A 57,671-nucleotide genomic window follows, 5' to 3' on the forward strand; every position below is an offset into this window, starting at 1 on the left:
TCTTTGTTATAGACTTTATAGTAATCAAGCATGGAGCATAAAGATTTCACTACATCACGGAGCATTTCTTCCAAGTCAGGATACATATCTTTTGCTATTTCTTCATTTAGAATAAAATCCATTCCCTTGTCTGTCACATCAAATCGAAACAAAAAAATCATTACTTTCACCTCGCTGATTCATTACTTTTTCTATCATAACAGAAAATCTACTCCCTTCCCAAGACACTTTCAATCACTTTAAAATTCTCCACTTCATCATATAATCTATCCATTTCAATCAGTAGAAGCACTCTTTTCTTATGTTTTGTATCCAAAATAGATTTTTGATGCTCCATAATTCCGAAATTCTCTCCATCTGTCACATAGACTTAAGCACATATGTCTAGGTATGTGTGCTTAAGTCTATGTTAGGGTGCATAACTTATGTACATACACCTGCTTTCCTTAAGAACCTTATAACGAAAATGTTTAACTTAGATTTTCAGTCGGCTTTTTAAAAGAAAAAGACACCTCTCAAAACGGCAACTTAATACCCCCTTGGAATAGATGATTTTGTTTAGAAATATGTCTCTATTCCACAAAAAGCTCTTATAAAAAACGAAATACAATTTTGACATTTCTACTACCGCACAACATCTAAATTAACATTCAAAAGTCTCCGTTCAGATGGAATCTTTTCAAGAAAGATTCATGTCCATTTCCAAATGAAAAAGCCTTGCTATTCGCAAGACTCTCCTCTTTATTTCATCTAATTGTATATCGACTATCCTCTGAAACAAGTAAACTTGTATGATCAATTTTGACACGACATTTCCCTAACCGTCGTTTTACTTCCGATTGTAATTTCATGGTTGCTTCTTCTAAAGAAGGTGCTGGAATAATTGCTGATTGTAAGTCTGTTACCTTTCCATCATACATCACAGAAAAATCAATTTCATACCGATGTATCACGATTTCCCCACTTCCTTTCAAAAGTTCACTTACAACTCATCTTGACATGCGTTTTATTTTTGTATATTTTCACGATTATACTATGTTTCTTCACAATCCCAGCTAACCCTGCTACAATAGCCTTGAAAAATTACAATACTAAAAAAATATATGCAATTACCCTTAAAAAAATCATTTCCCTCTCCTTTTTCTGCCTATAACCATTTAAACTATCTAATAACACGAATAAAGAAAAAAACGTCACTTAATACCAAAATGTATTCACACTTCATTTAAAAAGGATTACAAGCGAATCTGAAAAGTCATTTTCTTTAAAATGGTAATTTTTTATGTCTCAAATCATATATAAGCTGTTTTCCCACACATGCAACTCCAATTCCTGTCATCAAAATGGCTCCTCCCATTTTGATGCCCCATTGCAATTCACTTTCTTGCAAAACATGATCAGATATATACATAGAGCATCCAGTCCAAAGAATAAACCAAAAACCATATCCATCATATTTACCTTGTTCTAACTTTCGCTCTTGAAACGGATATACTGGATACACAAATAGGCTATCAGCAAAACCGACAGCCCTATTCCAATTGCGATCATTCCCCGTCGCCCCATTTCTATTGTGTTATATCCTTTCATGCCTTTTCTGTAGTACATGATATACATGTGTAGAAAATGCTCTAAAATACGGAGCATTTTCTACAGCTACTTTTCAAAAATCCATATACAGTAAAGTTTCTTGCAACAATTTTAGCTCGAATTCTAAAAACTTATCACTCTGTTTCTGAATGGAATGCGGGATATTATGTATAGCATCAACAATGTCCCGCACATATTTCATGCTATAAAAATCTTCTCCTGGATGTGAACATACATTTCGAATGAGTAAGAATATTTCCTGCAATATCTCATGTCCGATCTCGTGTAATATATTTTGATTCATATCCTCTCCCCTTCCATTTCCGCATTATGGCCCTTCGATTCCTGCATTGATTTGAAACTCGTAATTTTCTACAAACCATTCTTCTTCCTCTAATATCAAATAAAGCTTTATCGTGTGTTTTTGTTGTTGCTCTGTACTATTTACCGTAGCCACATAATCGTATTTCACGTTTACCTCTGCTTTATTATCAGCCGTCTTCCTGTAATACATATCTATAATGTTTGCTTTTGTCTGAATCTGAAGCGAAGAATCCATTAAATGTCCATGCGCATCCTCAGGCGCTTCAAATAACTTTCTCTTTGCCTCTCCTGTCACCATTTCTTTGATCTGTGTTAATCCGGACTTTTCTTTTTGTTGATTATCTTGCTGCATCAGAAGTGTCACGAATTTTTTGGCTACTTCCTGCCCTTTGTCTTGTGTATTTTCTGTTAACACTGTAATCCGTTTTTGGAGCGATTTATTTTCTGCTGTCAATTCTTTGACTTGTTCCGTCCATTTCTTCTCTGTTTTTTGCACTTTATTTTGCAATGCACGATTTTGACTCCATAACCAGGTGCTTGTGATTACGAGCCCAATAATTAGAATGGCTGCTATCGCTTGTTTCATTCTCATTCCTCCCTATCATTGTGGTAAAAATGGCGCTGGATCTACTTGCCCGAATGTAAAGGATGTTTTAATCTCAAAATGCAGATGTGGACCTGTTACCTGCCCAGTTTTCCCACAAACACCTACTTGCTGGCCAACTCCCATATTCTGTCCTTCTTGTACCGTAATAGACGACATATGACCGTATAAACTCCAATACCCACTTCCATGATTAATTACAACAACGTTTCCATAGCCGCCAAACTTCGCTAATTCTACAACGCCACTTTTCGACGCGGCAATTGCGGTGACACCGTCTTGGCAAGAATAATCAATTCCTTTATGAATTGTTCCCCAGCGTGGTCCAAATGGACTTGTAATCGTTGTTTGAACGATAGGACGGATAAAACCTTGTGAGCTTGCTGCGCCAGTATCCACGACACCCCCAGGCTTTCCCGCTTCACAATTAAAAGACAGTCCTCCCATTTGACCGACAAATTTCGTTACCAATATGGGCCACAACCCATTCGTACCATGTGGATCATTTGCGGCACCTGGTGGTGCATATTTGGCGCCAATTGCTTCAATTGTTGTAATCCCCATGCCGATATAGTTTTTATATAAGTTGCGCGCCATGGCGCTAATCCCTGCTTCAAGTGTGGCAAACTTCTGGAATCCCCTCATTTGAGAACTACTTGGGTCCATCAAACCACCTGGATTATTATAATTTTTAACAGCGTTTGAAGTACCGTTCCCCGTCTCTAGTTTCGCTATCGCTGCTAGTAAAACAGGATCAATTTGATTTTGTGTTCCTGCGTTTAAAAAAGACTGTGCCTGCCCCGTGAACACACCACCTAAATGCGGTTGGATTTCTTCCGGCGTCACTGTCTTCCCACCTGGACGACACACTGTCATCCCATTACTTTGGACTGTAGATGGTGGCGTCGCCTCCTCTTTCTTTCCAATTCCTTGCCCAAACAATACAAATACAAGGAAACTAAAAAACAATAACACACCGAAAATCTTAGCAAGTAAGATAAAGAAAAAGATTCGAAGTTTCCCAGGTTTCTTTTTCTTTTTTTGCGTATTCTTTACAAGCTCTTCTTGCACCATCTCATCGATGTGCTCTTTAATTTGTGCTTTCATCACCTACTTCCCCCTTCCCATATTGGAACTAGAGGTGAGGGATACCCTCACACTCTAGAATGTTATTTGTCTTCCATTGAGCCTAGATGATTTAATTGTTTCGGCTCCTGTGTTGGCAAGTTCCAATCTTCACTTCCAGCAGCTATAGCATCCGGAATAACAGGTGGTGTTTGAACTTCAATTTCTTGTCGTGGTTCAATCTTCCCATCTGAGCTTACTGTAGCTGAAATTAAATCCGGAATAGTTACTGTTTCATTTGGTGTCGATACACTAGGTGTTTCAATAACATCTTGTGGTACCACAGCATCCACGTGTGTATTTGCTGGAATAGTTGAAGTTACAATTTCTGAAGGTGGTACTGGAACTCCAATTTCTTGTTGCGGGCGAATTTCTCCATCTGGGGTTATGGTTGCTGGGATTAAATCTGGAATAGTTACTGTTTCAGCTGGTGTAGATACAATTGGCGTTTCAATAACTCCTTGTGACGCCGTAGGTCCTACGTTTGTATTTGCAATTTCTGATAGCGTTACCGGAATCCCGATTTCTTGTTGTGGACGAATTTCTCCATCTGGGTTTACTGCATCTGGAATTAAATCTGGAATAGTTGCCGTTTCCCTTAGTGCTGAAATGGTAGGTGTTTCAGATATATTTTCTTGTATAGGTGACTGGACATCTATATCTGTATCTTGCGGATAAATAACTCCTTTAGTGCCTACTTGTTCTGGCATGATTTCTGGAATAACATTTTCATCTAATGCTACTGGATCATTTGGTACTATGTCATCGGATATATGTTCTTGTGGAATATCTAAGTGTGGTAACTCCTCTAGATTCTCTTCTAGTGGTGTTGTATCTGTAAATTCTCCTAAACTCGCATATTCTCTATCTTGGTCCTGATTTTCAATATCTATTGCTCCCGCTTCTTCAGCTCTTTCCATTGCTTTTTCTAATTCTTCTGGATCCAATCGTGCAAGTTGTTGTTCAGGCATATCCTGCTCATTTTGTTCCGCCACATCCTCCCCTTCTTTTTGCACATTATCTTGTAAAGAAATGAGTTGTTTACTTTTACTGTTTTCTTCGTCTTCTTCGCTCTCTTCATTCTTCTCATAAGCTGACAAATCGGCTGGAACATCTACTTTCGCGAGTTTTGGTTTCTTATCTTCCTCTTCTTTTGTTTCTCCCTTTTCTATCGGTTCTGGATCACCAGCTGCAACTAGTTCAGCTGCCGAGTTAAAATGATCTCCAACTCGTTCACTTACTGCTCCACCGACATCCATTGCCATTTCTTTTCCGCGATTTGCAAAATTCTCTGTCATCAGCGAGATATCCGTCATCGTTTTATAGATGTTCTTTGTTTTCTTGAAGGATGCTGTAATACTGTCACGGAAGATATAACATAAGATAAACACGATAATTTGGAATACCATTGTCGACACATATCCCGCAAGCCCCGCTTCTGGTAACACATACAATAACTCTGATACTGTGAAAATAATAACCAACATAATAGACATTAAGACTTTTAATGCGAGCGGTCTAATCCATTGTGTTACCCAGCTCTCAATGACTTTACGATGCCCTGGTAATAAAGCTACAGCTAAAACAATTGGTGCAATTAAACTCATGACAAGGAACCATAATTGGAAAGCTACAATCAGCAAACAGAATGCATTTATAGGAATTCCTATAAATGTGTTCACGATGTAATAGATAAGTGTGAAGATAATTCGATCCCCTACAGAATCTAATTTCATCATTTGATTACCTTTTTTCTCTACTTCCTCTTTTACAATATTATTTCTATTTTTACCTGGTGCTGTTTTTAATAATTCATCAACACGTCCTGCACCAATTTTCTCCTTTGAATCTTCCCCATACTGCATAAATAAGTACGGTCTTTCTACTAAAATACTCCAAATTTGTTTCTTAACTGAAGATATTGCCTGTTTTTGTGAGCGACCTGGATCTCCAGCAACTGTACCTGTTGCCTTCGCTAAAATCGTTGTACTAACTTCCGAACTAATTGTATTTGCAGTTTTCAGTACAGTACCTGCATTTCCAATAAAGACGAGAATAAATGCAATCACTAACACTGTTTTCACCAGTTCATTTAATCCCGCTGTCGGCTGACGTTTTATAAAAAAGACATATGCTGCATAGCATGCTGATAATACGCACATCAAGCTAATGATAGATGGAAATAACCCTCCACTTAAAAAGTTTACATTCCCCTCTTCATCTTCACCAATACCAGAGATATTTTGCATGGATGCTGCTAATTTATCCGCTACACCTGAAACAATATCTAAATTCAACGCTTGATCTACTAAAAACATGGTGAGTTGCGTTAGCATAATGTTCAGCTTAAAAGCCAAATTCACAAACCATTGACAAGTCGTATAAATCATACGCTGAATGTCTTGCCCTATACTATCTTCTCCAAAGAAATAACTACCTACTTTTTCTATGACCCCTTTCTCATCTTTTTTAGGTGCTTCTGTATCCACCTCGTAATATTTTCCTTTATACACGTCATCTGTGTACCCTTTGAATAAGTTTTCTGATATCCGTTGCCCTGTTTGCTCTTGTTTTTTCTCTTCTTCCGCTAGGGTAACGGATGACCCTAGCGGCATGAGTAGAAATACCAACATCATGCAAAGTGAAAGTAATTTCTTCATTCCTTTTGCCCCCATTTATGAACATGGGTTGGTTTCATACTACCAACAATGGACTCTAAACTGTAATTGTCCTCCCATGCCCATTCATAATTTTTCCATTTACCATCCTTCTCATCTTTTACCATTTTCAAGTCCATCACTCGTTTTCTCTCTTGAACAGGGTGATAATATTTTACGTGATAGTAATACTCATCTTTCCCTTCTTTTAAATCGTAACGATATAAATCATATCTTTCTTCTATACCTTTATTTGCCCCTGGATGTGAGTTTCCACCTTCCATGAATTTATATGGTTTATAAAATAACGATTCTAATTTCGTTGAGTCAAGATCAATAAACGCTCTTACATACTCCATTGCGGCTTTATCCGCTTCTTTCATTTCTCTTTCCTTTTTGCTTTCTTGTTGATTTACTGTACTCTTTGTTTCGTTCGTTCCACAACCAGACATTCCACCAAGTACTAACATGCATGCCACGCACATTCCAGATACGAATTTTGTCTTTTTCATTTTTTTCATCCTCCATATACAGATAATTTCGAATTCTTTTATCTGTATTGTACTACGCTTTACGCCATTTGCATGGAGCGTTCTTCATCGGTTTTGGTAGAGGAATCAAATGCATGTGCCAATTCTTCGAATACGGGATCAATATCTACAATCGCTGTTCTACCGTAAATGTCCTGGAACAATGCTTCGCCCCTTCTAAGCTCTCTAAGCATTCGCACATTTTCTTCAGTGATAGGTAGGTTATAATATTTCAGCATTTCCTTTGCCTCATCATCATGCTTCAGAGAAAAACAGAACTTCATTCCAACGTTCGCAATCTCTCTATTTTCCGAATTATAATCCGATGCGTTTTGTGTTCCCGAATACAACCCCATGTTATGATAACGCCCTTCTCGAATGATTTTATCGGAGATACGGCCACCCTCACGATTTTTTAACATACTGGATGCTTCATCTAACATGTAAATCTTAAATACCTCACGGTCTGAATGCATCATCGATTTTGCGAATGCACCAAGCGTGACTAAAATGCTACGTGACAACTTATCTGTTACACTTTCATTTGTATGCGGGTCTCCTTTTGGAATCTGTAAGTGCTGAATCTGCACCACCTGTAACGGTCTTTCTAAGCTGATGACACGGTAATTCTGACCAGGTTTCCCAAATAATAAATCCCCAAGCTGGATACTTTCTAACGTTGCCAATCGATTTGTTAATGCATTTAATTGTTCTCGCTCAGTTGGTAATAAATTTTCATGTAATTTCATTTTTTCCAGCTCTACACGAACTAACGTTAAACATGCGTCTTTTTCCTTTGCAACAATTTCAATTGCTTTATATAAGTAATCGTACCTTGTATCATTTAAACCGACTTCTGATAAAGATGTTAAGACTTCAAGTGCCAAGCTCTTCGCATCTTCTGTTGTTGCGCTGATTCGAAATGGATCCAAACAGCCGGCATCTTCTTTTTCCTTTCCAAGTGTCCAGATTTCTAAAAATCCCATCTCTGGCTTATTAAATCCTGGTAACAACTTGCTCCATTTGCCCCTGTCCCCCTTCGGATCTACGATAAATGCTCTTCCACCGCTAAGGACAATCCAGAAGGCTAACAAGTTCATGAGGAACGACTTTCCTTTCCCGGTTTGCCCTGCAAACATGACGGATAGACTCTCAAACTCTGTAATGATGTATTCAAGTGCTTTGGCTGCCAAGTCTGGCCGAATAAAGACAGGGCGATTTAATTTTTTGGTTTTTGCAAAGTAGAAACCTTGATTGTCCCCGATTTGTGTTGTAGCACCAAACATCCCTTGTGCGAGTATGCCTGGTTCTACAAACAATTTAAAATCTTTGTTGTATCGTTTGGAACCTGGTAGAAATTCATAAAAGTAAGCGAGTTGATCTCCAAATGAATTTACCAGTTCTATTTTCATTTTTCTATATTCCGTTTTAAGTGCTTCGATTCTCGTTTGCAATGTCTTCGCATCAGGAGCGTACACACAAAACAAGACGCTTAATTCATATCCTGGAGCACCCGAAGTCTCAAAACGATCTTTGACAATACGAACGCCTTGCCTTTTTCTCTCAATCGTCATATCTTTTGAGCCGCGTCCCATCATCGCTTGTTTTTGCTGATCTTCTAATTCCATTTCACTATTTGTTAATTTTTTTGTGACCATTTGATTTTCTAAGTGATGTGCACGAATACTCATTTCAACAGGGAATTTCAAAGCTTGAGATTGCAGTCTATAAATCCACTCTCCCCCTGGGAAAACAGATGCTTCTGGCATACTTTTCATAGCTAGAAAGGCTATATGCGCTGTTTCTATTTCTCCCTGTTCATTCTGTTGTTCCAGCACCAGAGAACGTCCTGGACTTTCATCAATGACACAATCTGTTAACTGAATCATCTTCTGTAAGTCTGGTCGCCTCACCCGTACTGTTTCTCCTTGTTCATTTTCCATTTCAAATGTGGAGCCCACTTTCCATTGTTTACCGTGGACCGGTTCTGTCATACCGCGTGTAAAGTTATGTTGGAAGAGAAAACGAATAGAGGTTGGATTGGCACGTTTTGTATTTTGAAAAGCGCTACGTACTTGATGATAAACAAGTTCTTCTGTTTCTAAATACGATTCGATTTCCTCTTCTAAAATATCTGTCGCCCCTAATCCTGAAACGTTGTGCGCTGTTTGTGTGAAGCCCTCCCATGTTTTTTTGAAGAATTTCATAGATTCTACGACAGGATTGATAATTTTCCGTTCCTTTTTTGCTTGGTTCATCTGAACCAGTACGTAAAAGCGGTACTCCATGCTTTCTTTTGCGAGCGATGAGTTCCGAAGGTACTTTTTCACTTGTTCAAAAAAGAAATGTCCTGTTGGTGCTGTTGGTCCTTTCAATGTTGCGATATGCTGATCGATGATTTCATCACAATCTGTTGTCCGTGGAATGACAAGAAACTGTACATCGTATTCTTGGTGGGTAAATAAAGCGAGTTGATTGCGGTAATACGCTTTTTTTGTACTTTCATCTTTGTGATCATATCCAAATCCGTTTACTTCATATACCGAGGAACAGCGACCATCTATACTAAATGCCAAATTCTTTTCAATGTGTTTCAACGGATTGCGTTTCATACTTTTCAACATTCTTACATTCCTCCTCTTGATTTAAAAATGTTACTGAATAGGCATGTATATCTGTGTTCTTTTGATCTATTTGTTGCGTACTTTGAACATCTTCCGGTTGATACTGTATGAACGTTGTTCCTCGCACAACATGTTTGGTTAATTTTGGGATAGAAGCTAAACGACTTCTTCGATGATTTCGAAATGTAAATGTCGTACAAGATCGTACATAGGAAAAAAGGGATTTGTCATCTGTTTTGTATTGGTCCACACCCCAGATAAGAAAAATAGGGAGAACAATGTAGTACACGAGATAAAATTGATCAATGAAATCGCTGAGCCACCATGTAAAAGGGGGGAGGAAGCGGAGCGCTACTAGCACCGCTTCTACCACTACAAAATATCCCATTGCGCGCCACGTCACAGCGCGAGGAAGTCTTTTCCCCATGAGCTCATATTGTCTTCTCATGAAACTCATATAGCTTCCGAAGCAATATGATACAATTCCATTTTGTTTTGGTTCTTGCATGCAGTTCCCTCCTTTTTCTTACAGACCGACAAGTCCACCGAGGAATGTTCCGATGGCGTTCAATGCGTCCGGTTTATTAATAAAGAACACCAATGCCCCGCCTCCTACAACTAAAGATGCGAATAATGTCCAAGCGCGCTTAAACCCTAAGTAAACACCAATTCCGATAAACACAATGTATAGTGCGTAAGTTCCTTGCGTTTTCGCTTCTTCAAATACGCCCTCTAAACCCATTCCTAGCATGAAATAATTCATAATATCCAACATATACATTCCCCTCTCGTTCCCTTAATTTTGTAGGTCTGTCACAACAAATTGCTTTCCAGCTTGTTTCACAACCAAGGTATAAACAGCCTTCATTTTTGTTTCCGAGTGTACATCAATTAGCAATACCTCTGCTTGCACCTCATATGTCCCTTTTGTTTTTCCTGGGTATACTTTGGAAGAAATGATCTTATCTAACTTCATGCTGCCTTCTAAACCTTTAATTTCTGGATTCTCAAGTACATATGCCAGTTCTTTTTGCGTTGCGGTTGTATACGATTTGAAAAATGTTGGTAAAAACTCACGAATCTCTGTTTTTGCCTTCACATCTTTCACTTCTTCTCGTTCATCTTCTGTTTCTTTTACCGTTGCTTTCTCATTTATTTTCACAACCTGTGGTAACCCATTTACGACAAATGCTTTCCCATCTGTTTGAACTGGGATGGAAACTTGTTGCATCACTTCTTTGACCTCTTCCCCACTGTTATCCGGTTTTATGCGGTGTAATTTATATTTCACTTTAAAGATCACGTTCGCTTCTTTTTGCTTCTTGTCATCCACTTTTAAAAGTGTTGCAGAAAGAAAATCTGAATCCCATTGTAAAGCATTCGTTTCTACACCAGCTTGTGAGTCTACATCTTTGGATAGATATATTTTTAAACGCTCTGCACGCTTTCTAAGATCTTCCTCTCCCCTCTTCCAGGTAAAGTACTCTTTTGTAAATAAACGTGTAAATTCAATCGCTTCTGGGCGTGTCGCAAGGTTTTGCTCAGGCACCACTTGTTTTGTTTCTGTTTGCGGCGTTACTTTTGCGTCTGCCTTCATCGTTTTGAAGACTGTAGTGCAAGAAACGAAAAACATCCAAGCTAATATCCCCCAAAAAAGCCATTTCCCTATCAATCTACCTCTATAAGAGGGAACACGTAATGCTTTACGTGGTTCCCCTTCTTTTCCATTTTTTGTTTTTCGAAACCAATTTCTTATCTTCTTCCACATAAATAGTTCCTCCCTTCCTCACAATGCACTTCCAGAACGCTTTCCATCATGCACTCTCCCTTTCTTTTAACAGTTCAAGAAAGCTCTCCACCTCTTTTTTAAACCCCGAACCTTTCTCCATTCTTGCTTGTTGAAAATTGTTGTAACAACTTAATTCATATTCCACTTCTGAAATTGCTTTTTCTTTTGTGAGTTCTTTACAATCACATTTCCATTCCAATTCGTCTAGATGTAGACCAATCTCTATTTCAAGTATCTTTCCATTTCCCATCACCAAAATTTTCTGTAGATACGTATCTGTCATAGATAAACAAATATCATAACTTTCCCCGCAATCGAGCTGACTGCAAATCTGATCTATAAACCGGCAATCTGCCTCTTCCAAATTCCCTCGTTCGTATGTTTCCTTATAGGTAAACATGTCGTTCCATCCTTTCTTTTTACGATTTTTTGGAACATGACCAAATCCTATAAACTTTTTCTTAGCTGTTAAAACCCTGGGTTGGTAGGACCACCTATCATTGGTCCTATATTCGCTAGTTCTTTCCCAAAAAACATTACAATGAGTAGGAATAGCCATACACCAAAACTTAACGTACACATCCCCCATTTTTTCAGCTGAACCAAACGGACAATTGCAACGAGTAGTAAAATACTTATTACAATGCTCTCCACTAGATAATTTCCTTGCATGTAATCCGGATTCAAACCAATAATCGGCACAATCCCTCACCCCTTTATTCGTTAAGATCCACCACCAAATGCGATGGGACCACCAATATATTTTGCAACCTCTACAATTCCTTCACTCAAGACAAAAGCCACACCCACCATGCCATACCCTAAGAATTTCATGCAGCCTTCCCACTGTTTTCGCTTGGCACAAATAAGTACCCCTAAAAGCGAATATAAACATATCCCTAGTCCTAAACACTTTACAAGCGTAATTGGATGCATATCCATCTTAATTTTCACCTCTATCGATCCACCATTTTATATACACCAACTGCAACGACTCCCAAAATCAGTACCCCTTCCCATCCTTGGGTATAGTAAGTTTCCATTACTTTACTTTGGATTGCTTCCCAGGCCGCACGTGATCCTGGTACTCTTGCAAAAATCCAATCTGAGAAAACAACTAATGTGATGATGCTTGCAACAAACGAAATAATAAATTTAAACACGATCTTATAACCCCACTTTTTCATCCATTTCTTCAATATCGCGGAAGATCTCGCCAAATGGATTTTGTAGTATGTCTTCGTATAATGTAATAAACACTGGAATTTCTGGACTTTCAACACCTTTTAAATAGCGCATTAACTCATTTTCTCTGTTTTTACTTCCAGCGATAAAAGTAAGGGAACACTGCCCGACAGGGTAAGAAATCCCTGCGTGTTTTACGTATTCATCCATCTTTTGTTGTCTCATAAATTCGTTATAACGAGTTATTTTCTCTATGAGCACCTCTTTTGTACTAAAAGAGCGCTCCATTTCTAAGAAGAGAATGCCATTTGCCGAAACGTTTCTTTTATTCCCAATGATCGCTACTGCATCAGGTCGAATAATGCCAGCCCCCTCCTTTTTTGATTTTTTTCTACTGTTCGTATATTTAAATGTGCCAAGCACCTCACTAATCCACTCTCTTAATATCCTCGAATCTTGCTTCTTAGACGCATGGGTCATCGCACACTCTACATGAGCCAACATGATACTGTGATAGACAAAATGCGGTGCACGTACAGACCATTTGGCTTTCCACCTCACATCTCCTCGCAAGTCACGTACGGTATCTACTCCTTTTTTGGTTAATGTATACACCTTCTTAGGTCTAACATTTGATCGCTTTTGTCCTCTTATAGTTGGTACTGGCAAGTATTCACTTTTAATGTAACTCGCCAACTCTAACTTACGGAGACGATTATATACAGAGCGTTTGTTATATCCATCGTAATGACGCATCGTGACGTACTCCACATCGACAAAAAGGTGCGTATATATATTTACTAAAACTTGTTCGTCTTCTTCTAATAAAGCCACTACCTTCATAACAATTACCCCTTTTACCAGTCGTCGAACATACTTTTTCTTTTCTTACGTGCTGGACGTTCTTCATTTGAACCCACCACTACAAGTTTCACTTTTGATTCCTTTTCTAGGTTGACAGGTGCCTGTTTCTCTTGTCGATCTGGTGCTTTTGTAGTTTCATTTTTTGGCGTAAGATATTTAGCTTTTGTATATAAAAACTCATCAATTTCTTTATCAATTTCCTCTGCCGATTTGCCACTATGCTGTTCCAATTCTGTAATTTTTGATTTGGTCCAATCATTTGCGGCTTGTGTTTCTTCTTTTTTTAGATAATCAGCTACATTACCGTTAGGTAAATACCGATTTAGTGGAGGGATTCGAACGGTACACCAAACGTTTCGTTCTTCTGTATCTCCTTCCAGCTTCTCTTGTGTTTGAATCGCCGCTACTAAGTTGGGTAGACCTTGCAAATAATCCGCTCTGAACTTATTTTGCATAACACCTTCCAAAATTCTTGCTGATCTCATCCCTTGACCACATACAAAGAAATTACCACCCGCTTCTCGTAATGCTTCGTTTAAATCCGGGTCTAATTGCCCCTCTACTCGTTGCGTTAAGATCCAAAGTCCTAATCCATGCTTACGGTCTTTTGCTACAACTTTGCTAAGAATCGGTATTTTAAAATCGTGTGCTTCGTCGATAAGCATAAGATGTAGTTTAGAACCAATTGGCCGTTTCTGTGCAATACGATGATATTGATTGGCAATATATGCACCTGTCACAGCTAAATCTTTCTTGCCCATTCCTAGAACATCAAAAATAACGATATGACCTTGATCCATCCATTTTCGAATATCTAAAAAACAGTCTGTTTGACCAAACATTCTCTTGAGGTAAGATGTATTCCGAAACATATCTAAACGGTTCAATATCGCCTGTTTACTGTCTTCTAATGCGTTCTCCACCTCAAATTCCCAGTAGTTCATGTAGTACTGTTTCTGTGGCCCTTTTACATGATTCAAAACATGTCTGCGAAATGCTTCATCTGTAATAAACAGTGGGACACTCAAAATCGTGTGTATGCGTGAGGTATCGGATAACAATGTTCCTATTATGTTTTCTAGCAACCTTTCGGTTTGCGGCGCTTGCCCTGGAATCACAGTTTTAATAATTTCCATAATAGATTCAACGACTGCCTGCACCTCATCTCCTGCTTCATCTGGAAATCTATGGAGTAAATTAAGTGCTGGAGGATAGTTGGTATCGCGAAAGCGTATAAAATGAACTTTGCTCCAATCTACTGTTTTTCCGTCAAGCTCTGCTTTTAACAAACGATTCATCGTAACAAGTGCTAAATCTTGTGCTGGATCAAATAATGAGAATCCACCTTCTTTATCTGGATTTTCAATCCACCGATCAATACGACTCTGCATTAAAGCCATAACTAAAGAACTTTTCCCTTTCCCTACTTTTCCTGTGATATAGCCGTGGTTACTTAAATACTTCTCTTTAATTCTTACTAATCGATCTTTGATATAGGGGTGCATAACGTGACCAATTGCGATTCCTTCCGCCAACATATCGTTTGGTAGCATTGCCTCTCCTTTATCTAAATAAAGAATGCGTTGTTCTGCTTTCTTTTCTTTATCTCCTGTCACATCTGGAAGATGAAACACATTCAAAAGTTCTGAGCTGGTCCATACCATCTTTCCATATATCGGATTTGGTACGGTGGGCATACAACGCTTGAGGCGTCTGTACCGTAACTCATTTACATCGGCCATGATACTTGCTACCATATGACCAATATTTTTAATGACTGGTACACCAGGATAATGTTCACTTGCAAAGGAAACAGATACCTGAAATGCCACTTCGTTATTTGAGAAACGTTTATTCAATGCTCTGATTTCCTCTTTTTCGAATGTGTCTAATTCATGTTTCTTTTTCTTTTTGAGTGCTTTTTCCGCTTTACGAATCCCTTTTGTAAGGTGATATCCATTGTCTGGTGAAAAGGCGATGTCTACCCATGTTTTTTCTTCCATTGCGTTTCCCAGCATCGGTAACAGATCTTTCTTGTAACGAGCGAGTGATAACGTAGCTGCTCGTTTTCGTTTGAGCACCATTCGTCCACCTACTGCTTTTTTAGATGGAAAAGGCACTTCCTTACGAGAAACTCCGTAGACTTCAGCATGCTCATATACACTCTTCATCGCTTGCACAACACGCTTTAGTTCATCTTTTGAACCACCAATATAAAAGCGTACACGTTCTTTTGGACCTTCTGGGCGAAACATAATCATTCGATACCATTCACGCCCTTTCCATAGACGTTCTAATGGTTTTCGCCCTGTTTTATGCACATGTCGAATCATTTGACCTAACTTCTCCGCTGTCACGTCATCATCGATATGCGGGATAAACATCACATATTGATATCGCTTTTTCTCAAAATATACATACAAGTAATGTAGGACGATACGGATCATTGTATAGATTAAGATTCCTAACAAGATCAGGCGGCATATACTAACAGTTACATCAATTGCTACTGGTACACGTTTCATGAGTTCCGCCAATATTTTTTCTTTGGAGTACCAGACAAAGCCCACACCCCCTAAAACAAGAAGCGGTTTCCAGTTCTTTTCAAGCATGGTTTCAAGTTCTTTATCAAACTTACTACGTGCCACTTTTTCACCTCATTTCTTACATGGACTAAGCAAGCGCTACTACTTTTTGTTGGTGTTTTTGTATGCGTTGTTCTATCGCTAATTGGACTAAAATGTGAGGTTGTGCGGATGCATGTTGGAGTTGATTCATCTGATCTAGCAATGTTTTATATTCAAAGAGTTCTTGTTTCATTTGTTCTACATCCAACTCATCTTCTACCGTGAGTTGTTCTTTCCAAAATAATTCCCAGCATTCATGCCGATTGGTATACATGGTTTCTGTTCCTCCTTTTTTTGATGGAGGATGCTCTTATGAAAGAACATCCTTCCTAAACTAAACTTGTTATCACTTGTGAAAATGTTTATGGAAATTGGATTTTGGATCAATCAGTTTCATCCCTTTTTGATGACCAGCTAATGTCATTAAAAAACTTGAAAATGCCATCCCTCTTCCTGTAATTCCAGCCAATTCAGATGAATTTTGTGAATGATTCGCTTGATTTGCCATTTGTTGACTCAATCTACCGATATAAAAACCACGTTTGCTTCGCATGTGCTTAATTGGTTTCATGAGAAATCCTCCTTTTATTTATTTATCTTTTTATATCGTTAAATAGAAGTATTCTATATTTTTATGCCTTTTTACGTTTCCATTCTTTCTCTCTTTACTCTTCTTCTAAAAATAGATCTTCTAAATCTGTAGAAAGGATTGTAACTGCTTGTTGGTGATCTTGAAATAGAACATGTTGTATATTGTTTCGCAACTGAAACCCATCTTCAGGTAATGCTAGCAAATACGATTTTTTGTATTTGATCCCATCAATCTGATAATGTACATCAAACACGCACATTATATCCCGCCCTCCCTTATCAGTTGAGAGTGTTACTTACATTTCTTGTTTTGTTTTTTTACGCATTCTGTATACATAGACAGCTGCGATACCGCCAAGTACTACAAGTGTAGCCCCAATCCATTTCCAATATGGATTTTCTGCCTTACCGCCTGTTGTTGGAAGTTTTTCTTCGACTTTCTTCGGTTGTTCTTTTGGTTGCTCTGGTTGTTTAACAATTTTGTGTGGTTTCTCTGTTGGTACAGGTTTTTCGATAACCTGTGGTGTTTGTGGTTGCTCTGGTTGAGGATGTTCTGGCTTCTCTGGTTGCGGTTTTTCTGGTATTGGTGGAACTTCTTTTTTCTTATCTTGTACTGTGTGTTTGATAATCTCGCCATCCACTTTAATTTCGAAAGAGAATGTCTCTTCATTGATTAAGAATCCTTCCGGTGCGAGCGTTTCTTTATATGTGTACTTTCCTACTGGGAGCTTCTCAAATTTTGCAATACCTTGCTCGTTTGTTTTGCCTTTGACTACTAAAGCGCCTTGCTCATCGTAAATTGTAAACTCTGCACCTGGCAATTTGTTATTCCCATCCGCTACATCTACTTTTGTGATTTCAATCGTTCCTTTTGCTTTTGTATTTTTTGCGATTAATTCGATTTTCTTTCCATTTTCCTTAATGCTGAAAGGAATTGGTTCTTTAACTAAGATGTAGCCCACTGGAGAAGATTTTTCGATAAATTGATACTCCCCATACTTCAAATTATCAACTTTGATTAGGCCATCTTTATCCGTTGTGTACTCATGTATTGCATTCCCTTTTGCATCCGCAAGGATAAATACTGCGCCTTCCAATTTCTTCTTACCATCTTGATCTACTTTCAAAAGCTGTACATTTCCTTTGATTCGTTCATTCTTCATTTCAACAACAGCAACTTCGCCTGTTTTTACTTCAAATGTTTTAGGATTTGCATCTAAAACATACCCTGTAGGTGCTTTTACTTCTTTAACCGTGTACGTACCTAACTCTAAGTTACCAAGTTCGGCTACACCGTTCTCATTAGCTGTAATCGTTCCCATAACTTCTTGACCGCTATTTAAGACTGTAAACACTGCACCTGGAAGTGGCTTTTTGTTCTCATCCACTTTCATTACTTTGAGTGAACCATTTGCTTTCCAGTACACTTGTAAGTCTGTACTTACTTGCTCTGTACTACGTTCTAACAAAACCGTTGCATCCTGGATGGTTTCAGTTCCCTTATATGCAATCGCATTGTAATTCGTTAGATTTGAAACAACTTTTAAGGATAGTTCGTTACTCTTAGAGGATTTCGGTACTTGAATACGGAATTTTTCTCCTATCAGGAACATTTCTTTGGCTTCACCTTGTTCTGTAACAACACGTGTACCTTGTGGTGCATTGTTCATTTGTACCTTGAAAGTACCTTTTTTCGCGTTTGTTTGTACTGTATATGTTGTAGTTTCAAAATATTCGCCGTTTAACTGTGCTTCTTTCTTATCTGTTGGAACTACATTCATGTATACATCTTGTGTGTCTTGACTCTGATCCGCTGCATGAATGATTGCTTTCGTTGCTTTTTCAACAGCTGCATCTTTAAATTGTAATTCTGCCGTATTGATTTGCCCCAATGAATTCCATAGGGCCAGCTGTGTTGAATAATGCGCCTGTTCCCAAGTGGAAACCCCTAATTCTTCTGGACTCTTTTGTGGGTATCCATTTAACAAGACACGGTACACAATATCATTTGTTCGTCCGCTCTCAGGAAGGTCTTGACCATTAGGCGATTTCAGGCCGTATACCAGGCAATAAGCTATTTGACCACTTGCATTCTTGAGTAGTTCTGTCCGCACGTCTTTCCCATACTGTGGAGAGTATGCCCAATCCATGTTGTACTTTTCATGATTGATGACTTCCGCACTTGCTTTATTAAGCGGTATGAAGAAGCTCATGAGCAGTAAGAATACACTCATGACGAGTAGTAATGCTTGATAGGATCGTTTCAAAATCATTTTTACAGCTCCTTTAGTAGTATCAAGTTTTCAAAGAACACTTTAGTATCCAGTTAATTAGACTGAATATTCTGTATTTTTTTGAGAAAAAAACTTTATTATTTAGTACTTTTTCAAAATTAATTAACTATCCCCGTCACATATCTTTACAAATGTAATGTAGAATAGGTACTGTTCTACTTATAAAGTTATTTCTTTTACAAAATGTAGAAGATGTTTTAAAAGGCATACTCATATAATTCTTGCCCGGTAGTATGTTGGAATAAATAATTCCTCTACTGGCAAATTAAAATAGTTCGCAATTATTTTAGCACGTTCAGCATTCGTACTTTTTTTTGTACATTCGATTTCTTGCAAGACTCCTTTTTTAATATTTAGATCTTTTGCAATTTCACCAATTGAAATTGCATGCTCTTCACGAATTTTTCTAAAAACCGTAGATCGATTGTTGTTATACATTTGTTTCACCTCCTTATTTTCATTATAGAACGCTTAAAGCTGACAGTCAACAAAAAATATAAAAAAATTATACTTTTTTATAATTATTTTATACACTAGAGAGGAGAACTTAAATGAATAATTTTGGACAAAACTTAAAGAAACTCAGAGGAATGAGGGCTATGAGTAGAAAAGACTTAGCTAATGAATTGGATATTCCATATGTAACTTTAACAACTTGGGAAAGCGGAAGTAGAATACCTAATAGCGATAAATTGGTTCCAATTGCAAACTTTTTTGGGGTAAGTGTATCAGATTTGGTAGAAAAGACAATAAATAACGATAAAATCTTAGATATGTACCATAAATCAAACGGGGATTGTGAAGATCCTATTAAACGCTTAACTACTACACTTTATGAAAAATATAAAAGCGTACCGGATCAATATAAAGCTGAAATTGAAAAAGAAATTCTTCGGTACGCCGATTTACTAAAATTAGATATAGATCAAAAAAATAAAGATAATGAGTCCGCTCCTTCATAATTCATCGATTTCTATATATTGTTCACATTGATCAAACAGGTGGCTACAAAACTCTAAGTCTAAATTATTATCAGTTATAATTCTTTCGATAATCTCTTTAATATTAGCCATAAAAAAACCTCCGTTGATATGTACTTGTACTATTCCATTCGTCATTTTCTAATTTTAGGTAATACAGAATACCTTATAAACGAAGAAAAGACATCAATGATTGATGTCTTTTCTTCGTTTATTTTATTCATCCAGAGCCACCGGGATCGGATTTCATCATGGAATTAGTCAGATTTTTTGTTCCTTCTGCAATTTGGGTAGTCGAAGTAGGTTCACTCACACAAAAGAACTGAAGAAGCAATAAAAAAACAATAATATACTTGTAAGTTCCCTGTATTTTTTTCATTTACTACCCCCCAATCTTCATCTTCTTTTCACACAGATTTAACATTTCAATCGCAAACTGAACAAAATAAAATTCATTATTCGATTTAAACTCATCAATAGCCGATTTTATAATCTCAATATCATTTATTATCATGCCTTTATAGCACAACTGTATTGGAGTCAAAGGACCTTCTTTTTCTAATCTAGTTATTATAGCAAGTGCCTTTGTTTTATCCCCTTTTCGATACCAATAAAAACTTTTTTCAGCTATATGAAGTTTTCTATAATCTATAGTATCAATATTACGATTCCAATACAACTTCAAAAAATTAATATTATTCAAAATAACATTTTTCTTAAAATGACATTTTCGCTCTATACAAATCCTTAGTGCCTTTTCCATATTTTCAAGTGCTCTTTCATATGAATCAAATATCAAACTTTCGCCTTTTCTCGATATCAAAGATGCTCGCATAACCGGGAAAAACTCTAAATATTCGTAATTATTTAGGGAATCATTAAGTTGTTTAAATTCCTCAATTTTCCCCCGCCTTAGCCTAGAATAACTGTAAAGATCCGTTATCCAAAAATTATATAAACTAATTGATTCTTTTTGCTTCAATAAATTTAAAGTGTTCAGAGCTCTATTCATATGATATTCAAACACTTTGAAATTCCCATTATCACCCAGTATTAATAATCTTAACACATCACATAACACTGTGAATTCAGCCTCTTGTGATAAAGCTGGTTTTCTTAAATAATCAATTTCTAAATAGATTTCATCAATTGGCTTAGTTTTATACATCCTTTCACAGAATAAACTGAATATTTTTGAGTAATTTCTCATCATTCGGTTATCGTGATTTGTGCATAAATTAACTATATAATCTAAAATTTCAGTATATCCATTTTGGTATGCAACAATAAATAGCTTTTTTACATTTAACAAATATTCTTTAGTATACGTTGACATTAAATATTTACAAACATCTTCAAAAGCTTCAACATCATCTGGAAACATTTTATATGCCATTTTTGAAAATGAAAAAGCCGAAATCTCTTTCCCTTCGGTCCCCCATTCACAAGCAGAGGATGCGGATACGCCACACTCTTTGCTAAATGCTGTCCAAGATTTCCCCTCATTTTTCAGCTGCATATCAAACGTTTGATGAAGTATTCCCATACCATCACCCTCTTTTTAATCTCAAGTTATACTTTTGTATAATCATTTTATATACTAAGTATTGATATTATTTTTAAAGAACTATACAATAAGTATTGTACACTATGTTAGATATGAAAAAAATTGAGAAATAAAAGGTCTCTATTTATTTTAAGAGATTCTAAAAAAGCATAAAAAAAAACCCTACCGCACCACTTTCTAATTGGTTCAATGCTTGCCGGCTAGACACCAATTAAAAAGTCCCTGGGAAGTAGAGAATTTTTATATTACACAATAATATTCGCTTTTATACATAAATTATAACACAAAGTGAATGTCGTGTGAATAAGAACCTCTATTTTCCTAATGTTTTTCTGCAAGTGCGTGTTTTGGGAAAAATAGGAGGTCTTTTTGTGTTATTAACTAACTTTTTATTAAGTACAGCAAAACGAGAATTAAGTCCGCAATTATATCGTATTCCTAAGTGTAAAGAGGGAGCTATCAATCAAGCAGTCAAAAGCGTAATCAAAGATATTGATAGCATCCTATTTAAATATGAAGGCAAAACTACAAAAGAATACTTCGAGAAAACGCCACGCCGATATGAAGCGCTTGAAACCGTGCTTTCCTACCTTGTTCAGGAGGGATTTTCCCAAGTTAGACAAGAGCAAATTAGCCAAAAATCGGGTATTTCTGTACCACTAATCAACTTTATTCTGAATTGGCTAGAAGACCTGGAAGTATGCCATCAAATTAAAACCAGACGTCACAATAAAATTGCGCCGTCTATCTACATTTTAAGCCTACATAATAATTACTTGAAAATTATTGAGTATTTTAAGCAAAAATGGGCATTAACAATCAATGTTTTTGCTACATTTACAGAGTTTTTGTCAAAGAAAATAAATAAAAAGCAAAAGAAAGATTCAAATAATAGCGAAGATACCCCAATTTCTACATGTCATGGATTCGATTTATTTACACCTGTTGAAGTAGAACCTGAAGAAAAAGAAAATGAGGAACAAGAAACGAATTCTGACGAAGATAAAACATTGGAAACTAGCTTACAAGAGATACTGGCGGCAAGATTACAAGAAATGAATGATTTTATGAGTGAAAATCAGAAGAAGCTGTATCTCTACATGTTAAGTAAAGATACAAATATTACTGAAAAAGATGCTTATACAATTGCATTGCGTATGCCACCAGACGTAGATCGGGAGGTAAGAAAGACTTTCGAGGAGTGTGTACGCCATTTTGAGCATACTCAATCAGATGTAAGTACTCCTGCGCATTTCATAGAGGTGTACACAAATAAACTCCATGCGTATAGGAAAATACGCATGGAGAAGTATAAAAAAGATAGAGAGTCTAGAGTGGACATTGACTTTAAAAAGTTCAAAGAAATGCTAGATCCTAACTCTTAACTTTTATTTCTCACAACAAAATAAAATAACTGTAGCCTTGTTCAAAAAAATGACAGTGACAAGGCTTTTTGTCATGCAATCATAATTGTTATTTTTAAAATCTACTAATCTTACTATTTAACTTCAAGGTCTTAGCGCCGTTTTCAGCAAAAAAACACGTGAGATTTATCATAGAATGCCAGGGAACTTTCATCAGCAATTAAATAAGGAATTGAATAAGAAGAAATCTCTAAGCCCTTGTGAGAGTAAGGATACAAGCCCTAAAATAAATCCTAATGTATTTAATGTTTTTATTTTTTTTAAAACAAGATTTAATAATAAGAGTATCCTATATTTCTAATTTGAATTTCAGTTTTAAAAATACTTCCAAATACCTCAAAAGATCTTATATCCCCAAAAAACGAAGAATACTCGTACAATATGTGCAAATTATTCATCTAAACTAAAAACATACTAAAATCCATATTCCAACTGTATTCAAACAAATAGGAGAGTTATATACATAAAACAACCATATGAATTACTGATGAATTAGGAATGAAACTGTGATGTTTTCGTTCATCACCTGATTCATCATTTGCGGTTGTCAAAAAACGTTGATATATAGGGAAGTTTCGGGATTCTCCATGTCCTCGCTAAACCAGATGAAATCTTGAAGCTTTCCTTGTTCTGGTATCTCGATTCGAATGAATCAGATAGCAGGGCAAGGGAAAAGTTTTAAAAACTACATAATCGGCGCGGCGGGCATCGTTCACTTCATACATCGAACTCGGCTCACTCCCCTTTCGTTGTCTAACACGGCACAGGGCTCTTCCTCTTGGCACGGTACGGAGATCTATTTCGGGTTTGCTTCAGCTGATCGTTTCAACTAAAAGTTTATTCAAAGAAAACCGCAAGCCCTAGAATCCCCTATTGTTTGTTTTGGTGGTTTCCCGATATAATTGCGGTACACAATTTTTAGGACAAAGGAGTGTATGGACATGACATGGGATTCCGCCCTTGATTTGTTCCTTGCTGATTTGTTAAAACGCGGCCGAAAGCCTTCAACCATCAAACAATATCGTTATGATCTCTCGCTTTTTGTCTCCTGGATTCAGAAACGACATATTTTGCCCCCAGAAGACGTTTTTCGCTCATTTGATGGAAATGTATTAGAATATTACTTACAATCGCTTAAAAAGGAACGTGGAGCTTCAATATCTAATGTGAAGCGTGTACAAGGAATTCTGATTAACTTTTTACAGTTTCACGGTACCGCAGACAGTTTAAAAAGCAATGTTGCGCCGCCAGGGCTTACCTCTAAACACTTTGCATCCGATGAAGAAATAGAAAAGTTATTACGAGTCATGCGAAGCTATAACGGATTGACAGAATACCAGGCGTCTGGCCGAAAATTCATTCTCGAACGTAACCTTTTATTAGTTCATTTCATGCTTAATTATGGTCTATCAATTCAAGACATTATTACGCTTTCTATGCATGATATTAATTTTGGGACAAATACCATCACACCAGGTGGTTTGCATGCTTATAAGCGCTCTATTACCTTGTCAAAAAAGGACGTAAAACTTGCCCTATCCTACTACAATCAGATTCCAAAGCTCATACGGCCACGTCAACAAACCGGAGACCCGTTCTTTGTTGCGTTCGATTTCGCTCCGCAAACGTTCCGTTGGGATTATGACAAAGATCAACCGGCTGCCTTAAAAAAAATCGCTGTTCAACGAATGCTACAGAAAGAAGTCAAACGTGCTGAAATTAAAGTTACACCTACCATGTTGCGGAATCGGTTTATATTAAATGCCCTGCAAAATGGTATGAAACCTCTTGAAATACAAGTGTTTCTAGGTTTAAAGAGTATTGAGGCGTTGCATCGATACATTCAATTTTGGAGTGAGTTACAAAGCAAAGAAAACAGAATATAGCTTTGAAAAGTCCTGGTATCCACTATATTAGGACTTTTTGTATTGTATATTTTATGAATTCGATAAGATGTTAACTTAATTTTCTATGTTAACATTATATATTTTTCGTGTTTTAAAATGAGATGAATGTCTTATTTTATAAAGGTTTTTACTTTTAAATAAATGTTAACTTTTCAAAATAAAATACTTCCAATCAAAGTTGAATCATGGTATATTGTTAACAAAGATAACTAAAGGAGTGATTCGATAATGAAAATTTCAATGATGAATAAGGATTCTGGAAACTCTCTTGATATGAATTTAATCGATGGGTATTACATCGAAATTCCTACAAACGTTGTGGAAATCAGCAAAGAAGAAACCGATTCTCATTTTGTTGCAACAATTAACAATCCAAAAGATTTACTTTCTCGCTTATTAATCTCAACAACGATTCCTGGCGAAGAAAAAGAACGCTACTTTCTAGTAGGCGATGAAGCCGCAAAACACGCGCTAGCAAATAATCATGTGAATAAACTCCACGATAAAATCACAAGTCACATCCCCTACGTTATGTTTTTATCTGCCGTTTCTTTTTATCATGCTATTAATGAACAACGTGCATCGGACGATGATACAGTTGAAATAGAATATTTCCAAACAATGCTCCCTATTTGGTTGCTAAAACGTACAGCGAAGTTTAGCGAAGCCCAAAATGCAATGGCTGAACGATTCGCTAGAGAACATCAAGTTACGATTCATACTCCTGGAATGGAACGAACACTAAAAATCGGTGTAGAAAAGGCTGCTTGCCGAATTGAGGGCGAAATTGCACGTTTAGGTATCAAGAAAAACTTTGAATTAGAAGACCGTGAGGAAGCAAGACAGTTCGATAATAACGATACAGTATTAGTTGATATTGGCGGTGGAACAATTGACCTTGTTTTATCCCCAGCTGGTTTAAAACCACCGAAAAACCGTGATTCCATGCAACCAATAGATAAATTAGCTTATCTGTCTCACATCGAAAAACTAAGAAAAGAAAAATTCCTTGAATATTTCTCTGACTTACGTTCTTTTGAAACATTTATCGTGAATAACTTCCAAAAACCTAAAATGGAATTAGTTGACGGAAACACTGGAAAACGCGTGGATCTTACAGATAAAATTCAGTCTTCTTTAAAAGAATTTGCGAAGATTCTCATTCTAAAAATTCAAGATGTCATGCCAGCTCCAGCTGACAAAGTTTATAAATACATCTATTTTGGTGGCGTTGCACCCATTTTAGAAACGAGTATTCATGAAGTAATTGAAGAAATGTATGGAGCTGAAATTGCACAAGCAAACCATATTTTCTTGCCAGACTCCCGCAAGTTAAATTTATACGGGCTTGAAGTAAAAAGCCGTGGTGAAATGCTACAAAAAGCTGATAAATAAGCATAAACAGAAAGGAGGAGCCACATGGGACGTACCAAAAAAATAGAGAAACAAACGGTCTTTGGTCTTCGAACAGATCACATGAGTGAAAAGGTGTATAATCATCTAGAAAAAAAAGCTCGTTCTAAAAGACTTGCATCTTATATTATTCAATTAGTTGAACAGGACTTAACAAAACAAGAACCTTTCAATGCAAAAGATGAACTTATGGAAGTTGCACGAAACCAAGAACACATGATGAAAGCAATGGAACAACTTACACGTAAAATTTCATTACTCCAAGTGGCTCCAGTATCAACTGTTCTTATGCCAAATCAAGAAAATACAACGCCGTCCCTTGAAAATGATCTATTAAAAGATGTAGGGCGAATGGGACAATTAATAATCAACACTACTGTCACAGGTTCACTAGATGATGACGATTTAGAAGATCCAGACTTTTAGAATCCCTACAAAAAGGTTGCCCTTATATAGGAGCAACCTTTTTTATTAAATTCACAAGGATTCTATTAAAAAGTGTATAATATTATCCGTAAAGGAGGTGTATGTGACGTGTCACACGACGCCGTAACGGATATACAAAATGTTTATTGGACCCGCGAAGTTGCTGAACTATTAGGAGTTAAAGAAGGCACAATAAGGAAATATGCCCGCTTATTAGAAGAACGCGGTTATAACTTCCACCGTAACGATCATGACCAACGCGGATTTTTTGACAAAGACGTTATGATTCTAAAAAAAATTCAAGAGCTAAGTAAAAATAAGTCTATGACGCTAGATGATGCCGCAAATACTATTGTATCAATGCATTCAAACAAAAATTTAACACCCATTACGCCCCCCGCTACAGACGAAAATACGCATAATATAACGCGTTATGAACACATAATGGAGGCTTTTCAGACCCTTACACAAGAAAATAACGAGTTGAAGAAGATTTTGGGGACTATATCATCTGAAATATTGGAACAAAGACAGTTGTTAGAAGAACAATCACAAAAAATCGAACAGTTGCATACAGAACTTAAAAAAAATAAACAACAACTTAATGCACCTCAAGAAAAACAAGGATTTTTTGCAAAGCTATTCAAATAAATTTTTGGGTTCGTCACTTTTCCTTTAGTTCGTCTGGAAGGATAAAGGACGAACCCTATTGTTTAGTATTCAAATATGCACACCGATTTGTCTTATTCTTGCTCAGATAATACAAATGTTGGATCTTTAGATGGATATATTCCTACATCATTTAACTCGGCCTCTAATAATAATATTTGTTTTTCAAAATTATCTTTCAAGGTAATATCTGTAATCCGAAATACCTTCCATCCATTTGCTTTCATATATTTATCACGTTTTCTATCCCGTTGTATTCCTTCTGGTGTTCGATGAAATGGTCCATCGATTTCTACATCTATTTTCGCACCAGTTGCAGAGAAGAATGCAAAATCTAACTTGTAACGCGTCTTTGTTACTTTGTACTGTACAATTGGATGATATCCTTTATAACACAATGCATCATATACTCGTTTTTCTAATTTGTTAGAACATTTGGATCGTTGTGGATCGTTATCCGGATTATATCTAGATGAAGAAGTTGTAATTTGAGATAAAAAGAAAAATATCAAAGCACATCCTAAAACAACAAGTAATCCTATCATTATTACTCACTCCAAAAACATGTATTTAAAAGAAGTCTAATGACAAGTATCATGACCATTATTCACTTTTATATGTGTCGAAACATTTTTAGAAACCGCCTTGCAAAGATTTGTTGTATGATGCGTAAGTCAAATCTTTGCATTGTATGTATACCTCATTCCAAGCGAAAATATCAATAAATCGTTCGTGTGAATAATCTATAAATCTCATTTTTTCATATTTCAAATAACCTTAAGGTTATTTGAAATGTATGTAAGTTCACTTTTCTGTCCATAATTGTAAATAAAAAAATTATAGGATTGGAAGTGAAAAAATGTTTTTTCGACAAACACGAACCAACTTAAAAAAATGGTTAGATCGACAAGGTATTGAACAAAAAGAATTGGCTAAAAAATCTAAAGTATCCGCTAAAACCATAAGTAAAGCATGTAGGGACACTTCTTATATACCAAAACCGGAAATTATGAAGAAAATATTAAATACTATAAGAAAAGTTGACCCCCATGCTAAAATAAATGACTTTTGGGACATGTAAAAGCACAAGAAACTATTGTCTTGTGCTTTACTGTTTTATTTAAGTAACCACCAACATTGATTTGTAATTTTATTTAAGGCGTCTGCTACATCCTCTAATCTCTTCATTTCTTCTTGTGTGAGTTCTTGTTCATATATCTCGCGATAATCTTCTGTCATGCGCTCCAGTGTGAGATATATCCAAAATGCAATTTCATGTGTGCCAATTTGATACCTTTGAAATGCTTCATTCAATTCTTTCGTTAAATCAATCAATTCAATCGCTCCTTTATAATTGCTTTTTGGACGATCCAATTTGCACAGAAATACTTTTTGATTTTGGAGTAACTTGCTCTAAAAAGTACTGAATAGTGGAGGCTTGAAAGATGAGGAAATTTGAGCTAGAGATCGGATACGTCGAATCGGTAAGAAGTAACAAAGAAGGGAATACATGTGTATGCTTGGGCTGCCAGGGTTCTTTTTGCCATTCCATACTATGAAAATATAATTCGTATCGTTTTATCTTTGTTTGCATGACTGCTTTACTGTAAATTGAATTTTGCACTTCAATAAAGAATGGACTTTTTCGCCAAATGGTAAAGATATCTGGCTCCATATACCCTTTCTTATACTTTGGTTCTACCTGAAACACTTTTGGTCTTTCAACTTGTAATAACTGTTTGTATACATCTACAATTGCTAAGAAATGACGGATTTTTTGACTACCTTTGCGTATGGGACTCGGATAGGGAAAATACACATATGGACGTTGGGACGTGTCTACATCAATATACCCTTCACGACAAAGACGTTTCATGACCGTATTGCAACAAGTAACAGCATTTTTTACTTTCTTAAAATGAAGATCAATAATATCATCCCGCGACATACAACGAAATTGCTGTAAATGACTGATAATCTGTTTGTCTCTAGTCGTTAACATCATCTAACACCCCAAATACAGCTTCTTGTTTATACTCTTCTAGCTCCTTATTCACAATATCCTGGTCTTTTGGGATGCGATAGGGTTCTATAATCTCCTTCGCTTTACTTAATTCTAGAAAAGGTGCTTGCACTTTTTGTAGTCCATTTAGTTTTAAAATCATTTGACCAGATTGCTCCAAGTTTTCAGATCCTGGCGTACCCATGATAGTACTGTTTATAGAATCCGCACATTTAAATCCCATTCTTACCGTCATATTGAGCTTTAATTTGCCATCCAACACTTTAGCATCTGGACGTTGCATACTCAGCATAAGAAAGATTCCAAGCGATCGGCCAACAGCGGATATTTTTTCTATTATGGTGGTACATTCTTGCTCATCCTGAAGCATTGCTACTTCATCAATCGCAATTAATATATAGGGGATTTGTTCATCTGTGGTTATTTCATTGTATTCATCGATATGGCCTACTTCATATTCTTCCATCAGTTTTCTTCTATACAGCACTTCTTTCCAAAGCTTTTTCAACATTGCTGTCATTTCCATTTCTTCCATACAAACATCTTTTACATGTTTCACTCTTCGTAAGAAGTGGAACTCTGAATTCTTTAAATCTCCCAGGTACAAATGCAGTTGATTGGGTGTCATATATTGAATTAATGTAGACAATACAACGCGTACCATACTACTCTTTCCACTCCCTGTTTCACCAGCAATCAATAAATGTGGTGTATTTGCCTCCACCATATCATAGACAATCATTTTCCCGAATTGGTCACGTCCTACGACAATTGGTAAACGATATTCTTGTAATAATGGCTGCCATTGTTTATAGCGGTACGTAAATTGCTGCAATCCCGCATCAAAAAAGAATACATGAAGGACAAATTTTTTCACACTGCCTTGAATCATAAGATTCTTACCCAAAATTTGCTGAAAACAAAACCATTTCTTTTGGATTTGCGCTGGATCCACTCCATTTGGCAATGTAAAAGTGTACCTCACACTTTCTTTTTGTTCTAAGATGTCATGGATTTTAGGATAAACTGGAACCTTTCCCCCTCTCGTAACATGCTCATCATATATCTTCGCTTTTCGAAACACTGTTTCTAATTGATGTTTATACTTTCTTTTTTGTAACCACTCCTTCAAATACATCGCCCCCTATAACATCATCAAAATGCGAATGAATACATAACCAATGAACCCAATCCCACCTATCCGTACACCGTAATACAGCCCTTCTGAAACAAGTTTTGCCGGAAATATATGATCATTACGTACCAGGTATTTTTCCAACAAAACAGCTCCAATCGTAAGCCCTCCTAATACACCTAGTGCAAGATATGTATGAACAAGTGGCTGTGACATATGAAAGAATGCAAGTGGACTGATAGGACCTATACTGTATATCTTTGTTTGTTTTTTCTTTTTATAGGACTGATTCATAAAAGATTGGAAAGAAATTGTCTCTTTTCGCTTAAACATATTTTTTCCTCCTAGAAAAACAAAATCGTTAATAATTGCGGTATCCAGTCCAATGCAATATAAATACAATCTAAAACCATGTGAGAGGTATTTTTAATTAGCTCAAATGCATCAACAGGTACGTTTGTTAGGACGTTGGCCAGTTCATCCGGTAATTTTTGTATTTCTCGTGCTGTACCATTCAGTGGCTCTGTCACATACCAACTCATCCACCTGTACAAAAAATCCGTCGTATCTGTTGCACTCATTGCGTTTTGATTCAGCGCATCCCATTGACACATAAACTCGTTTGTTGAACCCCTACACCAATCAGCTATTTCTTGGCTATTGCGAAATTGCGGACTAGGTATTTGATTCCATCCTTTCATTGGATCACTCTTCAAATAGAATTTTATTTGGTTACCAATAATCTCATAAGAATTTTCCATTGTCGATTCTCCTTATTTATTATCTAGATGCCTACAGGATTCCGAACAATACTTCTTTCCGTAATACTCCCAATACATCCAAAGCGACAAAAAGACAATGACAATACTCACAAGTTTCTTTTGCTGCCAACCGCACTCCCCCCTTTATAAACAAAAATCAAAAATGCGTAAATACATAGTGAAATCAACGATTTCTTTTGGTAGTCATACCATGATTGATGTTTTGGCTATGAACTTGGTATTCACTTTGATCATTACCTTGGTAAAGAATATTCGTTGTTGATTGTCTCATATACGTTGTCACGTGTTGTCTTTTTAAATAAACCTTGCTATCGTCCCCCAATCCAAAAAGTTTAATGATACAATATAAAAGGAAAGTTTATTCAATTCAGAAAATTAGAGAGGGGAAAACAGCTATGTCACGATTGCAGCAACATTTTGAAGAAAGAAGACAATACATTTTCAATCGTCTTAAACAACCAGAATACACGGAAAGAAGCATAGAAAAAGTTCGCCAAGCTCAAAAAGAGATCAAAAATACAGTGCGAACGATTAAAGATTTGTTACTTTTCGACAAAACAACTGATCCTTGTTTACCAGAGGTTGCTCAATTTTCTCTTCAACACATTACAAATTCAGAGTCATTTGAGAATGTCAAAAAACTTGTTCCATCCTCTATAAAAAAGTTAAGTGAAAAAGAACGTGCAAAAGTGTTAGATGAAACATTAGGCGTCGCAAACCAAGTTATGAATTTAGAGCGTACTGTTTTTATTATGATGTTTAATGCAAAAGAACAACTCCTTATGGATTTTCACAAAAAAAAACGTAGATCACAGACAGAGCTTCATTTTGATGTTGCGGATAAAGACGGATTTGACCAGGAATTGTATCAAACACGGATTAAGGAATTGCGGAGTGATATTCGTGTGGTAGCATTTAAAAAATTTTGTTCAAATGAGCCAACGCCAGATGATTTAGAATCCTTTAAAGAGCGCTATGAAACGGCCATATTGCCAAAAGTACAAGAGATTGTTTCTCTCATTGAACCAAGTCTCATAGGGTTAGATGTATTTTTAAACCCAGTGATTGGATATGGTACGAATCAAATTACATTAGATGACATGGTAAAACAATTAAGTAAAAACCTTTCTTTACTACATGAATTATCAAAAGTCGAATATTGTCCAACCGTTGAAATGACGGTAAAAGAATACGCTTTTTTAGAAGCTATGAATGATTCTAAAAAAACAAAGGAGTTGCAACGATCCAAATGATTAATATTCAAGATGAATTATATCAGCAAGTAATCGAATCAAAAAAAGAAGTTACAATTATTTTATTGAATGGGTTTAGAATCCCTGGGCAAATAATAGCAGTGGATAAGTTTACAATTTTGATTAAAAACAATGATAAACAACAATTGATATATAAACAGGCTATCTCAACCGTAGCTGTATAAAAAATACATAGTTATTACAGGGATTAAATTGTATATTTATGACAAAAAAAAGAACCCTTCATAAGGATTCTCAACAGGAAATAATATATATATAAAGAATTAACTATATTATAATTTAAAAATACAAAAATCATATTGAGAAATTAATAAATAAATTGAATTTTCTGTTTTATTAATTTAAAATAAAATATGAGCTGAATGAGTTTTCTGTCATCGAAACCTTGTACGAAAGAGAGATAGGATTATTCCTATCTTTTTTTCGTATTGTTGTTGAAATCTCATTCCAGATTGTTATAACATAAAAAGGAATTGAGTGGACTAGACTCAATTCCTCGTGGTGAAAGCTCATTTGCCAACAGAATACCTTATGAAAAGAATCCTGCTTTTTTGTAGGGTTCTTTTACTGTGCCTTGAGCATGAAATGTAACACTGTATACGCCATTTTTCTTGCTGAACATCCTCTTTTGAGTGCTAATTGTTGCAGTAACTTTAGTTGAAATTGCGATAGTTCGATTTCTATAAAATATTGAAATGCATGATATTCACGAACAGGGGTGTCCTCCATATAAATGTACTCTATCCCTTCCATAACAAGATCCGAGGCAATTTGATCTAAATCCTCATTATAGAGTGCTAAACCTTGCAGTTTTTCGTATAAATTTGATTCTAATGAAATAAGTAACTTTTTATTATTTTTACGAATAATTTTTTGTTGTTCTTTCCAATACGTTTGTTCTTGTAATGCTACATTTAACATTTTTAATTTCCCCTTTACAAATAGATTCAATATTCAATCTTTAGTTTCTTTGTTTTCCCTAAAGTAAGTATCAATTTCTAATTAATCCTTATTTCTTACACTATTGACCGCTGCTAAACATGCAGCTATTCCAAGGCGTTCCTCACTATATATCTGTTTGTTTACTGTTAAAAACCAGCAACCATTTTCTATTACTGTAAAAAAATCTTTGTAACGTCTACCTAACGTTTCTAAAATCAATGTAGATTCGTAACTACTCAGCTTCCTCACGGAGGCTTTTTTAATTTACTAGTCTGATATGTACTTTTTGTATGAATACTAGACATATCATACAAGGAGGTGGTATTTATGTTGAAAAAACAAGAAATTCTAGCTGTCTATCAAAAGGGACCTCAAGCTATTTGCGATTTTGTTCATCAATTAGAAAGTCAAATACAGAATTTAAAAGAGCGTATAGAAGAATTAGAAAATCGTTCAAAAAAAAACTCTACAAATAGTCATAAACCACCCTCTACAGATGGTTTTCGTAAGCCTATTACAAAAAGTTTGCGAAAATCATCCCAGCGTCAAACCGGTGGCCAGTTGGGCCACAAAGGACATACACTTCATTTGACAACGACTCCTGACCATACGATTACCTATTCTCCTACGCATTGTACTTGTTGTCATACGTCCTTAAAACATGAACCTGTAAAAGGATACCGCATTCGCCAAGTGTATGATTTACCACCTATCCAAATAGAAGTGACGGAACATAAAGTAGCACAAAAAGAATGCCCACATTGCCATTCTATCCAAGAATCACAATTTCCTTCTACCGTCTCTCGTCCTGTTCAATATGGTCCAAATATAAAAAGACTGATTCCTTATTTAACACATTATCAATGCCTTTCTTTGAAACGAACAAAAGAATTCTTTCAAGATTGTTTTGGACATTCGATAAGCGAAGGTACGTTAGTCAATCATACCCATGCTTTTTCTGCTCAATTGCGGCCGTTTCTCGAAGAAGTAAAAGAACAGATCCTGCAGTCTTCTGTTGTCCATTTTGATGAAACCGGTATGCGAGTAGAAAATAAAACACAATGGTTACATACTGCGAGTACACCGGAGGTGACCTTGCAACATATTCATGAAAAACGCGGAAAAGAAGCGATGGATGCAGGTGAAATCTTGCCTTCTTTTTCTGGAATTGCCATGCATGATGGGTGGAAACCGTATGATGTGTATACAGATTGTCGCCATGTTTTATGTAATGCCCATCTCTTGCGAGATTTGCAAGGGATTATAGATAGTACCGGAGAAACATGGGCACAACAAATGAAAGAATTCCTTACACAAGCTTTGACAATAAAAAAGCAATACAAGGGAAATATTCCAGAAATGGAGAAAAAGAATCTGTTTGCCGCATACCAGGCCATATTGAAAGGCAAACAGGTGCCTTCTGCAGAACAAAAAAAGAAAAGAAAGCAGACGCCTTCTCAAAATTTATGGAATCGCTTTGCCAAGTATGCTGACAGAATTCTAGCGTTCTTAGAAAGTCCAGATATTCCATTTGATAACAATCAAGCGGAGCGAGATATTCGGATGACGAAAGTCAAACAAAAAGTGTCTGGGACGTTTCGTAGTAAGGAAGGTGCAGAATCATTTTGCCACATACGCAGTTTTATGAGCACCATGAAAAAACAAAATCAATCAGTATTACAAGCGATAAGTCAGGTGTTAAAAACCGGAACGGTTCCTTGGAATACCACTCTTTCGTAAGAGAATGTTTCTATTTCATATAGATTCTTTCTTTTATCGGAGTGTGTTCTTTTCATGTTTTCGAACAGGAAACATGTATTTGGCATGCTTTTTTGTTTAACTAAGCTGAGTAGTTACAAATCTAGATGCTATTCCTATGAATAATCTTGATAAGGCGGTACAAGCTGCTTTGTTAGGACCTGAAATTAAAAAATTAAAAGTATTTGACCATGAATTTAATGTGAAACCAGCGTATATTTCGAAACTAGGCAATCAAACTGTCGTAAATGGTCAAATTTCACATCATTTAAGTTTTCGTTTAGATGATCAAGTCTATTATCGCTTTGTAAAATAAGATGGGGTAATCAAAAATTTAGAAATTAAAATTGATCGTGGTGGATGGACAAAAATTACAGCACCTATCGGTGCAATCATTGCTCAATATTTTGGCGTTCCGATTACACCAGATCTTCTATCACAAATTGGCCAACAATTAGGCGCTTTAACAGATGGAAAATGGGAATACGCTTCGGAAGCGATTGTTGCCGCAATTGGTTTATATGTAGAATAAACGGTATCATTCTATTTTATTTCGTAACAAAAAAGGTGATTCCCATTCGAGAATCATCTTTTTGTCTGCCATTTAAGAAGGGACGTTTGAAAAAGAAAATCTATATGGTTTACTGCAGTTCCTGGCTTTCCTATTTTGCATAGAACCTGATAGCATATACAAGTTAGCTAAAGTCGTAGGAGTGTCAACGAACAAGAAATGGAAGCATTCTGTACGGAGATGAGGAATAGATTTCATGCTACACTTTCAAAATGCTGTACTCGTACTTGAATACTATGTCTGCTTTGGTATAACATAAAAAGGAATTGAGTATTGAGAGACTCAATTCCCGTGGATTGCTCATTTGTCAACAGAATACCTAGTAAAAGAATCCTTCTTTATGGTAGGATTCTTTTACTTTGTTTGGAGCATGAAATATAATACGGTATCTTCCATTTGTCTTGGTGAACAGTCTCTTTTCATTGCACGTTGTTGCAGTAACCTTTGTTGAAATGGCGATCATTCAATTGGTAATTGTAAAAGTAAACGAATGAAATACCTTAGTCCTATGTATCTATCATACATGTAGAAATTTCTCAATATTCGTCGATGAGGATGTGTGCTAAGATACAAGTGGATGTAAATTCCTTTCCGTTGTTTGTAAGTTTATATATAAAGAAGAGACGCTTTCATAAAGATTACGTTTTTTCTTTTTTGTCTTATTATAAATTTTAAGAATGAAAAGAAAAACATACAATAGACAAAGAAGGAAGCCTACAAAAATGAGTTTCCGAATCGCTTTTATTTTTTATCTATCTTGTGGGAGCTAATAGAAAGGAATTAAAATATACTTGTTACTATGTTGTTGTACACACACTTATATCACGTTTAGCACGGTACTACATATAAGAATAAGATACAGAAGTAATCCCATAAAGAGGATATATTTCAAATAAGTTGAATCATGAAAATCACTAAACAGAATGACACCTACAATTGTAATCAACATAATAGACAATAACACAACTGGATATAAGTAGAGTGGGTTTTCAGTTATATAGATAACATAACAAGAAAAAGAGATTATGAATAGTAAGAAAGCCACGAAATTAGATTTATACATACGAGGATTCCTTTCTCAAAAAACATATAAAACATTGACGAATTGTAGCGAATCCGTATGGGTTTCGTACGAAGGGTGCCGAATCAAACGTTTGTTTAAAACATAAAAACCGTGATAGAGGTCCTCTATGGTTGGTACATCAACATTTCACCATCAAGGAAATCTCCTTGATAGGCAGTATGTATTCGCCATATGTTGCAATCTAATCATCGGGTTTCTTACCCATCCCCTCCAAAAGGTACATTAAGGGTTTATTCCATAAAAGGAAATGTTTCTGAACCAGTCTGTTCTACATTGATTCAGAGACATTTTAGTGATTCTATTCGTAAGAATAGATACAGCGAAGTTAAGATTCTTTCATTAGCCCACGTTTTTCAATCTCACGATATAATGTTGATTTTGTTACAGTCGTCTTTTTCTCGTTTTCCAAAGATCAATGACATGATCTACTAAATCCTTGTTTTTCCCTTTACGTCCAAACTTTACTCTATGTTCTCTCGCTCTGAGCTTACCGGCCATCGTCCGCTCACGAATGAAATTACGTTCCATTTCCGCGAACAGCCCCAACAGCGTAACCATTGCTGAGATGTTTAATAGGTATCGCAAGGGTAGAAAATGTTATAATATATTTTCTGCCACTTCGATGCCAAGTAAAGATCGTACATGTTCGATCTGGTTTGCGATTGTAACTGAGGCTGAACCAGCAAATAACAAGCCAATGGCAACGCCATCATTTGTCGTGATTAAAGAGCCAGAGTCTCCGCCTGAAGAAAGGTTGGTTGTGACAATTTGATCTCGAAACCGTGCAACTTTACCACTTCCGTAATTCACATCTACGGTCGCGTTTACCGCAGTGATGACTCCATGTGTATGATTTGTGGTCCATCCCGTTTTCATGACGCGGGTACCGACGGTAACATTTTGTTTTCGTCGCCAGCCTTGCACAGAACCAATCCAATGAATCGAACGATCTATCTGATGAAATGGTGCTTCTGCAATCGCGGCATCAACAAGATTGTTTTGATTTTCAAGTGGTACTTGTGAAGAAAAGGTAATTGGGATAAACCTTGATAAGGTTGCAATCCGATCTGTTGGATCGCTTCCCCCATCAATTGGACCAGGTTGTAAAATGGGATCGCCTATGTTCGCGTTATTACTATTCGCTAATACATGATTGTTACTTAATATATAGTATCGATTTGGGATACCATATCCATGTGCTGGCGGATTGGTAGAACCATTCGGTAATATATCATATACGCAAGTCGCAATCGTACCAGCCGTCACATTTCGATGAGCAACGCTATATCCCCCTTTGGCTGGACGAACTCGAGTGGAAAGTGTTTGTGTATCAACTTGTAATGTTTGTTGATTCCCAGCAAATAGATATCCTGTTTGAATGACGTCGGTTTTGATTCCGTTTATTTCTTTTGGAATGACTTGATTCGTTTCTAATGTTTCAATAGGTAGTTTTTGGTCTACAAATACAAGTAAAGAGGGTATGCCTGTCATAACCCCGTTTACCTGTTGAATACCAGCTCCAATACCTGTTACATTCCGAAACTGTAAGAAAGCATCCTCTACATCTTGCTGCACTTTTTGAATGTCTTGTTGTTCCTGAACAGTCAACACCTTTATATTTGAATGTTTCCCCATAACACTCTCCTCCTTATCCCGTGTAATGATTTGTAATGGTCCCCACTTCTATAATGTTCGTTGGGTATGTTTCTAATTGTGTAGGTATTTGTTCCGCTGCTTTTAATTGAGAACGCGGTACTTTTTTCGAAACAAATACTTGAATCACTTCTTTTTCTTGTACAAATCCCATTCCTACTCCTACAACATAAGGTAAACGTAATAAATCTGTTTCATATTTGCGCACAACTTGTTCTAATTCCATCGGACCGCTCCCTCTTCATTTAGATGATATATTCGGTTTGTCTTCGATGGTTTTAAAAAAATGGTGTATGACACCACTATAAGTATTTAACTATACTCCTGTATTTTCCTTCTTGAAGCATAGATGAGAAAGAAAAAAAGAGACCTTCTATAGAAAGTCTCTCTAAAAAACTTATTTTGTTTCCTACTCTTACAAAATAAGTTACATAACAGCTTACTTATAAAATACTAGAAATTTTCTGTATAAAAAAGCGGGAAAATATGTAAAAATATAGAACTTCGGAATATAACATTGCAAAATATAAGCCCCACTGAATTATAAACAGGGCTTAAGCTATTGATAAACATAGATACAATTCGTCCTTTTCATATTCAGCAGTAACAGATGGTGTACAAGTATGTATTCATATTTTGTAGACAAACGAACATATAGGATATAGAAATATGCCTATTTATTTTCTCAATAGATTCCCTGTATTTCTACATAAAAAATGATAACAAAATGATAACGCTCTTATTATAATAGACAGCGTGGAAAGAACTTCTGAGAATGTCTTACATGTCTGCATTCTACAATTAAAAATGAAAGGCGTGGAAAAGATGATGAAAGGGTTATCAAAATTTACATTAGCTGCCTTGATTGGCTGCAGTATCATTGTTGCACCGCAAGCCCATGCAGCTGGTCAAGAAAAAATTACTGCTATGAACCAAGAATTTCTACAAAATGACCAATATGTCTATAATGGCTATCGTGTAAAGGAAGTAGGAAAACCAGCCATCTATTTAGTGGATAGAGGCATGAAACGTTACATTACAGATTCAGATACGTATAATCGTATTTTTAAAAATTGGGATGGGGTATTAGAATTTCAAAGCTTACATACGATTCCAAATGGAAGAAGTATTGATCCGGATATGGGATTAGTACGGTTTGAAAAGGATTCGTTTCTCTATTTTCTTGATAAAGATGCGACTGGAAAACCAATGAAACGCTGGATTACGAGTCCGTCTATCTTGAACAAGTATGCTTTTCATTCAGAGGCAGCTATGCTTCCTCAGTGGATGAAAAATGCTATACCAAATGGCGCAGCTATTCGTTAAATATAAAGATTCCTAACATAAGTAATAGAAAATAGAACTTTATTTTTTATAAACTTGTATGCTAGCTATGAAATTTAGAATCTTTATACATACAACAAACAGAGGCGTATACCAAAGTACCTTCTGTTTGTTGTATAAGAAGAGATTCTGGGTTCTATCTTAATGAAAATAATGATTGGGATCATCCAAATTGGAGGTTGTTCCATGTAAGAGAACCTATCAATTTTTCATTTTACATACGATGCGCTACTTGTTACAAGAAGAAGCTATCGCATCATTGGTACCTGTATACAGATAGGCGTCACTCATCCAATACCCATTTGTTAGTTGATTCCATCTATTGGTGCTCCCCTTACGACCAGTAAATGTCGCCCCATTTGCGGTACAAGAAACCGTTACAACCTCTCCATCATGAAGAGAACCTACAACCGGATAGTTCGTACCGGGGCCTGTACGAAGGTTTACTGTACCCCCTTCATTCGCATCTACAATCCCTTGATTCGCAAGAAGTTTTCCGTAATTATACAAAGTATAGCCTGTATATCTCACTGTACTCCCATGCATCGCATAGCCATTATAAGGGGAGGTTTCAAAGAATACCCAGCCACCTAGTTCTTTTCCTTGTAAAGGTATACGCGTATTGCCCTGCAAGAGGGAAAAATGCACATGGCGACCACTTGCATATCCACCACACGATACATCCGTCCCCGTATAACCTAAAAAGGTTCCTTCTTGGACTGGCTGACCATTTGGTATCATATTATTCCACAAATGATAGTAATCCGTGGCATATCCATTTTCATGATAGATACGGATCCAGCCTCTGTTATTTGCGCACATGGTGTAAGCGATGCCATCTCCCGCAGCTAACACGCGTTGGTCTCCGCCATATAAATCCAGAGAACTATAGGGTCTATCTGATCCTGACCATCCATGAGGACCGCCAGACATCACCCAAGATTGTCCTTTTTCGTAAGGTAACCGAAGTTCAGGCCTATTCTGTGAGAGGGCCTGCGCATTCCCAGGTAAAGAAAATGCCTTTTTTTCTTGCGCGCTCATCATTGCATCGGGAATTTGTTGTGAGAGTTCGCTGAACAAATCCATTCCTTCTAAAGCGACTTCCCAATTTGTAGTAGCGTGTTTCGCAATGAAAAGTTTTCCTTCTGGAAATGCTCCTGTTACATGTGGAGCCAATATCACTACAGAGCCAAATGCCCAGTTCTCATCATTGGATAACCGCTTCACATTCACCTGCACTTGTGTATCTGCAATCTGTGGTTCTTCCCCTAGTGTCTTTTTTTGTTGCGATAGTTCTTGTAAAACAGCATGTTTAATCGACGTTTCTGGTGTTTGCACGGGTAGTGCGTTCTTCATCGGTTTTGGATTGTCTGGTCGTAATATTGAAGAATACCCCACTCCTATTAGTAGTAATACTAGAAATATACCAAATAAAATCCATCGAAACCTCTTCTGTAACCTCATTCTTTCACCCCTTACCTTTATAAAAATAGCTTTCATAAGGGGTATATGCTATGTTTTAGCATTTATTATTGAGAAAATCATGTGGATAGGTATTTTATACTTGAGAGCAAAAATAAAAAGTAGCAAGATTTTAGGGATACACGTAACTTTGTATAGCGATGCATTTCGAAAAGCGAGATGACCATAGAATTTTCTCAATATGTCATGTTTTGATTTCCATATAAACTTCCCTCTATTCGTGCTATATCTATATCAAGGGGGTCTTACATAGATTAGAAATAGAATAGGAGGAACAAAATATATCATTCAAAAAGAAAGTAGGGGTAGGAGTGATTTCTGCCGCTCTTGGTTTATCTTTCATCGGTGGGGGAACATATGCCTATTTTAGTGATCAAGTGGTAACGAATAACACATTTACTGCGGGTACATTAGATTTAGCTATGCAACCTACGACTTCATTGGATTTAAATCAGTTGAAACCAGGGGATAAAATATTAAAAAAATTCAACTTAAAAAATAGTGGTACGTTAGCTATTCAAGATGTTGTGATGAAAATAGATTATACGGGAAACGATGATCTGGAAAATAATCAGGCAGATGATTTTGGTAAGCATATAAAAGTACAATTCCTTTGGGAGTGGGATCCAGCAAAGAGCCCTGTTTATGAAACAACCCTTGCAGAACTAAAAGAACAAGGATCAGAAATCGTTTCAAAGAAAGTATTTGCATCCAAATGGACGGAATCACGAGGGTTACAACCTGGGAAAATGGATTGGTTTTGGATGAAGTTTATATTTGAAGACAATGGAAACGATCAAAATATGTTCCAAGGAGATAGTATAGCTTTGAAAATGAAATTCCAAGCAAATCAAACAGAGGGAAGGGAAAGATAAAAAATACTGCATAGAAAATTACTCTATACAATAAGCATTTGATGTATCAAGCTATCGTATAGAGTAATTTACAAAATGTAACGGTTTTTTATAGATTTCTATCCCTTTTTACTATTCTTCTCATCCTATATTCTTTCGTGTGATGATTGTACTTTTCTATCTCTTTATTTACAAATAGGGAATTCCGCCTTTAGCCATGCTAGATATCCACCTTGTACATTCATTACTTCCTTTACACCATGTTTCTGTAATATACTTGCTGCAATAGCGGAACGTATACCAGAACGACACTGCACAATAATCGGACGATCTTTTGGAATATCTTGTACATGCTCTGTCAAGTGTTCTAGCGTGATATGTTTGGCATGTGGAAGATGTCCCTCGTTCCATTCCGATTGATTTCGAACATCAATAACGGGATGGGTTCCCGATTGTATAAGAGGAAACAATTCTTGAACGGTTCTTTCTTCATACGTCTCTAATGACTCTATATCTTCCAGTGTGTTTGAAGGCATATAGGCTATCGTACGGTCTAGTCCAATTGCTTCCAAATCTCTCCGTACCTCGTTTATATTTGCAGACAGAGGATCGATAACGATGATAAGGTCCTGGCTATCCTCTAGGAGCCAACCACACCAGGTTGTAAAAGACTGGTTATAAGGAATATTCAGGGACCCCTTTACGTGACCAGATGCAAAAAACTTTGGTTTTCTTGTATCAATGATTTGTTGGTCTGTATGTGCTAGTTGTTGCCATGCAGGGAAAGAATGTATTTCTTTTATGAGACCCTGTGTACGAATCGGCGGACCAGCTTGATTGATTCGTTTCATTTTAGAAAAATAAGGTGGTGGTTCCGGCTGTCCACTTAATACATGCACCACAAAAGAATTTTGTTCCTCTGTTTGAAAGGCCCAATTAAAAAGTTTCTCATAGCCCATTGTAGAAGAGGGAATGGCGCCTAATGATTTTCCGCATGCGCTACCAGCACGATGGGAGGCCAAATTTGTAGGTATACCGGCATCGTTTTGATTTTTTGGATCGAATGAAATAAGTCTTTGGCGCTATCCTTCGCATGATGTGGAATACCCACAGCGGTTTCTAATAAATCTGGTCTACCCACATCACCAACAAATAGAAAATCTCCTGTAAAAATCCCTATCGGTTTATCATTGGTTTCATTATGCTGTTTTGTATCTATGACTAGAAATGAGATACTTTCAGGCGTATGTCCTGGTGTGTGAATAACCTGAAATTGGATCGTACCAATATGAAATTCACTGCCATCTCTGACAAGATGGTATGGCACTTGATCGAGATACTGATACTTCCACGTGCTTCCCCCTTCAGCTGATGCATAAAACATTGCGTTACAAGATAATGCAAGCTCTTTTGCACCAGATACAAAATCAGCATGAATATGTGTTTCCGTTACCGCAATGATGTCTAATCCTCGCTTTCTAGCAAATTCCATATATTGTTCGATGTGACGTCCTGGATCGATAACGATGGCCACTCCGTGATCCTGGCACCCCATGATATAAGAAGCATGAGCCAATTTTTCATGATAAAAACATTCTAATAACATACATCAGCCCCCTTATATTTCAAACTCTTTTTTAACCAGAATTCCTTTTGACAATGTTTTATTTCTTATACAATGCCTTTTAGCATATATCTCCAATATAGAAAAGGAAGTGCATATCTCTTTAACAAAAACATACTATATCGTTCTTTCGATTGATCAAACGGAAATGTTTCTTGTTCTTCCTGATGATAATCAATTCTGCTAAAATCAAACTTTTATACCCCGTGACAATGGGACAAGATGTATAGCCATTATATGTCGCCTGCACCTCCTGACCCTGTAAAAATGCCAATAGGTTTGCTCTTACAACAGGGATTTGCTTTCGAATAGCCGCCCCGGTTTTAGAAGTTGGCAAATTGGTGCAATCTCCGATTCCAAATATGTTGGGGTACCGTACATGCTGCAATGTATAAGGGTTTACATCTATCCATCCCTCTTCGTCTCCTAGTAAACTATTCTTGATCATATCATGTGGTCCCATAGGCGGGACAACATGTAAGAGATGATACGGTATGCTTTCTCTATTACCTGTTTGTATATCTTCAAAAATCGCTTCTTTTTTTTCAGCGTTAATTTCTACTAAATTCTGATGAAAGTTCGTTATAATTTGTTTCCTCTGAATCACCTTTTCTAAAGAGGACGCATAGCGAGGTACATGAAAAATATGTGGATTTGCTGTTTGAAACATAATCTTACTTTTCTCCCGGACACCTTGGCGACAAAAGTATTCCTCGGCTAAATACATAATTTTTTGGGGTGCACCGCCACACTTGATAGGGGTATTCGGATGCGTAAAGATGGCGTTTCCTCCTTTAAATTGTTGGATTTCTCTCCAGGTTGCATCCGTATAGTCATACGAATAATTACTACAAACCCCATTTTTCCCAATCAATTCTTTCAATCCTTTAATGTGATTCCAATGCATTTGAATACCCGCAGCTACAATTAACATTTCATAGGCAATAACAGTTCCATCCTCTAGCAGCAACCTGTTTTCTACAGGGCTTATTTCCGCAACGTTCCTTTGTATCCAATGTACGCCTTCTGGAATGAGGTCGGATTGCTTTTTCATCGTTGCTTCTTTTTTGACAATCCCAGCTCCCGCAAAGGTCCATAGTGGCTGGAAATAATGTGTTTGAGCAGGGTCTATGATGGCCACCTGTTCTTTTAATACAGGGGCATGACGGAGTAAATGAGCAGCCAAGGAAATCCCAGCTGTACCAGCTCCGATAACAACAATTGTATATGCTTGTTTCATATGTCTTCCGTTCTACTGTAATTGAAAAACAGCACTCATAGGATTATGATCACTATGTGTAAACTGTAAATCGTGTCCCTTGACTTGAAGGATTTCCACATTAGGTGAGACTAAAAATCCATCAATAATGGTCACAAAACTTTTTCCTTTGATGTATGCCGTACGATTATCGCGTACCGTATACACAGAAGAATCTACAGCCCATTGAAACCCTCCTTCTGTAAAATCTTGGGGCAAACGCACTAACCATTTGGGCCAGGCGGCTAGAAATGCGGGGTCTTGTAACTGAATATCTGACAGTAGCTGATTCCAGTCGCCACCTATAATCACATAATCCCCCTTCTGATACTGTGTATGCATATACTGTTTTATGTATTGCAGTTGTTGTTTGCGGATATTCCCACCTGCATCATATGCCGAGACATGTAGATTTACGATTCGTAAGTTCTTTCCATTTTCAACCGGGATCATGTGTTCTACCATCGCACGATCTAAATCAAAGAGTTGCTTAGGCCAAGGCTCTCTCCCTGGTAATTGAAAACGAGTTGCTTGTTGTATGAAGTAGGTAGAAAACGTAGCGAGTCCTGATTCCACATATCCCATGGGACGCAAAAAGGGAACCGGAACCCATGGATTCCTATAATTATAACCAAATGTAGACGCATGAGAGGATAACTCCTGTTGAAAAAATTGATATTCATTTTGATCAAAAGAACGGAATGCTTTCATATCGACTTCTTGTAACAAGACAAAATCTGCATAATCTGCTTTTAAGAAGGAAGACATGTGCTGTAAATTCTGTTTGGTTTGTTCTTTACTACGAGAACGTGAGCCTGTTCCTCCGTCCATGAAGAAATCTTGTTTTGCATCTAATCCTGCGTAACCAATGTTGAAGGTAGTAACTTGGAATGGCGTATAGGATGGTAATCTGTTTTCTTGCGAGTTTTCTATCATAAGATTTACAGATTCGGATGGCTTTTTATGCTTCCATGTAATAAAAGCTAAAAAGATGATAGGCAGTCCGAGCAAAACCAATGAGAAAGTAACCAATATTCGGGTTCCACTTTTCATCCTCTTCCCCTCCTTTTTCTATGTTCCTAGACAATCCTGCCAGGTCTCCCCATTATATATCGGATATAAGGGAAGTATTTTGAGAAATATCTCGAAACGGCTAGAATAAAAGGTTTTTCTCTTTTGGAGACCGAATATCATGAGAAATTATATGTACAAAAGGGGGCCGAGAAGATGTAATCTTCATTTGAAAGTGTATGTAAAGATAAAAACATGAGGGGGTATTCATTTGAAACATTGTAAAAGACTACTGCAATCCTTTCTTTTGCTTTTCTTATTTTTCATTTTTTATAACGCACCTTCTGTATCTGCAGAAACACATCCAAATTACGGAAAGGTATTTCCACCAAAAGAAACATTCAATCCAGGGGATTGGTTTGTGGGAGCAACACCTACACAGGTAGATCCTACCAAATCACCGATTGTATTTGTGCAAGGAAAAAACGGAAAGGCAAATGATTGGTATGGAGATACTTACTATCATGGAAAAAATACGATGTATGACCTTGCTTACGATGCTGGCTATCAAACTGCTTTTGTACAACTGTACGATGCGGCGGGAACAGGGTCGGTAAGTCCTTGGACAAATGGGAAACTATTAGCTGCAAAATTAGAAGCCATTTCGCAACATTTTGGAAAAAAAGTCAACATCATCGCGCATAGCAAAGGGGGCATTGATACACAAGCGGCTCTTGTACAATATGGGGCGCATCGTTTTGTGGATAAGGTCATCACACTTGGATCCCCTCATTATGGGACACATCTAGCAGATTTATCCTATAGTTGGTGGGCGGGATGGCTTGCCTCTTTACTAGGGCAACAAGATGAAGGAACGTATGCGTTACAAACCGGGGAAATGGCACGATTTCGCTCGATTATTGATAGTAATCCTGCCACAAAATCCAATCAATATTACACGATAGCAGGAACCAGTTGGGGGCCTACTTTTTCTGCTTTATCTATGGGAGGATTGTATTTGTCACCATATGGAAATAACGATGGCCTTGTCAGTGAATGGAGTACCACTTTGCCGTACGGTGCCCACCTTTTTTCTGATGTTACATTAGATCATGATTCAATTCGAACGGGAAGTGCCGTCTTTTCTCGCATAGAACCTTACTTACGAACGAAAAAAATGGGGCCAGCATGGTCACCGTCTGCCGCGCCTTCTAGGAATGAGCCCTATACAGAGTTAGGACCGACAGAAAACCAAACGGTTTTAGGCGGAGAACTGATCCCACATCAAGAAAATCGCGCTGTGTTTTCTGTGGATACATTGACATCAGGAACTGTATCGGTTTTGACTGCGCGTAAACAAGTAGAGATACAACTTATTTCGCCATCAGGGAAGGTTTACACCAAACAGGATGCGGTAGTAACAACGGGTGATGATACCTTTTTTAAAGGGGCCTTTATTCATACATTTCAAATAAAAAGTATGGAAGTGGGAGACTGGAAGATACGTATGAATACGGAAGGGAAAGATGCTTATTTAGCGATGGTACAGTATCAACAAGAAGCACCTTTCCATTTGAAAATACCGGCTAAGCTGAAAGCAAATCAAGCAAAATTACAAATCCAATCTGCTGATAAAAACCCAGTTGAAGCGGAGGATGTCTCTATGACGGTTCGAATTGTCGATCAGACAGGTACACTGATTTCACAATCTGATGGCGTTCAGCAAGTAGATGCACATACGCTATCTACCACGTTACAGCATATAGAGCAATCCGGTGTATACAATCTTACCATTGATGTGAAAGGGAAAAATAAGGCGGGGCATCCATACACACGTACGATTATACGTTCTATATATATTGAGAAGTAATATATATATTAAAATTCTATAAACAGAAAAAGGTGCCCCTAGGAGCACCTTTTTCTGTTTGTTACATGTATTCATTTTCAATCTTATCATGATCCATGTAACTGTTTCCGGACTAGGATTGTCCCTACCCATGCATGTTCTAATAAGAAAGGTATACAAATAGTGATGGACCTTGTAGGATTTAAACCTACGATCGGACGGTTATGAGCCGTCTGCTCTTACCAACTGAGCTAAAGGTCCCTAGAAAAGCATATGGATAAGGAGTATATATGTATTACATACTCTTTTTCTTAGCACTCATTATTTTTGGAAAAAGAAAAACACTCTCATAAGTGTCTTCCTTTGACTTGATAACCACTTTAATTTTAATAACATCTCTTGATATACTGACAAATATACATAAAATTCCTATCTAGATTGATTCTATCATATGTACCTAACATTTTTGTTGAGAAAATAATCGCGCTCACTATGACTTCGCACATACACAGCTGATATATGTGATGGGAGAAGGAACTTACTGTGAATTATTCAGGTACCATTTCAAAAGTGACAAACTCTTCAAGATGTTGTAACGTATCATGAAATTCATTTTTATCAAAGGATGCACAGCGCCCCCTCACTTGTACCACTTTTCCCTTTTCATATTGAGGTTCAAGATATGTGATTACAAATATATCTACATTACGATCTGGAAAACAGTAAAAAATCACTTTTTTTCCGGACCAAGCTAATGGATAAATGTTTTTTAATTTTTTCCTTGTGGCTTCATCTCCAAGATGCGGTGCAGTATCTATGGTTTGTCCTACAAAATCAGTTCTTTGTTGATGAACAGTTTGTAATAATGCCTGATTCACATCAGTAAAAACATAGTCCCCTTCGTCTTGTTTGAACATAAAATACATACGTGAGTGATGTTTCTCATAGTCTTGCAGCAACTCTTCTAATAATGAACATAAGACCATTTTCATCTCTTTTTAATCCCTTCTGTGAGAATGATAGAATATAGGTTTATTTTAATTCAAATGTTGAGAAAAAACAAATTAAAAATTCTGAATTTTAAAGTTATTTTTATTACCCTCGAATATCTACTGGTCTGTAATTACATTGCTCCTAAAACGTTTATCCCTTCGGAATATGCATGATCTTACACATTCATTTTAAGCGCCATGCACCCTATATGTAATAAAAAGTTGTTACATATAGATTGCAAGACATCTTTATTTCTCAATCATTTAGCTATAAGGACAATATGTTTTTTCTAATATAATAAACTTGGTTCATTTCATACAAATTATAAATAAAGGGGGTTTTTTATAAAAACATCTAACAAATTCTATGTTATTCTCAAGCAAATTACATGTCTCTAAACTAGCGATTATAAAGGCAATCAAGATGGTAATAAAAAGAAGGTGCTAGAAATTGATGTATTCTATTGTAACTATTTCTGAAAGCCAATTAGCCTCCATTTATGAAAAACTTCATCAAAAAGCAGAGAACCATTATCATCTCTTTGATACATTTGATGAAGTAAGATTAGATATTATTATCCCCTTTTGAAATGCATGGACAAATGAAATATGGAAGGAGTGATCATGTTGCATAAAGAACAAGCTTATACATTTCTAAAACAAGTGTATCAAGATGTTATCTTAAATTTGAAATTATATAAAATATCAGATTATTTTAGTGACCAATATATGCAAGTTACGGATGGTACAGAGGTGAATATACAAGGGTTTCATACTCATATGGAAACTTTAAAAAGTATAGTAGACACACTGGCATTGTCACCTTTTTACGATTTTTTATTTGATGAAGAGAAGCAGACAGCAACGCTAAGATATGAGATTCATGTAAAGAAGAAAAATGGGAATAGTGGTGTCGTAGAAATCATAGCGATTTTTGAATTGAAAGATGGGAAAATTTTACGTTGTAATGAACTAACTCGTTCCTTACAACCTGATGATGAATTTAATACCATTGGAAAAATTAATATAAAAAAATAACACCTAAGTTTGCATGCATCATATGTTGCGAAGCCAAAACCTAAGCTCAGGTTTTGGCTTCGTTTGGCTAGTATACGGCTTATGTTCATCTTATTGAAGCAAATTTACTTCCTTCCATACCCACTAGCATGTCTCTCAATAAGAACTGGCAGATGAGCAAAAATACCGCATGCTAACATTGCAAGCTTTTTATGCACTTTTAAATACCATCCATATTCTTATAACATCGTTGATACATCATTCATATAGTCCACGCTTTTTCAAATGCTCACGTAAACTACTGGCGCGACATTTTAACCGTTTTGCAATTTCCACATATCCCATTCCTGTATTCCGTAACTGAACCGTATCCTCACACAATTGATCCCATTTCCATTCTGCATTCTTTGCTCTCACATTTTCCTCCCCAGACAAATGCTTTCCTAACTGGTATACTTCTTTCCCCCATTTACAATTTGCAATGCAATGTTGATAGGAGCCGAATAGATATTCACATCCACGGCAATGCTGTTCTTGTATATTTATAATTTGAATTCTCGTTTCTTTTGCATTCATCTTCCATTCTCCCCTATGTTTCTTTTTCCTTATGATAACAAAAGAAACATATTTTGTTTATGAAACTAATTCCGGCGCTAAAATAGCTTGTTTTACAATTTTCGACACAAATAACTCATAGAGCATCTTATTCTTTTTAATCCCCCTCCGCTGATTCAGAGGATAATCAATCGAAATAAGGAGTATACAGTGTATATGGAGTTGTATTCCACCTACGAAAAACACCTATTGTATTTAAAGGTATCTAAAACCTTTATAAACGGTTAGTAATCGATTTGTTCGTTTTGCTATTCAACTTAATTTAAAACGTCTTACAATAGGATATTAGCACCACAAATGAACTGACAGCGAGAAAGTTTGGTCGTTACGACCAATTCATATGAATTATTGGTTGTAACGACAGGTGCTTTTTCTGCAGGTACACACAATAAATTAGATGCATTGACTTGAGAAACGCCTACTACCTCTACAAAAGGAATCAAAACAATTCAGTCCATCTATCAACATGACCTATTTCTTCTCGTTTATTAAGTCCAATGCAATGAAACTACAGTATCAAAAATGTGCAATGCAATATTCCTTTTTATTATATAAATTGGACGCTAACATTTTGTCTGTTTTTTGGACAAAATAGAAATGCTATATGTTGAAGAATTTCTAGGCTTTATCATGCTAATTCGCTATGATAATAATTAAAAAAAGTAAAGTAAGAGTTATTTTTTGCATTCTAGGAAAGAACCTGCATGATAGGGGGGCTTTTTGTGTATGTGCGCGCAATAAAGGGGTTTATATATAATGCGGAGTAAAAAGAATGCACTTAAAGAATGGAAAGCGGATGTCCAAGTGATGCGAGAAGAAAGGCGCTTGGAAAAGAAAGTGAGAAAAAAGAATAAAAAATATAGTATTCCTGGTCATACGGCTGATTTTATGAATGGAAGCAACACAATAAATAATACAAAGAAAACAGCACCCCAACGTTGTATCTTTGCAGAATTAGAGATGTAATTTTGAACAACTTTGATCGTCTTTTAACTTTGCAACAGAACCTCCTAATATGATGAGACAGGCGCATAATGATAACATTGTACGCCTGCTTTACGATACATCCTAGTATGTATCACAGTAAACCGTTTAAGCAGAGTTCATTTCTTATGCATGTGTATATGAAATCCAGTGTTTACATAACATGTACATACACTTGAAATGTCTCTATAATCGAAGAGTCTCCTTGCCATTCACGCCAGTGTTTGAATTGAAGTCTATACTTGTCAGCACGTATGGCTTGAAATTGAAATATGCGTATCCCCCCATGTCCAATTGTTCCTTCACTTATACTGTTAGGTTGAAATGTTTCTGCAAGTAAATGGACGCCTGATATATTACAGGCAGTCCAACGATATCCTGTAGTGGGGTTTTCTATTAATTGTATAGAAAATAGTTGACCTATAGGAAATGTGATAACTTTTCCTTGATCCTTTTGTGTCAATATAACTACGGGTTGACTATGCGACATGATATATGACTACCTCCTACTATCTCTAGTAGTGAATGATAGAAGTTCGATTTGTGAATTACTAACTATGGATAAAAAAGATGCTTACTCATTTTATTCTGTAATGATGACGAGGTAAGCTTCACCAAACATACATTTCATTCACAGTTCCATTACTTTCTGTATAATTCACAGTTCTTTGGTATTCACATGCATGGGATGCTAGCATAGTCAATGCAACACCGGAACTTATTGGATTGCTAATCAGATTTTTCCATACATCACCTGATCGCATCAAAGAGCCTGTACTTTGTGCGGTAGCTCGTACAGCATCAACCTTTACATTATCTTGTTTTATAGGAGTATCGTTACTATCAATCATTTTATTTGATGCAGTAGGTGGTAATTGTGTTGGATAAGCTATTTGTGTTTCAAACGAAGGTTGTTCTGTTCGTGTTTTATTTTCCTGAATAGAAAAAAACGAAATATCCGTTAGCACTTGGTTGCTTTCTGTAAATTGTACCGTATATCCGGAGGCTTTTGCTGTGATAAGCTGTGTTAACATAGACAAAAAGATGGTATCATTACCGGCATGTATTTTTCGCCACCCTGTATTTTGTAAATAAACCCATGCATTGCGCTCTGTAGCATGTGCCCATAATCCTGTAACTAAACCTTCATTTGATTGCTGATTTGTTATAATTCCATCGACCCCATGATTTGCCCAACTATCAATGCCGCATTCCCCGTAAGCAATTCGGAAAAATCCTTTTTCTCCCCATTGTTCACCCCAGCTATTTTTACAAATCCAGCACCCTTGTTGATCATCATATCCAATAATCGTAACACAATGTCCGCCGAGACTGGATCCTGTTATATGTCGATAGACGCCACCTTGCTAGTAATAAAAATCTTCATATACATTAAAACAAGCACTTACAGGTCCTTTTGTTGCAATCCATTGTTTAATTTTAGCAGGTTGTTGCGTTAAATCCGTATATCCCATAATTTTTACAAGTCTGTTGGTGGCATCGGAACATAAGCCACTACAATTTTGTTTTGCTAATCCTGTGCTATAACTATAGCAGGATTCATCTACAATACCTTTTGTCCGTAAGGTCTCATACGCATTTGCAGGCCACCATCCATTATTACAATTCCGCCCTTCATTATAGCCGTAACAAAAAAATAATTGTGCCTCGCTCAAATCAATTTCTTTATTTGGATCATTGTCTTGTATGCGCCATCGGCTTTCTAGTGTTGCAAGCGCTCCAAAAGAGACGCAAGAACCACAATTTTTTTGGTCTTTAATAGGTGTAATGAAATTTTTTCCATCAACATTTCGCCAATCATATTTTGTAGGAGACCCGTCAGCTTGTAATATTTGTTGTTGGATAGATTGTTTCATACCTTTTACATATTGTTCTAAATCTTCGAGACTTTGTTCATGTGGAGGTGGTGTTACACCTAATCGTAATTTTTTCTTATCTGTCGTAAGTAAGGAAATAGCTGCTTCTCCAGCTATCCAAGGACTTTCTAAAGATGCTAAAGCATTTTGGATACCTTTTAAATTGCTGTTGTTCATCGGCATTATACATTTCCTCATTTCTTTTTATTTTTCTACATATAATTAGCAAACAATAAGTAAGTTCGTTTAAAAATAAAGCGTCATGTGGACTATTCCATTCACTATAATAACTATTAAGATGTAGAATGTACTCTCATTATTCTATAAATACCCTCTCTGACTTATGAACTGTTATGCATTGAGAAATTATTGTAGAGATTGTTTGTGGCAAATTTTTAATGTCGATACACTGTAAGTGAAATGTGCTAAATAGAATAATCTGAGGACTAGAATTAACGAATCAGCGTAGCTCTTTAATATGCAAAACGTTATAACCGGTAATCTTAATATTATTATGTTAACACATAAATGAGGAATACAGCGGCTATGAGATTAATAGGAAATAACCTTAAGAAACCATTTTCATGATACATTGATTATCGTAGCGCTGCATAAATCTTTTTATCTATATCCAACTGTACCAAACAATTAACAAGATAAATAGTTGACCATCTATATTTCTCAACCTACTCATTATATAAATCACCACTTTTTTCTTATATACTAAACCTGTTCTTTCATTACCAAAAATAAGGGGATGTTTTTCATGAAAGTATTCAAAAATATAACGAGTCTTTTAGTAGCAGGTGCAATCGGGGGGAGTAGCTTAGGGATGATACCACTCCATGCAAGTGCAGCATCCATAAAAGACAAGCCGAGCTACATACAACCTCTCGCAAATGAATGGAGCTCCCATTCATCAGGATCTGGTCAAATACAAGAAACGATGATGAAATGGAATCTAACAGTATCAGTAGACACGTTAGGAATAGCTGAAAAAATGAATGGTTTATTACAACATACTACATTTCAAAATATAACTAGAGAAATGACAGATCAGACATTTATTTTTGCAAAAAAACGTTACAATGTGATGGTATTTACATCAGATTCTAAATTTCAACATCATTTTCAAGGTATAAAATTCCATGCAAAGTTACATTATAACGGAACAAATTACAATGTGTATGTATTTGAAAATGGAACCTTCAATACATACAATCAGGAGGAAACGAAACCTTGGGCATGGGCTTATAAAGGGTGGTTACAAAGCAACACTACCGGATCTAACATTCAATTTTATTTGCCGAAATTAGGAGCATAAATGTATTTCGTATCAAACAAAAATAGACAGGAGATATATGATGTGTACATATAAAAAGGCGATTTGTGGCGTACTCGGAATTACTTTGGCATTAGGATTGGGAGGTACGATTCCCAATACAGTAAAAGCAGAAACAAGTTTACCGTACAAAAAGGAATGGAAACGTCCTACTATCATTACACAAGAAAACTACGGGGAACATTTTCACATATCTACAGGACAATTCCTTTCTCTTTCCCTTGCTGAAAATCCAACGACCGGCTATCGCTGGACAACAACAAATATAAATCACCAAATTCCTTTAGTAGGTGAACATTTTCAACCTAATAATACGGGAGACGGGACAATAGGGGAACCTGGCATTCACAAATTTCAGTTTAAAGCCATCAAACCTGGTGTCACGAAGCTCCAATTGAAAAAGTGGCGCTCATGGGAAGGAGATTCTTCCATTATCGATACGTTCTATGTATGGGTACATATAGAAACACCTGAATCAGCATTTTAAAGTGATAGGGACCTCTAAAATAAACCATGCTAAAAAAGTATGGTTTATTTTAGAATGGCTACATAACCTACCACACCATTGCTCGTTTCTCTCTCAATAATTAATACTATTTATTATTATATAAAAATATTGTTTAGGGATATATGTATAACGATAATGGTAGTAAATTTGTTGAATTATTATTAGGGGATTCTCTTAAGACATAAAAAAAATGATTTCAAGTGCTAGTATGTCACCCGATACATCAAAGATAAAAATTATATTTTATTATTTTATCAAGCACATGCCATGTACTATTGTTATACCTTTTCCATGATATATAAGTATCCTCAGTATTAATTTTTAAGGAGATGTAGTTTATGGCGAAAATATTTCAAATGGATGCTATTGATTATGAGCAACATGCCGAAATTTTAAAAAGTTTAGCTCATCCTATGCGCTTATTGATTGTACAAAAATTGATTACTAGGGGTTCTTTAAATGTTTCTGGATTGCAAAACCTTATATATTTACCTCAATCCGTCGTATCACAACACTTAAGTAAACTAAAAATACCTAAAATTGTATCGTATGAACGAAAAGGTTTAGAAGTTTATTATAAAGTAACAGATAAAAAAATAATTGAGACTATACAGGTATTAGGATTATGAAAATCATTTGATATTGATGGAATAAAATGGTGAAATATTCTGGTTATCTTTGTTTGGTACGCAGATTATTCCGTCAGATATTTCTCAACCTCTGGAATCTAGTAAATTAAAATTCATTATTGTATGGTTTTATATGCTATACAATACTTTATTGGAGGGGTTTCACAAGATGCAATTAAGAAAAAATAAATCTATTGTTATTCGGGGTACAGCCGAGATACGTGTAAAAATAGGTCATAGGCTTACTTTTATTTCCAACTATGACCCATTTCTTTTATAGAGGTATTTCTTCTTCTATTGGATGAGGGATCTTTTGTAAGTCAATTACATAATCACCAAATCGTTTGATATGTCTAGTTATATAGGGACTTATCCTTTCTAAATCTTGGCGTGAAAAGCGATAACCTTCATTTTTTAGTTGCCATAAAATTGTTGTGATATCTACTACATTTTGAAAAATTACAGAATTGGTGATTAACTCATTGTATTTTATACGTTTTTCTTGTTCGATTGGATCATTTTCCATAATAATACCATCGCCACCAAAGAACAGCCATTTCGAAAATCCATTATAGGCTTCAACTTTATTTGTACTAGCTGTAATTTGTTCACGTAGTTTCATATCCGATATATATTGAAGAAGGAAGATTGTCCGAATTACCCTTCCAAGCTCTTGAAATGCTTGATATAATCGATTTTTCTTGCTATTACTGCTTAACTTTCTAAGAAGTGTTGAAGGTAGTATTTTTCCCATTTTAATAGAAACAACTACTTGGAACAGGTCTTTCCAGTGAGTTTCAATCAACCTCCAATCAATTACATCTTTAAATAAGGGGTCTATATGTTTATACTGCGTATGTTTATCTGGACGGAAAAATTTTAAATCTTTCCAATTACGAATTCTAGGCATAAGTTGAATTCCTAATAGATAAGATAAGGCAAATACAGGGGTGGACTGTCCTTGTGTATCCGCATGAAGGGTATCTGGTTGAATATCAGATTTATTTTTTAATAATCCATCAATAATATAGATTGCTTCCCAAACACCGCAAGGAATAAAATGACTAAAAAGAGCAATATAATTATCCGCAACATGATGATAGGCCAGAGCTCCATACCCACCATAACGAATATGGTATTCTGATATTAAATTTTCTGTGTACATATCATGTTTTGTTCCATCAGCTGCAGCTATTTTCCCCGTTCCCCATAGTTTTGGTAAACTAAATGTATGATATTGATTTAAAACATCCTGAAGTGCTGCATTTAATCTTGGAATATGAATATGTCTGCGATTCACAAAAGAAAGCATATGAGGTGTAATTGTATTACGCATATGTTTAGCTGTTTGTGTAGGACCTAAATTACATCCATATCCAAATGTAGTCACAATATAACGCTCCGTTGGATCTTCTAGTTTAGAATCTGAACCAGATAAAGGACCAAAATGTTTTGTCCAATGAGTCCAATGTTCTACATTACAAAGGATATCTAATACAGTTCTCTCAGGTAAGCGTTGTATAATTTCTTTTTCCAACAATTTGCTACTTATTGACACAGTTTTTCGTACAAATCGTTTTAAAATTGGTTCCCCATCTTCTGTTATCATAACCTGGCCATTATTCGGATAATTTGAATCTACCGTATTCGCAACAGAAGTTAAGTTCTGTTTCAGTTGTTTAACAAATTGAGTAGGAGAGGAAGGGAAGTTAAGTTCTTTACAATATTCTTTAACTAACGGTTCACATTCTTCCCAAGATAATAACTGTTTCCTATAATCGGCGTATTTTTCAGAACCTTGTACACTCACATCACCTGTCTTTAATTCTGAAGCTAAATAGGAAAATATACAGATTTCAAGCCGTTTACGATA

General features: G+C 36.3%; 63 protein-coding genes, 1 tRNA gene and 4 pseudogenes (2 of these 68 cut by a window edge). 20 read left to right on the forward strand and 48 right to left on the reverse strand.

The window, feature by feature from the left end; translation table 11 throughout:
- The 23 genes and pseudogenes from MHH66_RS27590 to MHH66_RS27700 all read right to left on the reverse strand — a co-directional run.
- Positions 1-161 carry the 5' end (the start) of a hypothetical protein gene (locus MHH66_RS27590; RefSeq protein WP_078185344.1) on the reverse strand. It extends 196 nt beyond the left edge of the window, so 161 of the gene's 357 nt are visible here — the first part of the coding sequence; the start codon lies at positions 159-161; its stop codon lies beyond the left edge, outside the window.
- Between the two features lie 585 nt (positions 162-746).
- Positions 747-953, reverse strand: coding sequence for a hypothetical protein (locus MHH66_RS27595; protein ID WP_078185343.1), 207 nt, complete (start codon positions 951-953; stop codon positions 747-749).
- Positions 954-1,264: 311 nt separating this feature from the next.
- Positions 1,265-1,504 carry a hypothetical protein gene (locus MHH66_RS27600; protein ID WP_100248627.1) on the reverse strand — a complete coding sequence of 80 codons (240 nt, stop codon included), beginning with the start codon at positions 1,502-1,504 and terminating at the stop codon, positions 1,265-1,267.
- 72 nt (positions 1,505-1,576) lie between these two features.
- A pseudogene (locus MHH66_RS27605) lies at positions 1,577-1,894 on the reverse strand (hypothetical protein).
- 24 nt (positions 1,895-1,918) lie between these two features.
- Positions 1,919-2,500, reverse strand: a complete 582-nt coding sequence (locus MHH66_RS27610) for a hypothetical protein (RefSeq protein ID WP_078185342.1) — start codon at positions 2,498-2,500, stop codon at positions 1,919-1,921.
- A gap of 15 nt (positions 2,501-2,515) precedes the next feature.
- Positions 2,516-3,625 carry a peptidoglycan DD-metalloendopeptidase family protein gene (locus MHH66_RS27615; protein ID WP_078185341.1) on the reverse strand — a complete coding sequence of 370 codons (1,110 nt, stop codon included), beginning with the start codon at positions 3,623-3,625 and terminating at the stop codon, positions 2,516-2,518.
- Positions 3,626-3,687: 62 nt separating this feature from the next.
- Positions 3,688-6,303 (reverse strand): CD3337/EF1877 family mobilome membrane protein, encoded by a 2,616-nt coding sequence (locus MHH66_RS27620; RefSeq protein WP_078185340.1) that lies wholly within the window; start codon positions 6,301-6,303, stop codon positions 3,688-3,690.
- Positions 6,300-6,812, reverse strand: a complete 513-nt coding sequence (locus MHH66_RS27625; protein WP_078185339.1) for a hypothetical protein — start codon at positions 6,810-6,812, stop codon at positions 6,300-6,302. Before MHH66_RS27625 ends, MHH66_RS27620 begins: the two co-directional genes overlap by 4 nt.
- A gap of 59 nt (positions 6,813-6,871) precedes the next feature.
- Positions 6,872-9,454 (reverse strand): ATP-binding protein, encoded by a 2,583-nt coding sequence (locus tag MHH66_RS27630; RefSeq protein ID WP_078185338.1) that lies wholly within the window; start codon positions 9,452-9,454, stop codon positions 6,872-6,874.
- A complete protein-coding gene (locus tag MHH66_RS27635; RefSeq protein ID WP_078185337.1) occupies positions 9,414-9,962 on the reverse strand; it encodes a TcpE family conjugal transfer membrane protein in 549 nt (182 codons plus the stop codon). Before MHH66_RS27635 ends, MHH66_RS27630 begins: the two co-directional genes overlap by 41 nt.
- A gap of 18 nt (positions 9,963-9,980) precedes the next feature.
- A complete protein-coding gene (locus tag MHH66_RS27640; protein WP_407060708.1) occupies positions 9,981-10,235 on the reverse strand; it encodes a TcpD family membrane protein in 255 nt (84 codons plus the stop codon).
- A 15-nt stretch (positions 10,236-10,250) separates the two neighbouring features.
- Positions 10,251-11,222 (reverse strand): conjugal transfer protein, encoded by a 972-nt coding sequence (locus MHH66_RS27645; RefSeq protein ID WP_078185335.1) that lies wholly within the window; start codon positions 11,220-11,222, stop codon positions 10,251-10,253.
- 46 nt (positions 11,223-11,268) lie between these two features.
- Positions 11,269-11,643, reverse strand: coding sequence for a hypothetical protein (locus MHH66_RS27650; RefSeq protein WP_078185334.1), 375 nt, complete (start codon positions 11,641-11,643; stop codon positions 11,269-11,271).
- A 68-nt stretch (positions 11,644-11,711) separates the two neighbouring features.
- On the reverse strand, positions 11,712-11,945 hold the full coding sequence (locus tag MHH66_RS27655; RefSeq protein WP_078185333.1) for a hypothetical protein: 234 nt from the start codon (positions 11,943-11,945) through the stop codon (positions 11,712-11,714).
- 21 nt (positions 11,946-11,966) lie between these two features.
- Positions 11,967-12,197 carry a hypothetical protein gene (locus MHH66_RS27660; RefSeq protein WP_258034814.1) on the reverse strand — a complete coding sequence of 77 codons (231 nt, stop codon included), beginning with the start codon at positions 12,195-12,197 and terminating at the stop codon, positions 11,967-11,969.
- A gap of 2 nt (positions 12,198-12,199) precedes the next feature.
- Positions 12,200-12,406, reverse strand: a complete 207-nt coding sequence (locus MHH66_RS27665) for a hypothetical protein (RefSeq protein ID WP_078185381.1) — start codon at positions 12,404-12,406, stop codon at positions 12,200-12,202.
- 4 nt (positions 12,407-12,410) lie between these two features.
- Positions 12,411-13,271, reverse strand: a complete 861-nt coding sequence (locus MHH66_RS27670; protein WP_078185331.1) for a replication-relaxation family protein — start codon at positions 13,269-13,271, stop codon at positions 12,411-12,413.
- 14 nt (positions 13,272-13,285) lie between these two features.
- Positions 13,286-15,940 (reverse strand): ATP-binding protein, encoded by a 2,655-nt coding sequence (locus tag MHH66_RS27675; protein ID WP_078185330.1) that lies wholly within the window; start codon positions 15,938-15,940, stop codon positions 13,286-13,288.
- Positions 15,941-15,965: 25 nt separating this feature from the next.
- Positions 15,966-16,193, reverse strand: a complete 228-nt coding sequence (locus MHH66_RS27680) for a hypothetical protein (RefSeq protein ID WP_078185329.1) — start codon at positions 16,191-16,193, stop codon at positions 15,966-15,968.
- Positions 16,194-16,265: 72 nt separating this feature from the next.
- Positions 16,266-16,490 carry a hypothetical protein gene (locus MHH66_RS27685; protein WP_078185328.1) on the reverse strand — a complete coding sequence of 75 codons (225 nt, stop codon included), beginning with the start codon at positions 16,488-16,490 and terminating at the stop codon, positions 16,266-16,268.
- 94 nt (positions 16,491-16,584) lie between these two features.
- Entirely contained in the window at positions 16,585-16,770 is a 186-nt protein-coding gene (locus tag MHH66_RS27690) for a hypothetical protein (RefSeq protein ID WP_078185327.1), read from the reverse strand.
- A gap of 36 nt (positions 16,771-16,806) precedes the next feature.
- The gene (locus tag MHH66_RS27695; protein WP_078185326.1) at positions 16,807-18,783 is read right to left on the reverse strand and encodes a thioester domain-containing protein; all 1,977 of its coding nucleotides are present in this window, start codon (positions 18,781-18,783) and stop codon (positions 16,807-16,809) included.
- A 231-nt stretch (positions 18,784-19,014) separates the two neighbouring features.
- Positions 19,015-19,242, reverse strand: coding sequence for a helix-turn-helix domain-containing protein (locus MHH66_RS27700; protein WP_078185325.1), 228 nt, complete (start codon positions 19,240-19,242; stop codon positions 19,015-19,017).
- Positions 19,243-19,355: 113 nt separating this feature from the next.
- Between MHH66_RS27700 and MHH66_RS27705 the strand changes: the two genes are divergently transcribed.
- Positions 19,356-19,766: a helix-turn-helix domain-containing protein gene (locus MHH66_RS27705; RefSeq protein ID WP_078185324.1), complete on the forward strand. Its 411-nt coding sequence runs from the start codon at positions 19,356-19,358 to the stop codon at positions 19,764-19,766.
- Positions 19,767-20,004: 238 nt separating this feature from the next.
- Here the strand turns inward: MHH66_RS27705 and MHH66_RS27710 are convergent, their stop codons facing one another.
- Entirely contained in the window at positions 20,005-20,163 is a 159-nt protein-coding gene (locus tag MHH66_RS27710) for a hypothetical protein (RefSeq protein WP_157812410.1), read from the reverse strand.
- Positions 20,164-20,166: 3 nt separating this feature from the next.
- Positions 20,167-21,330 (reverse strand): AimR family lysis-lysogeny pheromone receptor, encoded by a 1,164-nt coding sequence (locus MHH66_RS27715; protein ID WP_078185323.1) that lies wholly within the window; start codon positions 21,328-21,330, stop codon positions 20,167-20,169.
- A gap of 392 nt (positions 21,331-21,722) precedes the next feature.
- On the opposite strand from MHH66_RS27715, the gene MHH66_RS27720 reads away from it, so the two are divergent.
- The 5 genes from MHH66_RS27720 (at position 21,723) to MHH66_RS27740 (ending at position 27,172) form a co-directional block, all read left to right on the forward strand.
- Entirely contained in the window at positions 21,723-22,736 is a 1,014-nt protein-coding gene (locus MHH66_RS27720) for a Replicase RepFR55 (RefSeq protein WP_078185322.1), read from the forward strand.
- 980 nt (positions 22,737-23,716) lie between these two features.
- The gene (locus tag MHH66_RS27725) at positions 23,717-24,661 is read left to right on the forward strand and encodes a tyrosine-type recombinase/integrase (protein WP_078185321.1); all 945 of its coding nucleotides are present in this window, start codon (positions 23,717-23,719) and stop codon (positions 24,659-24,661) included.
- A 249-nt stretch (positions 24,662-24,910) separates the two neighbouring features.
- On the forward strand, positions 24,911-26,077 hold the full coding sequence (locus MHH66_RS27730; protein WP_078185320.1) for a ParM/StbA family protein: 1,167 nt from the start codon (positions 24,911-24,913) through the stop codon (positions 26,075-26,077).
- Between the two features lie 24 nt (positions 26,078-26,101).
- Positions 26,102-26,521 carry a hypothetical protein gene (locus MHH66_RS27735; protein WP_078185319.1) on the forward strand — a complete coding sequence of 140 codons (420 nt, stop codon included), beginning with the start codon at positions 26,102-26,104 and terminating at the stop codon, positions 26,519-26,521.
- Positions 26,522-26,629: 108 nt separating this feature from the next.
- A complete protein-coding gene (locus tag MHH66_RS27740) occupies positions 26,630-27,172 on the forward strand; it encodes a MerR family transcriptional regulator (RefSeq protein ID WP_078185318.1) in 543 nt (180 codons plus the stop codon).
- A gap of 92 nt (positions 27,173-27,264) precedes the next feature.
- On the opposite strand, the gene MHH66_RS27745 is transcribed toward MHH66_RS27740, so the two are convergent.
- Positions 27,265-27,735, reverse strand: a complete 471-nt coding sequence (locus MHH66_RS27745; protein WP_078185317.1) for an endonuclease domain-containing protein — start codon at positions 27,733-27,735, stop codon at positions 27,265-27,267.
- 314 nt (positions 27,736-28,049) lie between these two features.
- Between MHH66_RS27745 and MHH66_RS27750 the strand changes: the two genes are divergently transcribed.
- Positions 28,050-28,271 (forward strand): helix-turn-helix domain-containing protein, encoded by a 222-nt coding sequence (locus MHH66_RS27750; RefSeq protein ID WP_078185316.1) that lies wholly within the window; start codon positions 28,050-28,052, stop codon positions 28,269-28,271.
- Positions 28,272-28,306: 35 nt separating this feature from the next.
- Here the strand turns inward: MHH66_RS27750 and MHH66_RS27755 are convergent, their stop codons facing one another.
- Genes MHH66_RS27755 through MHH66_RS27775 form a run of 5 tightly spaced genes read right to left on the reverse strand, consistent with a single transcriptional unit; the run spans position 28,307 to position 31,109 of the window.
- Positions 28,307-28,525 (reverse strand): hypothetical protein, encoded by a 219-nt coding sequence (locus MHH66_RS27755; protein WP_078185315.1) that lies wholly within the window; start codon positions 28,523-28,525, stop codon positions 28,307-28,309.
- A 13-nt stretch (positions 28,526-28,538) separates the two neighbouring features.
- Positions 28,539-29,195 carry a replication-relaxation family protein gene (locus tag MHH66_RS27760; protein ID WP_078185314.1) on the reverse strand — a complete coding sequence of 219 codons (657 nt, stop codon included), beginning with the start codon at positions 29,193-29,195 and terminating at the stop codon, positions 28,539-28,541.
- Positions 29,179-30,351, reverse strand: a complete 1,173-nt coding sequence (locus MHH66_RS27765; RefSeq protein ID WP_078185313.1) for an FtsK/SpoIIIE domain-containing protein — start codon at positions 30,349-30,351, stop codon at positions 29,179-29,181. The genes MHH66_RS27760 and MHH66_RS27765 overlap by 17 nt, the downstream gene beginning before the upstream one ends.
- A 6-nt stretch (positions 30,352-30,357) precedes the next feature.
- Positions 30,358-30,681, reverse strand: coding sequence for a hypothetical protein (locus tag MHH66_RS27770; RefSeq protein ID WP_078185312.1), 324 nt, complete (start codon positions 30,679-30,681; stop codon positions 30,358-30,360).
- An 11-nt stretch (positions 30,682-30,692) separates the two neighbouring features.
- Positions 30,693-31,109, reverse strand: coding sequence for a hypothetical protein (locus MHH66_RS27775; RefSeq protein WP_078185311.1), 417 nt, complete (start codon positions 31,107-31,109; stop codon positions 30,693-30,695).
- 416 nt (positions 31,110-31,525) lie between these two features.
- On the opposite strand from MHH66_RS27775, the gene MHH66_RS27780 reads away from it, so the two are divergent.
- Together MHH66_RS27780 and hfq are read left to right on the forward strand one after the other, a co-directional pair.
- Positions 31,526-32,383: a hypothetical protein gene (locus tag MHH66_RS27780; RefSeq protein WP_078185310.1), complete on the forward strand. Its 858-nt coding sequence runs from the start codon at positions 31,526-31,528 to the stop codon at positions 32,381-32,383.
- The gene (hfq, locus tag MHH66_RS27785; protein ID WP_078185309.1) at positions 32,380-32,568 is read left to right on the forward strand and encodes an RNA chaperone Hfq; all 189 of its coding nucleotides are present in this window, start codon (positions 32,380-32,382) and stop codon (positions 32,566-32,568) included. Before MHH66_RS27780 ends, hfq begins: the two co-directional genes overlap by 4 nt.
- A 400-nt stretch (positions 32,569-32,968) precedes the next feature.
- Here hfq and MHH66_RS27790 read toward each other — a convergent pair whose 3' ends face one another.
- Positions 32,969-33,325, reverse strand: a complete 357-nt coding sequence (locus MHH66_RS27790; protein ID WP_078185308.1) for a hypothetical protein — start codon at positions 33,323-33,325, stop codon at positions 32,969-32,971.
- 81 nt (positions 33,326-33,406) lie between these two features.
- The gene (locus tag MHH66_RS27795; RefSeq protein ID WP_078185307.1) at positions 33,407-33,595 is read right to left on the reverse strand and encodes a hypothetical protein; all 189 of its coding nucleotides are present in this window, start codon (positions 33,593-33,595) and stop codon (positions 33,407-33,409) included.
- A gap of 78 nt (positions 33,596-33,673) precedes the next feature.
- Here MHH66_RS27795 and tnpC point away from each other — a divergent pair, with 78 nt between their 5' ends.
- Together tnpC and MHH66_RS27805 are read left to right on the forward strand one after the other, a co-directional pair.
- Positions 33,674-35,086, forward strand: coding sequence for an IS66 family transposase (tnpC, locus tag MHH66_RS27800; protein ID WP_078185306.1), 1,413 nt, complete (start codon positions 33,674-33,676; stop codon positions 35,084-35,086).
- Positions 35,087-35,222: 136 nt separating this feature from the next.
- Positions 35,223-35,420: a hypothetical protein gene (locus MHH66_RS27805; protein ID WP_234803740.1), complete on the forward strand. Its 198-nt coding sequence runs from the start codon at positions 35,223-35,225 to the stop codon at positions 35,418-35,420.
- A gap of 1,720 nt (positions 35,421-37,140) precedes the next feature.
- Here the strand turns inward: MHH66_RS27805 and MHH66_RS27810 are convergent.
- Genes MHH66_RS27810 through MHH66_RS27820 form a run of 3 tightly spaced genes read right to left on the reverse strand, consistent with a single transcriptional unit; the run spans position 37,141 to position 38,638 of the window.
- On the reverse strand, positions 37,141-37,317 hold the full coding sequence (locus tag MHH66_RS27810) for a hypothetical protein (RefSeq protein ID WP_340868027.1): 177 nt from the start codon (positions 37,315-37,317) through the stop codon (positions 37,141-37,143).
- Positions 37,318-37,356: 39 nt separating this feature from the next.
- The gene (locus MHH66_RS27815; RefSeq protein WP_078185305.1) at positions 37,357-38,394 is read right to left on the reverse strand and encodes a hypothetical protein; all 1,038 of its coding nucleotides are present in this window, start codon (positions 38,392-38,394) and stop codon (positions 37,357-37,359) included.
- Between the two features lie 13 nt (positions 38,395-38,407).
- The gene (locus tag MHH66_RS27820; protein WP_065486461.1) at positions 38,408-38,638 is read right to left on the reverse strand and encodes a hypothetical protein; all 231 of its coding nucleotides are present in this window, start codon (positions 38,636-38,638) and stop codon (positions 38,408-38,410) included.
- A 581-nt stretch (positions 38,639-39,219) separates the two neighbouring features.
- On the opposite strand from MHH66_RS27820, the gene MHH66_RS27825 reads away from it, so the two are divergent.
- A complete protein-coding gene (locus tag MHH66_RS27825; protein WP_078185304.1) occupies positions 39,220-39,738 on the forward strand; it encodes a hypothetical protein in 519 nt (172 codons plus the stop codon).
- A 246-nt stretch (positions 39,739-39,984) separates the two neighbouring features.
- On the opposite strand, the gene MHH66_RS27830 is transcribed toward MHH66_RS27825, so the two are convergent.
- Positions 39,985-41,220 carry a peptidoglycan DD-metalloendopeptidase family protein gene (locus MHH66_RS27830; RefSeq protein WP_234803737.1) on the reverse strand — a complete coding sequence of 412 codons (1,236 nt, stop codon included), beginning with the start codon at positions 41,218-41,220 and terminating at the stop codon, positions 39,985-39,987.
- Between the two features lie 299 nt (positions 41,221-41,519).
- Here MHH66_RS27830 and MHH66_RS27835 point away from each other — a divergent pair, with 299 nt between their 5' ends.
- Entirely contained in the window at positions 41,520-42,113 is a 594-nt protein-coding gene (locus MHH66_RS27835) for a TasA family protein (RefSeq protein ID WP_078185303.1), read from the forward strand.
- A 164-nt stretch (positions 42,114-42,277) separates the two neighbouring features.
- Here the strand turns inward: MHH66_RS27835 and MHH66_RS27840 are convergent.
- From MHH66_RS27840 to MHH66_RS27850, 3 genes and pseudogenes are all read right to left on the reverse strand, one after another.
- Positions 42,278-43,698 (reverse strand): annotated as a pseudogene (locus MHH66_RS27840) (MBL fold metallo-hydrolase).
- A gap of 65 nt (positions 43,699-43,763) precedes the next feature.
- Positions 43,764-44,956 (reverse strand): annotated as a pseudogene (locus tag MHH66_RS27845) (FAD-dependent oxidoreductase).
- A 12-nt stretch (positions 44,957-44,968) separates the two neighbouring features.
- Positions 44,969-46,027 carry an endonuclease/exonuclease/phosphatase family protein gene (locus tag MHH66_RS27850; RefSeq protein WP_078185302.1) on the reverse strand — a complete coding sequence of 353 codons (1,059 nt, stop codon included), beginning with the start codon at positions 46,025-46,027 and terminating at the stop codon, positions 44,969-44,971.
- Positions 46,028-46,256: 229 nt separating this feature from the next.
- On the opposite strand from MHH66_RS27850, the gene MHH66_RS27855 reads away from it, so the two are divergent.
- The gene (locus MHH66_RS27855; RefSeq protein WP_078185301.1) at positions 46,257-47,855 is read left to right on the forward strand and encodes an esterase/lipase family protein; all 1,599 of its coding nucleotides are present in this window, start codon (positions 46,257-46,259) and stop codon (positions 47,853-47,855) included.
- Positions 47,856-48,021: 166 nt separating this feature from the next.
- On the opposite strand, the gene MHH66_RS27860 is transcribed toward MHH66_RS27855, so the two are convergent.
- Both MHH66_RS27860 and MHH66_RS27865 read right to left on the reverse strand, forming a co-directional pair.
- A tRNA-Ile gene (locus tag MHH66_RS27860) sits at positions 48,022-48,095 on the reverse strand.
- A gap of 287 nt (positions 48,096-48,382) precedes the next feature.
- A complete protein-coding gene (locus MHH66_RS27865; protein ID WP_069356707.1) occupies positions 48,383-48,826 on the reverse strand; it encodes a hypothetical protein in 444 nt (147 codons plus the stop codon).
- A 451-nt stretch (positions 48,827-49,277) separates the two neighbouring features.
- Between MHH66_RS27865 and MHH66_RS27870 the strand changes: the two genes are divergently transcribed.
- Entirely contained in the window at positions 49,278-49,415 is a 138-nt protein-coding gene (locus MHH66_RS27870; RefSeq protein WP_165689471.1) for a hypothetical protein, read from the forward strand.
- Between the two features lie 38 nt (positions 49,416-49,453).
- Positions 49,454-49,864, forward strand: coding sequence for a nuclear transport factor 2 family protein (locus tag MHH66_RS27875; RefSeq protein WP_423231268.1), 411 nt, complete (start codon positions 49,454-49,456; stop codon positions 49,862-49,864).
- A 237-nt stretch (positions 49,865-50,101) separates the two neighbouring features.
- Here MHH66_RS27875 and MHH66_RS27880 read toward each other — a convergent pair whose 3' ends face one another.
- On the reverse strand, positions 50,102-50,419 hold the full coding sequence (locus MHH66_RS27880; protein ID WP_065486709.1) for a hypothetical protein: 318 nt from the start codon (positions 50,417-50,419) through the stop codon (positions 50,102-50,104).
- 795 nt (positions 50,420-51,214) lie between these two features.
- Between MHH66_RS27880 and MHH66_RS27885 the strand changes: the two genes are divergently transcribed.
- Positions 51,215-51,424, forward strand: coding sequence for a hypothetical protein (locus MHH66_RS27885; protein WP_078185299.1), 210 nt, complete (start codon positions 51,215-51,217; stop codon positions 51,422-51,424).
- A gap of 172 nt (positions 51,425-51,596) precedes the next feature.
- Here the strand turns inward: MHH66_RS27885 and MHH66_RS27890 are convergent, their stop codons facing one another.
- The 4 genes and pseudogenes from MHH66_RS27890 to MHH66_RS27905 form a co-directional block, all read right to left on the reverse strand.
- Entirely contained in the window at positions 51,597-51,932 is a 336-nt protein-coding gene (locus MHH66_RS27890; RefSeq protein WP_078185298.1) for a protease inhibitor I42 family protein, read from the reverse strand.
- A gap of 121 nt (positions 51,933-52,053) precedes the next feature.
- Positions 52,054-52,476: a hypothetical protein gene (locus tag MHH66_RS27895; protein WP_340868056.1), complete on the reverse strand. Its 423-nt coding sequence runs from the start codon at positions 52,474-52,476 to the stop codon at positions 52,054-52,056.
- Positions 52,477-52,607: 131 nt separating this feature from the next.
- Positions 52,608-52,742 carry a hypothetical protein gene (locus MHH66_RS27900; RefSeq protein WP_340868059.1) on the reverse strand — a complete coding sequence of 45 codons (135 nt, stop codon included), beginning with the start codon at positions 52,740-52,742 and terminating at the stop codon, positions 52,608-52,610.
- Positions 52,696-53,517 (reverse strand): annotated as a pseudogene (locus tag MHH66_RS27905) (C1 family peptidase); the annotation flags it as partial. The pseudogene MHH66_RS27905 and the gene MHH66_RS27900, both read right to left, overlap by 47 nt.
- A gap of 568 nt (positions 53,518-54,085) precedes the next feature.
- On the opposite strand from MHH66_RS27905, the gene MHH66_RS27910 reads away from it, so the two are divergent.
- The 3 genes from MHH66_RS27910 to MHH66_RS27920 all read left to right on the forward strand — a co-directional run bounded on the left by MHH66_RS27910 (position 54,086) and on the right by MHH66_RS27920 (position 55,798).
- A complete protein-coding gene (locus MHH66_RS27910; protein WP_078185297.1) occupies positions 54,086-54,643 on the forward strand; it encodes a hypothetical protein in 558 nt (185 codons plus the stop codon).
- 40 nt (positions 54,644-54,683) lie between these two features.
- The gene (locus MHH66_RS27915; RefSeq protein ID WP_165689472.1) at positions 54,684-55,148 is read left to right on the forward strand and encodes a protease inhibitor I42 family protein; all 465 of its coding nucleotides are present in this window, start codon (positions 54,684-54,686) and stop codon (positions 55,146-55,148) included.
- A 359-nt stretch (positions 55,149-55,507) separates the two neighbouring features.
- Positions 55,508-55,798 (forward strand): ArsR/SmtB family transcription factor, encoded by a 291-nt coding sequence (locus tag MHH66_RS27920; RefSeq protein ID WP_078185295.1) that lies wholly within the window; start codon positions 55,508-55,510, stop codon positions 55,796-55,798.
- A gap of 274 nt (positions 55,799-56,072) precedes the next feature.
- Here the strand turns inward: MHH66_RS27920 and MHH66_RS27925 are convergent, their stop codons facing one another.
- Positions 56,073-57,671, reverse strand: partial view of a Tn3 family transposase gene (locus MHH66_RS27925; RefSeq protein ID WP_078185379.1) — the 3' portion only. The gene runs 1,350 nt beyond the window's last position; 1,599 of the gene's 2,949 nt are visible here — the last part of the coding sequence; its start codon lies off the right edge, out of view; its stop codon occupies positions 56,073-56,075.

The organism is Bacillus sp. FSL H8-0492, from assembly GCF_038006145.1.
Lineage (GTDB): Bacteria > Bacillota > Bacilli > Bacillales > Bacillaceae_G > Bacillus_A > Bacillus_A mycoides.

What these genes read in the sequence shown, in the direction of transcription:
- MHH66_RS27610 (WP_078185342.1), bottom strand. Translation starts at nt 2,500, where the DNA reads ATGAAACAAGCGATAGCAGCCATTCTAATTATTGGGCTCGTAATCACA.
- MHH66_RS27615 (WP_078185341.1), bottom strand. Translation starts at nt 3,625, where the DNA reads ATGAAAGCACAAATTAAAGAGCACATCGATGAGATGGTGCAAGAAGAG.
- MHH66_RS27620 (WP_078185340.1), bottom strand. Translation starts at nt 6,303, where the DNA reads ATGAAGAAATTACTTTCACTTTGCATGATGTTGGTATTTCTACTCATG.
- MHH66_RS27625 (WP_078185339.1), bottom strand. Translation starts at nt 6,812, where the DNA reads ATGAAAAAGACAAAATTCGTATCTGGAATGTGCGTGGCATGCATGTTA.
- MHH66_RS27630 (WP_078185338.1), bottom strand. Translation starts at nt 9,454, where the DNA reads ATGTTGAAAAGTATGAAACGCAATCCGTTGAAACACATTGAAAAGAAT.
- MHH66_RS27635 (WP_078185337.1), bottom strand. Translation starts at nt 9,962, where the DNA reads ATGCAAGAACCAAAACAAAATGGAATTGTATCATATTGCTTCGGAAGC.
- MHH66_RS27640 (WP_407060708.1), bottom strand. Translation starts at nt 10,235, where the DNA reads ATGTATATGTTGGATATTATGAATTATTTCATGCTAGGAATGGGTTTA.
- MHH66_RS27645 (WP_078185335.1), bottom strand. Translation starts at nt 11,222, where the DNA reads ATGTGGAAGAAGATAAGAAATTGGTTTCGAAAAACAAAAAATGGAAAA.
- MHH66_RS27650 (WP_078185334.1), bottom strand. Translation starts at nt 11,643, where the DNA reads ATGTTTACCTATAAGGAAACATACGAACGAGGGAATTTGGAAGAGGCA.
- MHH66_RS27670 (WP_078185331.1), bottom strand. Translation starts at nt 13,271, where the DNA reads ATGAAGGTAGTGGCTTTATTAGAAGAAGACGAACAAGTTTTAGTAAAT.
- MHH66_RS27680 (WP_078185329.1), bottom strand. Translation starts at nt 16,193, where the DNA reads ATGTATACCAATCGGCATGAATGCTGGGAATTATTTTGGAAAGAACAA.
- MHH66_RS27685 (WP_078185328.1), bottom strand. Translation starts at nt 16,490, where the DNA reads ATGAAACCAATTAAGCACATGCGAAGCAAACGTGGTTTTTATATCGGT.
- MHH66_RS27690 (WP_078185327.1), bottom strand. Translation starts at nt 16,770, where the DNA reads ATGTGCGTGTTTGATGTACATTATCAGATTGATGGGATCAAATACAAA.
- MHH66_RS27695 (WP_078185326.1), bottom strand. Translation starts at nt 18,783, where the DNA reads ATGATTTTGAAACGATCCTATCAAGCATTACTACTCGTCATGAGTGTA.
- MHH66_RS27700 (WP_078185325.1), bottom strand. Translation starts at nt 19,242, where the DNA reads ATGTATAACAACAATCGATCTACGGTTTTTAGAAAAATTCGTGAAGAG.
- MHH66_RS27705 (WP_078185324.1), top strand. Translation starts at nt 19,356, where the DNA reads ATGAATAATTTTGGACAAAACTTAAAGAAACTCAGAGGAATGAGGGCT.
- MHH66_RS27710 (WP_157812410.1), bottom strand. Translation starts at nt 20,163, where the DNA reads ATGAAAAAAATACAGGGAACTTACAAGTATATTATTGTTTTTTTATTG.
- MHH66_RS27715 (WP_078185323.1), bottom strand. Translation starts at nt 21,330, where the DNA reads ATGGGAATACTTCATCAAACGTTTGATATGCAGCTGAAAAATGAGGGG.
- MHH66_RS27725 (WP_078185321.1), top strand. Translation starts at nt 23,717, where the DNA reads ATGACATGGGATTCCGCCCTTGATTTGTTCCTTGCTGATTTGTTAAAA.
- MHH66_RS27730 (WP_078185320.1), top strand. Translation starts at nt 24,911, where the DNA reads ATGAAAATTTCAATGATGAATAAGGATTCTGGAAACTCTCTTGATATG.
- MHH66_RS27735 (WP_078185319.1), top strand. Translation starts at nt 26,102, where the DNA reads ATGGGACGTACCAAAAAAATAGAGAAACAAACGGTCTTTGGTCTTCGA.
- MHH66_RS27745 (WP_078185317.1), bottom strand. Translation starts at nt 27,735, where the DNA reads ATGATAGGATTACTTGTTGTTTTAGGATGTGCTTTGATATTTTTCTTT.
- MHH66_RS27750 (WP_078185316.1), top strand. Translation starts at nt 28,050, where the DNA reads ATGTTTTTTCGACAAACACGAACCAACTTAAAAAAATGGTTAGATCGA.
- MHH66_RS27760 (WP_078185314.1), bottom strand. Translation starts at nt 29,195, where the DNA reads ATGATGTTAACGACTAGAGACAAACAGATTATCAGTCATTTACAGCAA.
- MHH66_RS27765 (WP_078185313.1), bottom strand. Translation starts at nt 30,351, where the DNA reads ATGTATTTGAAGGAGTGGTTACAAAAAAGAAAGTATAAACATCAATTA.
- MHH66_RS27770 (WP_078185312.1), bottom strand. Translation starts at nt 30,681, where the DNA reads ATGTTTAAGCGAAAAGAGACAATTTCTTTCCAATCTTTTATGAATCAG.
- MHH66_RS27775 (WP_078185311.1), bottom strand. Translation starts at nt 31,109, where the DNA reads ATGGAAAATTCTTATGAGATTATTGGTAACCAAATAAAATTCTATTTG.
- MHH66_RS27780 (WP_078185310.1), top strand. Translation starts at nt 31,526, where the DNA reads ATGTCACGATTGCAGCAACATTTTGAAGAAAGAAGACAATACATTTTC.
- hfq (WP_078185309.1), top strand. Translation starts at nt 32,380, where the DNA reads ATGATTAATATTCAAGATGAATTATATCAGCAAGTAATCGAATCAAAA.
- MHH66_RS27790 (WP_078185308.1), bottom strand. Translation starts at nt 33,325, where the DNA reads ATGTTAAATGTAGCATTACAAGAACAAACGTATTGGAAAGAACAACAA.
- tnpC (WP_078185306.1), top strand. Translation starts at nt 33,674, where the DNA reads ATGTTGAAAAAACAAGAAATTCTAGCTGTCTATCAAAAGGGACCTCAA.
- MHH66_RS27805 (WP_234803740.1), top strand. Translation starts at nt 35,223, where the DNA reads ATGAATAATCTTGATAAGGCGGTACAAGCTGCTTTGTTAGGACCTGAA.
- MHH66_RS27810 (WP_340868027.1), bottom strand. Translation starts at nt 37,317, where the DNA reads ATGGTTACGCTGTTGGGGCTGTTCGCGGAAATGGAACGTAATTTCATT.
- MHH66_RS27815 (WP_078185305.1), bottom strand. Translation starts at nt 38,394, where the DNA reads ATGGGGAAACATTCAAATATAAAGGTGTTGACTGTTCAGGAACAACAA.
- MHH66_RS27820 (WP_065486461.1), bottom strand. Translation starts at nt 38,638, where the DNA reads ATGGAATTAGAACAAGTTGTGCGCAAATATGAAACAGATTTATTACGT.
- MHH66_RS27825 (WP_078185304.1), top strand. Translation starts at nt 39,220, where the DNA reads ATGAAAGGCGTGGAAAAGATGATGAAAGGGTTATCAAAATTTACATTA.
- MHH66_RS27830 (WP_234803737.1), bottom strand. Translation starts at nt 41,220, where the DNA reads ATGAGGTTACAGAAGAGGTTTCGATGGATTTTATTTGGTATATTTCTA.
- MHH66_RS27850 (WP_078185302.1), bottom strand. Translation starts at nt 46,027, where the DNA reads ATGAAAAGTGGAACCCGAATATTGGTTACTTTCTCATTGGTTTTGCTC.
- MHH66_RS27865 (WP_069356707.1), bottom strand. Translation starts at nt 48,826, where the DNA reads ATGAAAATGGTCTTATGTTCATTATTAGAAGAGTTGCTGCAAGACTAT.
- MHH66_RS27880 (WP_065486709.1), bottom strand. Translation starts at nt 50,419, where the DNA reads ATGAATGCAAAAGAAACGAGAATTCAAATTATAAATATACAAGAACAG.
- MHH66_RS27885 (WP_078185299.1), top strand. Translation starts at nt 51,215, where the DNA reads ATGCGGAGTAAAAAGAATGCACTTAAAGAATGGAAAGCGGATGTCCAA.
- MHH66_RS27890 (WP_078185298.1), bottom strand. Translation starts at nt 51,932, where the DNA reads ATGTCGCATAGTCAACCCGTAGTTATATTGACACAAAAGGATCAAGGA.
- MHH66_RS27895 (WP_340868056.1), bottom strand. Translation starts at nt 52,476, where the DNA reads ATGTTAACACAGCTTATCACAGCAAAAGCCTCCGGATATACGGTACAA.
- MHH66_RS27900 (WP_340868059.1), bottom strand. Translation starts at nt 52,742, where the DNA reads ATGATGATCAACAAGGGTGCTGGATTTGTAAAAATAGCTGGGGTGAAC.
- MHH66_RS27910 (WP_078185297.1), top strand. Translation starts at nt 54,086, where the DNA reads ATGAAAGTATTCAAAAATATAACGAGTCTTTTAGTAGCAGGTGCAATC.
- MHH66_RS27915 (WP_165689472.1), top strand. Translation starts at nt 54,684, where the DNA reads ATGTGTACATATAAAAAGGCGATTTGTGGCGTACTCGGAATTACTTTG.
- MHH66_RS27920 (WP_078185295.1), top strand. Translation starts at nt 55,508, where the DNA reads ATGGCGAAAATATTTCAAATGGATGCTATTGATTATGAGCAACATGCC.